Annotated in this window: 45 protein-coding genes (1 of these 45 running past the window's edge); 3 read left to right on the top strand and 42 right to left on the bottom strand. The window is 42.2% G+C overall.

Annotated features, from left to right (window positions below; translation table 11 throughout):
• On the top strand, positions 1-921 hold the 3' portion of the coding sequence (locus G625_RS0101225) for an MATE family efflux transporter (RefSeq protein WP_029199651.1). The gene continues 822 nt to the left of window position 1, outside the view; the window shows 921 of its 1743 coding nt (coding positions 823-1743); its start codon lies beyond the left edge, outside the window; its stop codon occupies positions 919-921.
• A 25-nt stretch (positions 922-946) separates the two neighbouring features.
• Here the strand turns inward: G625_RS0101225 and G625_RS0101220 are convergent, their stop codons facing one another.
• The 6 genes from G625_RS0101220 to G625_RS20845 form a co-directional block, all read right to left on the bottom strand.
• Positions 947-1264, bottom strand: a complete 318-nt coding sequence (locus G625_RS0101220; protein ID WP_029199650.1) for a hypothetical protein — start codon at positions 1262-1264, stop codon at positions 947-949.
• A 75-nt stretch (positions 1265-1339) separates the two neighbouring features.
• Positions 1340-3154 carry a bifunctional metallophosphatase/5'-nucleotidase gene (locus G625_RS17850; RefSeq protein WP_049895552.1) on the bottom strand — a complete coding sequence of 605 codons (1815 nt, stop codon included), beginning with the start codon at positions 3152-3154 and terminating at the stop codon, positions 1340-1342.
• A gap of 109 nt (positions 3155-3263) precedes the next feature.
• Positions 3264-4271 carry a hypothetical protein gene (locus G625_RS0101210; RefSeq protein ID WP_029199649.1) on the bottom strand — a complete coding sequence of 336 codons (1008 nt, stop codon included), beginning with the start codon at positions 4269-4271 and terminating at the stop codon, positions 3264-3266.
• 198 nt (positions 4272-4469) lie between these two features.
• A complete protein-coding gene (locus G625_RS17845) occupies positions 4470-5966 on the bottom strand; it encodes a carbon starvation CstA family protein (protein WP_044931048.1) in 1497 nt (498 codons plus the stop codon).
• A gap of 434 nt (positions 5967-6400) precedes the next feature.
• Positions 6401-8692, bottom strand: coding sequence for a bifunctional diguanylate cyclase/phosphodiesterase (locus G625_RS20850; RefSeq protein WP_029199648.1), 2292 nt, complete (start codon positions 8690-8692; stop codon positions 6401-6403).
• A gap of 101 nt (positions 8693-8793) precedes the next feature.
• Positions 8794-9981 carry a phosphotransferase gene (locus tag G625_RS20845; protein ID WP_049895550.1) on the bottom strand — a complete coding sequence of 396 codons (1188 nt, stop codon included), beginning with the start codon at positions 9979-9981 and terminating at the stop codon, positions 8794-8796.
• A 329-nt stretch (positions 9982-10310) separates the two neighbouring features.
• Between G625_RS20845 and G625_RS0101190 the strand changes: the two genes are divergently transcribed.
• A complete protein-coding gene (locus G625_RS0101190) occupies positions 10311-10988 on the top strand; it encodes a hypothetical protein (RefSeq protein ID WP_029199647.1) in 678 nt (225 codons plus the stop codon).
• Between the two features lie 96 nt (positions 10989-11084).
• Here G625_RS0101190 and G625_RS0101185 read toward each other — a convergent pair whose 3' ends face one another.
• The 24 genes from G625_RS0101185 to G625_RS17815 form a co-directional block, all read right to left on the bottom strand.
• A complete protein-coding gene (locus G625_RS0101185) occupies positions 11085-13010 on the bottom strand; it encodes an EAL domain-containing protein (protein WP_029199646.1) in 1926 nt (641 codons plus the stop codon).
• 81 nt (positions 13011-13091) lie between these two features.
• A complete protein-coding gene (locus G625_RS0101180) occupies positions 13092-13898 on the bottom strand; it encodes an alpha/beta fold hydrolase (protein ID WP_029199645.1) in 807 nt (268 codons plus the stop codon).
• Positions 13899-14043: 145 nt separating this feature from the next.
• Positions 14044-15429 (bottom strand): AmmeMemoRadiSam system protein A, encoded by a 1386-nt coding sequence (gene amrA / locus G625_RS0101175; RefSeq protein ID WP_029199644.1) that lies wholly within the window; start codon positions 15427-15429, stop codon positions 14044-14046.
• 122 nt (positions 15430-15551) lie between these two features.
• Complete coding sequence (gene bcp / locus G625_RS0101170; RefSeq protein ID WP_029199643.1) at positions 15552-16004, bottom strand: thioredoxin-dependent thiol peroxidase; 453 nt, start codon at positions 16002-16004, stop codon at positions 15552-15554.
• Positions 16005-16132: 128 nt separating this feature from the next.
• Complete coding sequence (locus tag G625_RS0101165; protein WP_029199642.1) at positions 16133-16660, bottom strand: nitroreductase; 528 nt, start codon at positions 16658-16660, stop codon at positions 16133-16135.
• Between the two features lie 144 nt (positions 16661-16804).
• Positions 16805-17269 (bottom strand): low molecular weight protein-tyrosine-phosphatase, encoded by a 465-nt coding sequence (locus G625_RS0101160; protein WP_029199641.1) that lies wholly within the window; start codon positions 17267-17269, stop codon positions 16805-16807.
• An 18-nt stretch (positions 17270-17287) separates the two neighbouring features.
• Positions 17288-20578, bottom strand: a complete 3291-nt coding sequence (locus tag G625_RS0101155; RefSeq protein ID WP_029199640.1) for a DEAD/DEAH box helicase family protein — start codon at positions 20576-20578, stop codon at positions 17288-17290.
• 154 nt (positions 20579-20732) lie between these two features.
• Positions 20733-21050 (bottom strand): hypothetical protein, encoded by a 318-nt coding sequence (locus tag G625_RS0101150; protein ID WP_029199639.1) that lies wholly within the window; start codon positions 21048-21050, stop codon positions 20733-20735.
• Between the two features lie 4 nt (positions 21051-21054).
• Positions 21055-21609, bottom strand: coding sequence for a shikimate kinase (locus G625_RS0101145; RefSeq protein ID WP_049895548.1), 555 nt, complete (start codon positions 21607-21609; stop codon positions 21055-21057).
• Between the two features lie 66 nt (positions 21610-21675).
• Positions 21676-21801, bottom strand: a complete 126-nt coding sequence (locus G625_RS23145) for a hypothetical protein (RefSeq protein ID WP_256377613.1) — start codon at positions 21799-21801, stop codon at positions 21676-21678.
• Positions 21802-21847: 46 nt separating this feature from the next.
• Positions 21848-22873, bottom strand: a complete 1026-nt coding sequence (locus G625_RS0101135; RefSeq protein WP_029199637.1) for a virulence RhuM family protein — start codon at positions 22871-22873, stop codon at positions 21848-21850.
• A 159-nt stretch (positions 22874-23032) separates the two neighbouring features.
• Entirely contained in the window at positions 23033-24175 is a 1143-nt protein-coding gene (locus G625_RS20840; RefSeq protein WP_049895546.1) for a restriction endonuclease subunit S, read from the bottom strand.
• A gap of 665 nt (positions 24176-24840) precedes the next feature.
• Positions 24841-26340, bottom strand: a complete 1500-nt coding sequence (locus tag G625_RS0101120; protein WP_330364928.1) for a class I SAM-dependent DNA methyltransferase — start codon at positions 26338-26340, stop codon at positions 24841-24843.
• Positions 26341-26352: 12 nt separating this feature from the next.
• Positions 26353-27411: a Fic family protein gene (locus G625_RS0101115; protein ID WP_029199635.1), complete on the bottom strand. Its 1059-nt coding sequence runs from the start codon at positions 27409-27411 to the stop codon at positions 26353-26355.
• 292 nt (positions 27412-27703) lie between these two features.
• Complete coding sequence (locus tag G625_RS20835) at positions 27704-29536, bottom strand: diguanylate cyclase domain-containing protein (RefSeq protein ID WP_049895544.1); 1833 nt, start codon at positions 29534-29536, stop codon at positions 27704-27706.
• 238 nt (positions 29537-29774) lie between these two features.
• On the bottom strand, positions 29775-30704 hold the full coding sequence (locus G625_RS17820; protein ID WP_049895542.1) for a DUF3089 domain-containing protein: 930 nt from the start codon (positions 30702-30704) through the stop codon (positions 29775-29777).
• A 285-nt stretch (positions 30705-30989) separates the two neighbouring features.
• Positions 30990-31934, bottom strand: a complete 945-nt coding sequence (locus tag G625_RS0101100; RefSeq protein ID WP_029199634.1) for an SGNH/GDSL hydrolase family protein — start codon at positions 31932-31934, stop codon at positions 30990-30992.
• A 182-nt stretch (positions 31935-32116) separates the two neighbouring features.
• Positions 32117-32719 (bottom strand): 5' nucleotidase, NT5C type, encoded by a 603-nt coding sequence (locus G625_RS0101095; RefSeq protein WP_029199633.1) that lies wholly within the window; start codon positions 32717-32719, stop codon positions 32117-32119.
• 106 nt (positions 32720-32825) lie between these two features.
• Positions 32826-34361, bottom strand: a complete 1536-nt coding sequence (locus G625_RS0101090) for an amino acid adenylation domain-containing protein (RefSeq protein WP_029199632.1) — start codon at positions 34359-34361, stop codon at positions 32826-32828.
• A gap of 13 nt (positions 34362-34374) precedes the next feature.
• Complete coding sequence (locus G625_RS0101085; RefSeq protein ID WP_029199631.1) at positions 34375-34887, bottom strand: hypothetical protein; 513 nt, start codon at positions 34885-34887, stop codon at positions 34375-34377.
• A 360-nt stretch (positions 34888-35247) separates the two neighbouring features.
• Complete coding sequence (locus G625_RS0101080; protein WP_029199630.1) at positions 35248-36315, bottom strand: SGNH/GDSL hydrolase family protein; 1068 nt, start codon at positions 36313-36315, stop codon at positions 35248-35250.
• A 148-nt stretch (positions 36316-36463) separates the two neighbouring features.
• Complete coding sequence (locus tag G625_RS0101075) at positions 36464-37975, bottom strand: MBOAT family O-acyltransferase (protein ID WP_029199629.1); 1512 nt, start codon at positions 37973-37975, stop codon at positions 36464-36466.
• A gap of 6 nt (positions 37976-37981) precedes the next feature.
• Positions 37982-38209 (bottom strand): hypothetical protein, encoded by a 228-nt coding sequence (locus tag G625_RS0101070; protein ID WP_029199628.1) that lies wholly within the window; start codon positions 38207-38209, stop codon positions 37982-37984.
• Between the two features lie 20 nt (positions 38210-38229).
• Entirely contained in the window at positions 38230-39102 is an 873-nt protein-coding gene (locus G625_RS17815; protein ID WP_049895540.1) for a transglutaminase domain-containing protein, read from the bottom strand.
• 273 nt (positions 39103-39375) lie between these two features.
• On the opposite strand from G625_RS17815, the gene G625_RS0101060 reads away from it, so the two are divergent.
• Entirely contained in the window at positions 39376-40296 is a 921-nt protein-coding gene (locus G625_RS0101060; protein WP_029199627.1) for a YdcF family protein, read from the top strand.
• A 61-nt stretch (positions 40297-40357) separates the two neighbouring features.
• Here the strand turns inward: G625_RS0101060 and G625_RS0101055 are convergent, their stop codons facing one another.
• From G625_RS0101055 to G625_RS0101000, 12 genes are all read right to left on the bottom strand, one after another.
• Positions 40358-41746, bottom strand: coding sequence for an HAD family hydrolase (locus tag G625_RS0101055; protein ID WP_029199626.1), 1389 nt, complete (start codon positions 41744-41746; stop codon positions 40358-40360).
• A gap of 170 nt (positions 41747-41916) precedes the next feature.
• Positions 41917-42705, bottom strand: a complete 789-nt coding sequence (locus tag G625_RS0101050) for a Uma2 family endonuclease (protein ID WP_029199625.1) — start codon at positions 42703-42705, stop codon at positions 41917-41919.
• Positions 42706-43014: 309 nt separating this feature from the next.
• Positions 43015-44994: a hypothetical protein gene (locus G625_RS0101045; protein WP_156884986.1), complete on the bottom strand. Its 1980-nt coding sequence runs from the start codon at positions 44992-44994 to the stop codon at positions 43015-43017.
• 77 nt (positions 44995-45071) lie between these two features.
• The gene (locus G625_RS0101040) at positions 45072-46964 is read right to left on the bottom strand and encodes an ABC transporter ATP-binding protein (protein ID WP_242826565.1); all 1893 of its coding nucleotides are present in this window, start codon (positions 46962-46964) and stop codon (positions 45072-45074) included.
• The gene (locus G625_RS0101035; protein WP_084152701.1) at positions 46961-48679 is read right to left on the bottom strand and encodes an ABC transporter ATP-binding protein; all 1719 of its coding nucleotides are present in this window, start codon (positions 48677-48679) and stop codon (positions 46961-46963) included. The genes G625_RS0101040 and G625_RS0101035 overlap by 4 nt, the downstream gene beginning before the upstream one ends.
• Before the next feature lie 244 nt (positions 48680-48923).
• The gene (locus G625_RS0101030; protein ID WP_029199621.1) at positions 48924-49448 is read right to left on the bottom strand and encodes an S-ribosylhomocysteine lyase; all 525 of its coding nucleotides are present in this window, start codon (positions 49446-49448) and stop codon (positions 48924-48926) included.
• Positions 49449-49595: 147 nt separating this feature from the next.
• Positions 49596-50267 (bottom strand): hypothetical protein, encoded by a 672-nt coding sequence (locus G625_RS0101025; RefSeq protein ID WP_029199620.1) that lies wholly within the window; start codon positions 50265-50267, stop codon positions 49596-49598.
• 165 nt (positions 50268-50432) lie between these two features.
• Entirely contained in the window at positions 50433-51266 is an 834-nt protein-coding gene (locus tag G625_RS0101020) for a PRD domain-containing protein (protein WP_029199619.1), read from the bottom strand.
• Between the two features lie 14 nt (positions 51267-51280).
• Entirely contained in the window at positions 51281-52696 is a 1416-nt protein-coding gene (locus G625_RS0101015) for a glycoside hydrolase family 1 protein (protein WP_029199618.1), read from the bottom strand.
• A 135-nt stretch (positions 52697-52831) separates the two neighbouring features.
• Entirely contained in the window at positions 52832-54757 is a 1926-nt protein-coding gene (locus G625_RS0101010) for a beta-glucoside-specific PTS transporter subunit IIABC (protein WP_029199617.1), read from the bottom strand.
• Between the two features lie 182 nt (positions 54758-54939).
• Positions 54940-55878 carry a GGDEF domain-containing protein gene (locus tag G625_RS20830; RefSeq protein WP_198014798.1) on the bottom strand — a complete coding sequence of 313 codons (939 nt, stop codon included), beginning with the start codon at positions 55876-55878 and terminating at the stop codon, positions 54940-54942.
• Between the two features lie 458 nt (positions 55879-56336).
• Complete coding sequence (locus G625_RS0101000; protein ID WP_029199616.1) at positions 56337-57584, bottom strand: hypothetical protein; 1248 nt, start codon at positions 57582-57584, stop codon at positions 56337-56339.
• Positions 57585-57671 lie beyond the last annotated feature (87 nt).

Genomic DNA, 57671 nt, shown 5'->3' with positions numbered 1-57671 from the left:
TTCAATAACTGTATCTATATGTTCTTTACACTGGCTCTCGGTATCGCTCAGACACTGGTGCCTTTGGTTATCATTCAGGTAGAGAACGGCGATTATGACAGAGTAAGGAAAATGCTGTTTAAGTCCATAAAAGCAGCATTGGCGGGAGCTCTTGCTCTCTGCTTCATTCTGGAGCTTGCACCTCAGATCATACTCATGCTTTTCAATGTTTCGGATCCTCAGACGGTGGCTGAGTGCATAAAGGCTATCCGCATTTCGGCATTGTCGTTTATGGGAATGGCATTTTGTATTATCATGGTACATTATTTCCAGGCGGTTAAACATTTTACCTACTCCCATATCATCACTATCATGGAGGGACTTGTACTGCCTATAGCGATGATGGGCATATTTGCTCCTTTTTTGGGTGTCGATGGTTTGTATATGGGCTTTCTCTTCATAGAGATTCTGGTGCCGCTTCAGATACTGTTTATGGTGCTTAGGGAAGATTCATTGGTTAATCAAAAGAAATACTCTTTCATGCTTCCGAAGAAAACCGATGACAGACGATTTGAGTTTACCGTAGCTATGAATCTGGATGAGGTTGTAAGCCTTTCAAAGGAAGCCAGCGACTGGGTAAGCGAAAGGACAGATGATGTCACAGCCATGAAGACCTGCCTCGCTGTTGAGGAAATGCTTACCGGCATAACGGCTGGAAACACCGGAAGCAGCGATATGATCGATGTGGTACTGCGTGAAGAGGACGACAAAATTATCATAACCATACATGATACCGGAAGGGAGTTTAACCCCACCATAGTTGATGAAAACTTTGATTATGCCTTTGACAATGCCTACGTCCTTAATAAGATCGCCGATGAGATAACCTACAATCGCGCCATGGGCATAAACAGTACTATGATAAAAATTCAGAAGAAGTAACTGCAATATTCGGATTATACGGGAATCAAAGGTTTATGAAAATTTCATCTCTGAGGCCATCACATCCATCTGTATAACCTGAAAAATACCATACTGTGTCCGGTGAAAAAGCCTGAAATATCTTTTTACAGTTGTCTGAGGAGAGATCCTCTTTGTAGGTTTTTATTCTTTTGGAATATTTAGCAGAAAGCTTAATCGTGGCCACATTATCAGAGTTGTCTGAAATGATGACAACTCTGTAATAATCCGCAATATGGTTAAGTGTTTTCGCTTCAAGACAATTGGTATTTCCTGCAATCATGATACAGGAAGTTGAGTCTTCTTTTGTTTTGATATATTTCATGTACTCACCTTTTAGAGTGGCCGATAAGTTCGAACAGTGGATTTAAAGTGAAATACGTTACATGGTTTACGAATGTTAAGCTGCATCGTGTATTACGATTCTGCCTTGTCCATATGGATCCTTGTACTCGTCACCAATCTCACCCTTTAATGTATCCGAAATGTAGTCTATCAATATCTGGTTATCCAACTTTTGGTCGTTTTGCACCAATTTACAGCCATCGAAAGAAGTGAAACCGTTTCCGTTTTCCTGAAGAAGGTAATTAATACTTGCCACGGTATAGGATTTGGAAGGGTCTATGGGGTCATCGCCTATTTTTACATTCTTTACACGCCGTTTTCCATTAAATCCTGTACACATACCGTTATCATCTGACTGAGCACCGCTTGGGATGGAAGCATCAATTTCGTAACTCATACCTGAAACTTGTAAAAAGCCTCCGTTTTCATCGGGTATTCCCCTGGCGCCCCATTCAAGAACATCGATAATCTGCTGCCCCTTGGCTTCTATCACACAGACAGTATCTCCAAAGGGATTGACATTTATGATGTCACCGTAGGTTATATCTCCTTTAGAAATCTCGGCCCTTATGCCTCCTCCATTTATAAGGCCAATGTCGGCTCCTGTCTGATCCCTGTAAGCATCAGCACAGAGATCACCAAGATTTGTTTCGGCACGCCTTACCATTCTTATCGGCTGTCCGTTCTCATCTTTTTCAGTTGGGTCGTTAACAGTCAGGTCTACTGAGGAGTGGGCAACAACCTGTTTCATAAGTTTATCAGTCTCTGCCATATCCTCATCTATCACTTTTGAAATCCTATTTTTGACGCCCAGAAGATCAGGCAGAGAAACACTATTTGTCCAACTCCATACGTTGGTATCAACGATTCCGCCATCTTTTGTGACGTGGCTGTATCCAATGACATTTAACTTTGTGCCGAGACCAAATCTCGGTACGTCTTTTCCGTCTTTGTCCTTCATGATTACATGCTCTGTATCATGACTATGACCATCAAAACAAACATCTATACCGCTTATGTGTGATATCACATCTTTATAGTTCCAGGGATGGTCGCCTTCATTCATTCCGAGATGTCCTACCAGGTAAACATAGGAAGCACCCTGGGCTCTTACTTCATCTATAGATTTCTGAACTGCTTCATACAGCATGTCGCCGGTATCATCCTGCATAAAATCGTAGATATATTCACCCTTGTCATTCTGGAAATATTTCGGTGTTGAGGTTGTGATGGCCGTGGGGGTAGTGACGCCTACAAAGCCGATCTTTACACCACAAACTTCTTTAATGACATAGGGGTCAAATACCAAATCTCCGTTTTTTCTGAAATTGCAGCTTATCAGAGGGAAATTTGCCATATCAGCTATCTTCATGAACTGATCCATACCGTAATCAAATTCATGATTTCCAACAACCGCAAAATCATAATTCAGGGAATTCATAAGTTTCACAAGATCCTCACCTTTGGTGAGAGTTCCCACAGCTTCGCCTTGAATGAAATCTCCGTTATCTATAAGCATGGTGGTATAGCCTTTATTCTCCAGTTCATCTCTTATATCCTGAAGTCCGACGTACCCGAATCCCTTATCCATGCCGCAGTGAACGTCACTTGTGAATAGAAGGACTACTTCTTGGTTCTTTTCTGCGGCTTTTGGATCATCTGATACGTCCTTGGTTTCAGCCGTTGTACCGCCGGCTTCTGTTCCGGTGGTAGAAGCGTTGGTTTCTACATCCGTTGGTTTTTCGCTGGAAGTCTCCTTGGGAGTGACTTGTATTTCCGGTATTTGATCCATACAGCCGGTCATAAGAAGCATGGCTGTTGTTATTGAAATTAAAGCACGTAAAGAACGTTTGAAGCTGGATTTAAACATGTATTTTTACCTCGATGTAATTGCAAAAAAATGAAAAAAAAAAATAAAGCCGAAATATAGCCTAACTCGCTACATATTTTATCGACTTTATATTTATAATAATAATCTTTTATTTGTAGTCCATTACCAGAAACATCGGTTTAACCTGAACAACCTCGTCATATTCCTTTTGAGAAACAGTAACATCACTGTTCAGCTTCTTAAGGTCTTCCTTCATTATGGTAAAAGCTTCGCCAACGCTGTCAGCCCTGCCCTCTCTTATGACTCTGATCATTCTCTCCAGAACTACAGGATGTGCATACTGAGGCGGAACAGGAAAGTCCTGATTATCCTTCATGGTTTCAGACATATCATTAAGAGCGTCTGCCCATTCCTTCTCCGCATAAGCTTTATTGTTTCTTCCTGTGGGAAGTATCCTTGAGGAAATAACGATAAAGATAAAGGAGAAACCAAAAAGCACAAAGTAAATGGCCAGGCCCTGTCCCTTAATAAGAGCAAAAACACCAAACAGTGCCGAAGCTATGGAAAGCATCAGGATGACCAGTGCAACCTTTTGATAGGTTGGGCTTATGCGTTCGATGACACGCTTCTGTTTTGCAGTTACGGAAAGTTTTGTATACTGCTCAGGATAAGCTTTAACTACTTCCTCTGCCTCCCTCAAAACCTGAACCGAGGTTTCCTGTTCAGGAGAAAGTTCCTTCAGGTATCTCTTCCTTTCCTCTTCTTCAGCCATTCTCAGCTTGTATTCGGCTTCCACGCTGTGAAGGGGCATTTCAGGTCTGATTTTTGAAAGCTCCTCAAGGAACATGTCAACTTCTTCTTCAAACTTAAAATTACACTGTTTCTCAAGTCCGGTGCCGTACTGCACAACGAGGTATGGCATACTTCCGAAAACCCCTTTTCCGGTAAAACCGCCCTTACTCATGGCAACCCTCTTAAAGCACCTGTTTATATCCTTGTAGCTTATGTAGTAAACCCTGTCCAGAAAGAAACTGTTAAGATACAGTGCCTTCTCTCCGAGTCCGCAGGGACCGATCTTCACGCATTTTGCCTTATCTTCTTTCAGTTCCTCTTTTGTTAATGTTGTGGTTCCGAGACATTTGGGCGAAAATAACATATTGGCCTCCGTATAATATAGAAGTTTATTTTTTGTCCACTATATAAATACTCCAAGAATTCTGAGTTTTCACGGATTCTGTAAAAGTATTTATATATTGGTCTGTTCTTATATTAATAAATCGAGTAGGGGTCATCCCCCTACTCGAAAGATATCATCGGTCAAGCTGACATCTGATTATTTAATTGAGCCCCTGCTTTAAGCGTGAGCTGAGTGAACATTTACCTTAGGATCATACTTTTTTGCTGCATTAAGGAAAAGACCAAGGAAGCAAACTGCAACGAGTATTCCGAAGGGATAAGCAAATGTTCTGTTGTTTGTGAATACAGGGATGAGACCTAAGCACTCCGGAGCCATTGAGAAATATGTTGCGGAAACTGCTGACATGAAAGTTGCAGGAACTGCACATACCCAATAGTTTCTCTTCTCTTTTACAAGATACATTGCACCTGACCAGAGAACAAGCATTGCAAGAGTCTGGTTTGTCCAGGAGAAATATCTCCAGATGACAGCATAGCTGAAAAGTCCGAAGGAATTTCCGAATCCAAGGAAAGCACCGCAGCCGAGAAGAGGTACGCAAAGCTTGAGTCTGTTTGCGTAGGACTTCTGATCGATCTTTAACCAGTCTGAAAGTGTAAGTCTTGCTGAACGGAATGCTGTATCACCGGAAGTGATAGGACACGCTATAACACCGAGCATAGCAAGGATAACGCCTACATTGCCCATGGTTTTAACGCAGACATCATAGATGGCTGCTGACTGTCCTGCTGCAAGAGCCTCTGAAAGACCTGTATTGAGACCGCCGTCAACTGCATAGAGTGAACATCCTGCTGCTGCCCATACAAGAGCGATACAGCCTTCGGCTACCATTGCACCGTAGAATACGAAGTGTCCCTGTTTCTCTGACTTAAGACATCTTGCCATAATAGGTGACTGGGTTGAATGAAAACCCGATATGGCACCGCAGGCAACTGTGATGAACATAAATGACCATACAGGAGTTGTCTTTGGATGCATGTTATAGAAATGATCCCAAAGCTCAGGTGTATGGAAACCGTTTAAAGGAAGTCCGATGATTACACCGATGGCCATGACGATAAGGCAGATTCCGAATACAGGGTAAATCTTACCGATGATCTTATCGATGGAAATGAAGGTCGCGATAAAGTAGTAAGTAAGGATGATTGCAAGCCAAACTGCTGTAGTTGCAAAAGCTCCGGTTACACCCTTGTTGGAAAGAAGCTGAACGATAAGTCCTGCAGGACCTACTGCAAATACTGTACCAACCATTACGAGAAGAACTACTGAGAAACCTCTCATGATAGTCTTCATGGTGTTTCCGAGATACTTACCTGTAACCTCGGCGATGGAATCACCGTTATTTCTCTCACTGAGCATACCTGAGAAGTAATCATGTACGCCGCCGGCAAAGATTGTACCGAAGGTGATCCAGAGAAATACTATTGGCCCCCAAAGAGCGCCCTGAAGAGCACCGAAAATAGGACCAAGACCTGCGATGTTCAAAAGCTGAACCAGGAACAACTTCCACTGTGGTAAAACAACATAGTCAACTCCATCATTAATGGCGACAGCCGGTGTTTCACGGTCGTCGGGACCAAAGGTGTTGTCGACTAATTTACCATAAGTAAAATAGCCTGCAATCAGTAAACAGAGACAAAACAAAAAACTGATCATACATTACCTCCTGTGTAGATTGTTTATTAAATTTTCATATTTATTTTAGAATTAATTGAAAGCGGTTTTCAATAGATTTTAGGAGACTTAATAATATCTGTGAAATGTGTAATAAAAAATATTTTTATTTTGTCTATTTTTTGGGTTGATAAATACATAACGAAAAGTAAAACGGTTTAGTGTCATGATTTAAAGAATAATTACCGGAACGGGTCTGACTGGCATACTGAAAAACTCACCGGGAATCATCCCTGACACATTCTTATAAGGGTGTCACGGGTGATCCCCGGTGAGTTCGGGTCTGCCAATAAAAACTGTCGCATCGGCAGGGGTATTGTTCCTTTTGGTTAATTATTGAGATTGCTGCATTTTTGTTCTTTTTAAAAAGTGTTTGTTTTCATACATTCTCTTATCTGCGATTTCAAAGACTTCAGCTACGGTGTATTCATTATGGAATTTCGCCATTCCGCAGGCGATGACGGCACATTTTCTTTCCGGAGTTTTTCATATTTTCCGGATAATCTTTGAAACTCTTTGTTGTGCTTTTCGTCAAGGAATCCTTTGCGCTGATCTGATGAAGATAGTACGGCAACCATTACAGCCGAAACCTTTGTCACGGGATTCACCGCCACTCTCCAGGCCATGATCTGAATGATCTTTCCGTCCTTTGTCATGTCATCAAGGATGATTCTCTTTCCATCCTCTGCACATTGAAAAACTGCATTAAGGGAAAGCTCTCCGTTTTTACCTTTAAAATCAGATAAATCAAACTCATATGTATTGGCGGAATCCGGGAATAGTTCGTCGATATAGGCTTTAAAAGTAGTATTGTATTTTATGATCTTTATGTGACCATCTTTGCATTCAGTCATGACCATGGGCCAGGTATCAAAATAACTGTCACCGCCGTAAATATCATTTGCTGAAATAGAAAGATTATAAAGATTTACTTTACCAAGCTGGGTATAATAATCCTCTTCCCTGGGATTTTCAAAACCTATCTGTATTCCTTCTCTGTTTCTTTTAATGATTTCTTCCGGAGGTATCGGCTTGCAGAAATAGTATCCCTGAAGCATATCGCAGCCGATATCCTTAAGGAATTCAGCCTGTTTTTTTGTTTCGATTCCTTCGGCGATTGTGTCCATTCCAAGTGCCATTGCCATTCTGACGATCTCGGTCAGTATGATCTTTGCCCTTTCACCTTCGTCGAGCTGCCTTACAAATTGCATATCTATCTTAATCAGGTCAAAGGGTACCTTCTGAAGAATCATAGGAGATGAATAACCGCTGCCGTAATCATCCATCCAGACCTTAAATCCCAGTTCCTTAAAACGATTGATTCTATCAATCATGTAGTCAATGTCATCGCCTACGATACTTTCTGTAATCTCTATAACAATTCTGTCTCTTGGAATTCCTGCCTCATCTACACGTTTTCTGACTTCTTCAACGATATCACAGGCATAAAAATCGGATCTTGACAGGTTTACGGATTGAGGAACCAGATAAAGACCATAGTCTGCCTGCTCTCTCATTTTTACCAAAATAGAATCTACAACATATAGATCGAGCTTAAATATGGTGTTGGATTCTTCGAGAGCAGGTATGAATTCTGCAGGACTAAGGAAGCCCTTTACAGGATCTATCCATCTGGACAGGGCTTCCTCATGACATACCCTGCCATTGGCGGTTCTGATGATGGGTTGATAGTAGACCTTGATCCAACCTTCTTTTATGGCTTTGTCAAGATTCTCTACCACATATTGACGATTCTCAATAGCCGTCATCATTTTTTGGTCAAAAACATACAGCTTTGAAGTAAAGGTATTTTTGCCGGAATCACAGGCCATCTTTGCCCTGTCACAGGCAGCACTTATGCTGATGTTCTCATCCTCATAAACATACATACCTATACGAATACGGAGTTTCTTTTCAATATCGATTCCTGCATTACTTGAGACAAGCTGCTCTGCTGCCGAAAGTCCTTTATCCAGATTCGTATAGATGCAGAAGTGATCCGCGCTGAATCTGCTGCAGTTTTCATGGGTGAAAATCCCGACCAGTTTATCTGTGAATTCCTTAAGAACCTTATCGCCCTCTTCCATACCATATTTTTGGTTATATACCTTCATCCCATTGAAATCGGTAAAGAGAATAACAGGCTTTTTCCCTTTTTCACGGATTCTTTTGCAACCCGCTTCCGCAAGCTCAAAGAAATAAGTCATGGAAGGAAGACCTGTCAGATAGTCATGACTGGTCTGTGCGATAATGCTTCTTTCTGCTAATTGATTCTTAAAAAGATTCATCATGAAGTCTTTTTCGTTTTTGCCGTCTTCAACATAGGCACCCTGGTCCGTATACCAGATAAAAGCCAGACGTGTACCGTCTTCCTTGTGAATATGTCTTCCGTAGGCATGGATGATCCTGTATTCTCCATGCGTTTTGGATCTGTAGATCACATCATAGGCACCGCCTTCAGTTGCGAAACGATAGGCAGCATCCCCCAGAGTAGCCATGTCATCAGGATGTGTATCACGGTACATGTTGTTATCCATGAGAGCATAAACATCTTCTTTTTTCATGCCCTCAAATCCGAACAGATCAATGAAGCCTTGGGAAAGAATTATGGTAATCACTCTTTTATTTATAAACTGATAAACAGCGAAGGGAACATGACTTTTCTCCATCAGTTTAAGTTCTTCGTCACAGTATCTGTATTTTTCCAATTGAGCCCCTCCTGAATTCAATATGTAGGATTAGTTCTTGTGGTATTACTGTTCTATGAAACAGATTTAATCCTGCAAATTATTTAGAGATCATTGTTCTCTCAGATCCATCTGGGTACCGGGTAAAGTGTATCCATCATATCGAAGAAAGCTGCCTTTTCTTTTTCTATAGCAGGCTTTCTTATATCTCCGGAGATGGTCGGGTTTGTCACCAGCTCGAATATCTGATTCATTTTTGTATAACCGCCAAGAACCCTGTTCACCTCAGGGATATCATCACTATGTATCTCCCCAAGGTATGAATGAAGAATTGTGTTCCAAAGAGGTTTTAATATATCTTCTCCGAGACCCATCATAGGTTTTGTCCAACCGGCTTTGGCTCCTGTAACATAAACCTGATACATTCCCATAAGATCCCAGACAGGATGTCCGGTTCCTGAATCATCAACATCTATAAGGATGAACTCATCATCCATCAGCATGATGTTAACGGGATTAAGATTCTGATGGATAAAGGTATTTCTATGAGGAATAGTGCGGAGGAGTTCATGTACTCTCTCTGCTTCCTCTGCCGTGTAGACGCCTATCTCCTCAAGATATTTCAAGTTCCTTAGATACGGCACCCTGGCATCCGGAAGAACTCCCGTTTCAAACTCGGTTGAATGAAGTTTCTTTATAAAGCCTGCAACGAGCTTGCCGTACTTTTCTGTTTCTTCGGGGTGAGATGAAAGAATGCTTGCCAAAGAACCTCCTGACATCATTTCAAAAACGAGACCGTAATGGGGCCCCACTTTAACCATGTCGAAAGGTATTGTCGTAGGAATTCCTCCTGTAAAAATCTTTTTGGCAAGTTCCCTGTCCTTTTCTATCTTCTCCCGGGTATATAAATCTCCCTTATAAACCTTCACTATGGTTTCCGGGTCAAGACGATAAACTTCACAGTTTGGAGCACCGCCCAGTTTTTCACAGCCCTCAATGGAAACTTTCCTGAGGACTTTTTTTACATTAAACAGATCTGTAAACCCTGTTGTTTCGAAAATATCATATACATCACGGCTTACTTCTGTTACAGTAACCGGTTTTCCCAGTTGTTTTCGCACCTTCATGAGAACACGCAGACCCGCACTGGAAATATATTCGAGTTTTTCAGCATCAAAAAGGATTTCCTGCCCTGGTTTCAGGTCATTGATTATCGATAATATCTCTGTTTCAACTTTTGCGGCGTTGTCTGTATTGATCCTTCCCTCAAGGTATATGGTGGTTTTTCCTTTATCTGTGTCTGTTCTCATGCTGCGGCTCCTTTGTATTGATCTGTGAAACGGAGCTATAAAGAAAAGCTCCGGCCAAAAATATCATTATCAGGGCATTCAGTACCCATACACATTAATTTCGTCAAAATAATAAGGAGATATAAGGATTTTTAATCCGTATTTATATAGAAAATGAAAATAAAAAAATGTTGTGTCAGAAAGCATGCCTTATCTCATACTTATTTTTTGTCGATAAATATAAGTAATAAAGAACCCTGAAGGGAGTTTGTGATATTGCCCGTCGTGGTATGAGTATTGAGTGTTCGGGAGACTCATCCCGGAAATTATGTTTAGGAAAGGAGTAATGAATGAAGTACAACCTTAGAAGAAAAATTGCTGCCGGTCTCGCTGCTGCCATGCTTTTAAGTGCAGTGACTGTCAGCCTGTCAATTGTTTCATTTGCGGCAACGTCCTCAAAGGTGACCGGAAAATCGACTGCAGCCAAAAAGAAAGAGCTTTCTATTGGTGAGGTTAAAAAGAATGTTTATGTGAATGACTATTTCGGCTTGAAGCTTGCTGTTCCTGACGGATTCACTTTTGGTGATGAAGCAGCGGTTGCTGAGATAGACGGATCAACCGAGGCATTTATAAAAGATAAGGATGCTGTTATAAAGACTATCAAAAAGGGTGATCCTGTAACCGTTGCTTATGCTGATAATGAAGACAATTATGATAATATCAATGTCACTATAAATCTTGCCGATGTTGAAACAGATCTCAAGAAGCAGCTTGAAGACAGCATTCCGGAAGTAAAGGATACCCTTAAGGAAATCGGTATCACACCTAAGGAGGTATCTGTGGTAAAGGCAAAGGTTTCCGGAAAGGATACATATCTTCTTACCACACATGGACTGATAAGTGATGAATATGACATTTATCAGAAGCAGTATATGGGCACCGAAGGTGATTATACTGTCTGTATCACTTTCACAAGCTTTGCAAGAGATGATACTGATGATATGATCAAGCTCCTTGAGCTGGATTAATACTAAAAAACAGAGGAGTTCAGGTTTTTCCTGAACTCCTTCTTTGCTGTCATCGGGGACGTTTGTCGTCGGCGAGAAACGTCCCCGATGGTTTGTTTATTGTTGAAGCTGATTTTTCATGTATTCAATGAATTCTTCCGGCGGCAGCGGCTTCGAGAAGTAGTAACCCTGCTCATAGTCGCAGCCAAGCTCTGCCATCTTGTTTTTCATCTCTTCTGTTTCGATACCCTCAACAACTATTGCCATGTTGGAGCGCTGGAAAAGTTTTATAAGATCCGGCAGGAATTCAGCTTTTCCGGCGAAGAAGGATCTTGTGAAGGTCAGATCAATCTTTACAACGTGGATCGGAAGATTCATAAGGCTTGTCAGATTCGATGCACCTGTTCCGAAATCATCAAGAGACAGCTCTGCACCCATGGAACGAAGTCCTGCTATCTGCATCTGGATCATTTCGTAATCTTCTATCAGAGACTCGGTTATTTCAAAATCAAACATGTTCATGGATAAACCATGTTTTTTGGCTATATCCGAAAGCTCCTCTGAAAGACTGTGGCTCATGCACTGTATGGGTGAAAGATTTACATTGATATATTTAATCCCTAATTTTTTGGTGTCGGTGTTTTCAAGGAAGATACAAACCTTTTCAAAGATCTGCCGTCCTATTTCGATGATATCTCCGTTCTTTTCTGCTATTGAAATAAAATCAAGAGGTGATATGAAGCCCAGGCTCGGATCATTTAATCGTGCCAATGCCTCTGCCCCTTCTATTATCCCTTCTTTAACAGAATAGATGGGCTGAAAGTAAACTTCAAATCGGTTTGTTGCGATGGCATCTTTAACGGCTTTTTCCAGGGACTTCTGTTTCTTAACGCCTTCAATCATGGCATCGGAGAAAACATAGTTTCCGCGGCGATTTTCTGAATAGGCATTGATCCTGGAGTATCTTGCCAGATCACCCATGGTTAGATCATTGTTGTTTGCCAGATATGCAGGCAGCATCATTGCGGATATCTTCATGGTTACCGGAGTATCACAGCTATTTTGGAAAGCTTCATACTTTTCTTTCCAGTTTTTCATTATTGCTTCCGGCTCTGCAGGCAGCTGTCCCTTCATAAGAATGATAAAGGTTCCGTTTCTGGTATAAAAACAATTATAACCCGGGTAATTCTTCATTACCCAATCTGCCATTCTCTTTAGACTTTCGTTCACCTGGCTGATACCGTAAACAGACTTGGATGTTTCATAGTTATGAACGATCATGACCAAAAGACTATAGGAAATGTTTCTCTCCCAGTAATCGAAGCCTATCATGTCCAGAGCTTCTTTGTTTAGAAGCTTCGTCCTGCTGTCCCGGTATAGATCGGGATTTTCCGTGGTGAGGAAAATGATGAGTATGGAAAGAATGCTGAAATAACTGGTTACCAGCATATGGTAGAACTGCTTTCTGATGATGATACCGAAAAGCAGAAGCAGATTAAAGGAAAGAAGTCCGCCCTTGACTCTGGGTGACAAAGTCTTCCATTTAAACAAAACTATAAGGATCGATAATATGATGTAAAAATAAGTATCAAAATAGATAATGCCGTAGAGAGAACAGTTATGATAACCATCTGCCGCAATGGTATAGATAGCCGAGGTCCAGGGGGTTGAAAAAATCAGGAAGATCGCTACCATGGCCGGGATGGAGGCAATGACCTTATACAGAGAGTTGTTCTTGAGGAAATGTGAGGTTTCTGCAGTATAGGCAAAAAGTGCCCAGCCTCGTACGATGAATCCGAGAAAATATGCATGATTGATGGCATACATGACCCACAGAGGAAATTCTGTCCAGATCTCATTCATCTCACAGGAAATGATATCGGCCGAAGTCATCACCAGATTGGCAACCATAACAAGCCAGAAGCAAAAGCTCTGGCCTACGGGAAGATTCCTTCGTACTCCATAAAACACAAGAAGTATTATCTGGATAGGAATCGTTGCTATGGCAAAGTCGTAGTTAAAGTCACTTATCCAGTTAATCATCAAACTCTCCTATTTCTGTAATACAATAAGCATCAGCATCGTCCTGTTTTGTAAAACGATGTTAATGCTAAAGTATAGTTTTTATTTCTTTAAGAACTTCAGTAACCTCTCAGTGTAGTCGGGTGCACAGTCATATGCTGCGTGACCGTATCCGTCATACATATAAAGCTCGCAATCCGGGCTGCCGGTGAGATGTGCGGCAATGATTTCAGAAGCTTGTCCGCCCAAAACATTATCGGTCTTCGAGCCTATAACCAGTGTCGGGCAGGTAATCTTAGGAAGCTCTTCTGTGATGTTAAAATTCCTAAGGCTTTCAGCGAGAACGATAAAGCGGGAAAAATCTTCCTCTGTTACGGTTTTTGAAATCTGTATAAACCCTGTTTTGATTGTTTCAAAAACATCTTCCGGATAAACCTTTTCTCCGAAATTCATATATAACCCTTCCCCGTTTCTTTCCTTTGCAAGTCTTATCCAGTTGTCAAAGACAGAGAAGCCTTCTTCGCTTATATGGGAAGAGGTGGATCCGAGTAAAAGCTTCTTAACCAGTCCGGGATGTCCCAGGGCTATCTCCATTGCGATCATTCCGCCCTGGGATGCGCCAAAGATGCAGACATTGGAAAGACCAAGTTCTTTTATGGCTTCTACAGTGTCTTCTGCCATATTTTTAATAGTATAAGGTATATTTAGAGTTCCTTTTTTTCTGTCAAATACATAAATTGTATAATCATCAGACAGCAGTTTGTAGGCATTGGCCATAAGCTCAGCCATAGGCATGACACTCTGGGCACTGAGACCCGGAATCACCACGAGATTTTCGGCTCCTTGGCCGAATTTACAATAGTCCATTGAGAAATGCTGTGTTGTAACTGTAGCTACCTGTGCGGTCATCGGATTTTCTCCTTGTTATCGATATTTATAATCTGAAACTTTAGTCGACAGCTTTTTTATTAATATAAATCATTCATTTTTCAGGATAAATTGAGCCGGGAAACAGGTTTATATCTGATAAAACTATCCCCGGCACCGGAAACATTCAAATATGCCTTACAACTTCGAATCTCTGAAGCTTCACAGGTTCATCAATGTCTATCCCACCCTTCTGTCTCGCGATGGAGATCTGCTGTTCAACAGTATCCACTCCGTCAAGATCAGGAAGAAGCAGGCCCCTTCTGTTTCCGCAGCTTACTATGACACCATATCTTTTTACGTCAAGCTCTTCAGGACCGGAAATATCTTCGGGGTCACCGAGGACGTCAACATTGATATCAAGATATGGTAGTTCATCCGGCGTAATGGGATTGAATCTGGGATCCCGGGTGGAGGCACTGATGGCGTTCCGGATGATTTCCTCGGCAACAGATGATGTTGTTGGAAGTATGGTTCCGATACATCCCCGCAGACGACCGTCCTTATGGATGGAAACAAATGCTCCGGCTCTTTTCTCAAGCATTTCAGCCGGAAGATCATTGGGAAGCTCCAGTTTTCGATGGTTCAGTATGTAGCTCTCGAGAGAAGCCCTTGCGAGACGTACGTACTCATCGGAATGTTCAGCTTTTTTACTTAATTCATCTTTGATCATATTCAGGTACTTTTCACGAAAATGTCTGGAATCATCCGGACCTGTCGGATAAAAAGAAACAATCCCGTAACCTACTCCGGTGATGTCCTGATGAGAGTAGACTCTGGATTTTACATTTATCCCATCCCAGGCTCCTGCCATGATGACAAAGGAACGGTGGCCGCACTCTGCTGCTCTTTCACAAAAGTCCTCATCGAAGTCGAACATTTCCTGAAAAGCGGCTCTTTTTGCAACGTCCATTATCCTCTCGTCATAAACAGGACCTTCAGAGGCAAAACCGTAGGGACCGTGGGCCTGTAATTTATGGGACAAGTCACCGCTAGCCACGAACACAACCCGCCGGTTACAGTCATTAACTGCCATTTGGATTATTTCTCCCAGGTGATAATGTTCAGGGAGTCCAAGTCCCGAAAGACCTATGCGAATGATTTTACCGTCTTTGTATTTGTTTCTAATAAACCATAGAGGAACCATGGTTCCGTGATCGAGTATCGGGTTCTTTTCGCCTAGGGTTCCTGCCGGAAAATTCTCTGTTTTGGCCAAAGCGCAGATCCTGTCACGAAGTTCCTCATCATAGAGTTCATCAAATGTGACTTCAGGTGCTCTGAATCTTGAAAAATTTCCTCTGGCGCCCTTTCCCGGAGAAATATGAAAGTAATCCGAATACATGATGCTGTGGGGGCTTGTGATGATGATGGTTTCAGGTTTAAGGTCGGCTATTTCATCCGCCACTTTCTCATAAGAATCTATCGTTTCCTGAACACTTTTCTCACCGCCCTGTCCGACGGCAGGGATTATAAGAGGTGGATGTGGCACCATAAATGAAGCAAGTATAGGCATAGAAATACTCCTTCGGTATAAAACAACTCATTGAGGATATTTTTAGAACCAGAAACAAATCACGGAGTGAAGGGGATTTGTTTCTGGTTAATTGCAGTATTAAATATGGTCAAATTTGGGGCTTATAATTCATTCAGCATCTTTTCAGGATCGTCAGCGGCCTTTACCTTGTCATTGGCTTTTATGATGATACCTTCTTCGTCAATAAGGTAGGTTGTACGGACTACGCCCATGGATACTTTTCCGTAATTCTTTTTCTCTTTCCAAACATCGTAGGCTTCGATCACCTTGCGCTCAGGGTCTGCCAGAAGTGTAAAGGCAAGACCATATTTCTCCTCGAACTTTTTGTGGGAGGCAACTGTATCCTTGCTTACACCCAGAACCACTGCTCCCTTTTCTCTTATCTGAGGATATCGTTCTGAAAATCCGCAGGCCTGTTTTGTACAGCCCGCAGTATTGTCCTTGGGATAAAAGTAAAGGATGACTTTCTGTCCTTTGTACTGATCAAGGGAATGCATTACTCCGTTCTGATCCGGAAGTTCAAATGACGGTGCTTTTGTGCCAACTTCTAACATATGTGAAACCTCCTACTCATCTATAGATGTGTTTCTTACGCCATTTATTTCTGACATACAGATTAAGATCTAACCGGCTATAAAGACATGGTTAAGACACCTTACATCCGGTAAGGATGTTATCCTTCTCAGTCGACATGATAAATGTAGTTTGATTTTCTCGGTGCAGCTTCATTTGCGGGACCTGCGGCATATCCCAAAGCACAGTGGCCGATGCCTTCGTAGTCACCTTCGATGCCGAGCTTTGCGAGAATCTGCTTTCCGAAATCGGATTCAAATTCCTGCTTTGCTCTGTGAATCCAGATGTTTGCCACACCGAGACTTTCAGCCGCATTCATAAGGTTTCCCATTACGAGAGAACCATCATAGATATATGTTGGAACAGATTTGTCAGCCAGAACGATAAGGATAACGGGTGCTCCGTAGAACGGATCAAAGTCTTCCTTCCAGCCGCCGATCTTTCTGTTTTCCTCTGAGATGGCATCTCTCAGTTCCTTATTGGTGACAGCAATGATTATAGGACTCTGCTTTCCCATTCCGGTTGCGGAATAGGTTCCCGCTTTTAAGATGGCATCAAGCTTTTCTTTTTCAACCATATCAGGCTTAAATTTTCTGCAGCTTCTTCTGCTCTCAAGTACCTTTAATGTCTCGTTCATAGTTCGGTCCTCCTTTAATGTGATAAGTGTGTCAAAAACGATAATGAATAATTTCGTATAAGGATGTTTTGATGGTGTACTACATCCTCATCGAATAGTGTTTGCTATTAAACAGTATACTTCATCCCGGCATATGTTTTTTATTTAAATATTTTTGCGATTTATGGCTTCCAGCAAGCCACTACAGCCCTTAGATATCTCTCGATATGCCGTCTCGAAATCTCTCGTATACCAGGGGTCATCAATTATGGCATCAGGAGTATCCGTGTACTCCATGAGATAATGGACTTTATTATCCGGATCATTATCAAAGAGCCTGTTGAGGTTATATTTGTTTTCTTCATCCATGGCGATGATCAGGTCAAATGTCTCGTACTCGGTTTTATTGACCCTCCTGGCATGATGATTCCCGATAGGAATATGATGTCCCTCCAAAGCCCTTTGCATGGGAGGATAAATAGGATTACCTATTTCTTCCATTGAGGTCGCCGCCGAATCCACAAACACCTCCTCGGAGAGATGTTCTTCTTGCAATAAATAGTTCATTATGTAATGCGCAGAAACCGATCTGCAGATGTTGCCGTGGCAGATGAATAGTATCTTAATCATATAGTTTTTCCTTGTGCGTTATGCCGCTATCGCGTTATCATTGATGCTTTCTATAACCTTCCGGATTCCCATCCAGACATTTAAATCTGTAAATATCTCAACTACGCTACCCTGATCCGTAAACGGTGATTCCTGAAGAACGGACAAGTCTTTCATCATGCCGTTAAGAACGATATACTCCACAATCTGGTTCACAAAGTATATCTGCCGGCTATCGAGGTTAGCTCCCTCCAAATACTCTGAAAATGCTGCTTTGGCCGCATTCATATCAAGGCCGACGATTTCACGTACGAGCTCCCCCAAAGGCTTAGAGCCATATTCCTGCTCATATTCTTCCTTAGTGCCAAGTTCTGACCAAAGAACTTTTTCTAGCGCTTCTATGTCGTCGTGAGACAACGGAATATTGGACTTAAGCTTCTTGATTGCCTCATTATCCTGATGTTCACGGATATAATATTCCGCTTTTGCTTTGTAATTCTTCAGATCATCGTTCTCAAGCTCGGACTCATTCCAGGTAACATCGAGGATGTCATCCTCAAAGTTCGTATCGTAACGAAGCTTGGTATGAGGAATATACTTCATGAGATTACGAAGCTTTTCTCTGATTTCCTCAAACTCGTTTATGCCGCAGTTATCGATATAATCCGTATGAAGTATCTTATCGATAAGTTCTGCCTGTACCTTTATTTCCGGTATGTTTGCAACGCTGGCGATACCCCTGACACGCTTAAACAAATCACTGCGGGCTTTTCCGTATTTCTTACCCACAAGGTATGCAAGTTCTATACCATACATAAGTGCATCGAAACGTACCGCACTTGCCTCATCATCGTTCGGGAGAATCAGCGGAGCAAGTTCCTCACGTACGATCAATGTATCTTCATACGTCAGAGTCTGATAATTCGCCTCATTTGAATACAAGTCAACATACTTCAGGTGCTGCCTTACCGCAAAATTTTCACGCGGAAGTTCCTGCACCTTACCGGTCATCATCTCTACCAGGGCATTACGGTACGCTATAAGCCTGTCTACCTGATATTCCAGATCCTGTAGCTTATATGTAATCTCAAACTGCAAGTTAAAGATCGCTCCCTGAAGCGCGATCATATTCGCAGTAGGTTTTCCCTTGCTCATGCGGAAAAACTCAAAGTTACCGCAGAAATCAAAAATGTAAAACTTACTCTTGTCTTCCCCATCAATGAGTCCCGGACAAAGTCTGGTACCGCGTCCAATCATCTGCCAGAACTTTGCATAACTCATGACCTTCTTAAAGAACACAAGGTTCAACACTTCCGGTACATCGATACCGGTATCCATCATATCGACGGATATCGCAATCTGAGGCAGCTTATTAGGCTCAGAGAACTCATCAATAAGAGTCTGGGCATAGTTGATCCTATTGTCGATTACCTGAGCAAATCCATTCAAATGCGGGTAATCCTTATTAAAGATTTCAAGAATCTTCTCCGCATGGTCATGGTTCTTTGCAAAAATGATCGTCTTACCAAGCTTCTGACCATAATCTATCTTGATACCCTCTGTCATAACAGTGTGCAGTACCTGACGGATGGTATCTTCATTGAATATCCATGAATTGAGCGCGGATGAACTGATGACTTCCGGAACATCTCCGTCTTCCATCTCAAATGTGCTCTCATAAATAGCTTTATCTTCATCGGAAAGATCCGCATAAACGATTCCCTGTTCTATAAACTTAAGCTTAGTTTCTACAGACAGGAAATCAACAAGATATCCGTCGGTTACAGCCTGACCGAGCTCATAACCGTATGTAGGAACTCCGGGCTCCAATTCAAATATTTCATAAGTATTCTTATCAATATCGTCTTTCGGTGTAGCCGTCAGACCTACCAATGGAGCATCAAAGTAAGTAAAGATATCTCTGTATTTGTTATAAATGGATCTGTGCGCCTCGTCACATATTACAAGGTCAAAATGGCCACTGGTAAACAGTTTCTGATCCTCAACCTTTACAGAATCAATGCAGTTCATCATAGTCTGATACGTAGAGAAAACGCAGTGAGCATTATAGTTATCCTTCTCTTCACAAAGGTTTGTCACCGAAAGGGATGAATAGTTGTTTACAAACGCCCTCTTTGCCTGAGTTACAAGCGATGTCCTGTCCGCAAGGAAAAGGATATTCTTAATCCATCCTGCATCAAGAAGTACATGGCACAGTTCGATTACAGTTCTTGTCTTACCGGAACCAGTTGCCATGACAAGAAGGGCTTTTCTACGGTTCTTCTTATCGAAGCTGTCACATACAGCTTTAATTGCAGCTTCCTGATAATAGCGACCGGCAATCTTTTTATCTACATTTATATGATCAAGGGATGTCCGCATTCTTCTGAGATTGAACATTTTTTCAAGGTCTGCCTTGGAGTATATGCAGGCAACCTTTCTCTCCGGATACTGTCCATCAATAATTCTTGTTTCAAAACCATTTGTTAAAAAAACACACGGTCTTCTCTTATACTGTTTCTCTAAAAGATCCGCATAAAGTTTTGCCTGCTGACGTCCCTTAGATACGTCAACGCAGGTTCTCTTTGCTTCTATAACAGCAAGCGGCTTATGAGTATTGTCATAAAGAACATAATCCGCATAGCCGACTTCGGATTTATTAGGCATTCCCGGAAGTTCTACTTCATTGATCCAGTCGGAACCTTCTTTCCAACCGGCATCCATAAGCATGGCATCAATATAAATCTTTCGTGTTTTATACTCAGAAAGATCCAGCGGCTTCGGAACATAGGTCTCGGCCTGCTCTTCACGACGGGATGTCAGTTCTTTCTTTAAAGCAGAATTCTCAGCAATAAGTTTTTCAATATCAACGTCCGGGAAATCCTTTGTAACCTGTTCGGTTTCGCCCTTTGTAAGCAAAGACTTGTCAAAGCTGTGCTCTTCGTATTCATCAGCATAGCAGTAACACACAAAGTCAAAGAAAATCTGAAGGTTCTCAAGGCAGAGTATCGCCTGGTCTTCTGTGATCTTCTTGCCGGAATGAGCAGCATTGTTACCCATCTTACGGATGAAATCCATACGCTTCATGAGGTCTTCATCGATGATATCTCTGAATTCCTCTGTGCTCATAAGACTTATCAGATTATTCTGATAAGGCATAGATAGAGAAGCATCGACCGAATACATCCACTTTATTGCAAACTCCATCGCCCTGCGGCAGTTGATGATGCAGGAGGTAGGATCTATATATAATATTTTCTCAGCCGCAATCGCCACATCGGAAAATGTGTTAAACTTCGGCTCCTTTTTCAAATAATCGAAATTTGTCATAGCTACGAAAAACGCATGGCCGCGGAGACGGTTAAAGCAGGACATGCAAGCTTGCTTGCAATGGACTGCTTTAATCGGATCAGCGGGCTATGTGGCGACAGCCACACAGCGAAAAAGCCGCAGGCTTTCGAGCGGTCATGCCCTATGCCTCCTTTCAGTTCAGAATCTCATGTACTCTTTCCTGTACCATTTTACTGATTAGTTTTAATCTATCCGATGAATAATTATATGCACCTACTTTTTGTAGGTTATATGTTAACATCTTTCTCAATTTTTCTTTTAATCTGCTGTCCATTATCTTTTTTGCTTCCTCTATATAATCTTCATATACACTGGGAAGCAATGTACCGGCATATTCCTTAAGTAGTTTCTCATCTGCCCAGTTTTCTTCTCCTGCTAGATTAAACAGGGAATTTCCATGGTCAAACAGTGGTGCCGGAGCTATTATCTTATTTGTGCATCCTTCAGCCATGCATTTACAGATTTAATTCACTTATTATTTGTGCTGCAGCCTTATCTGCATCCAAGCCTGCTATATTTACTTGATGCTCTATCTTTGAAAAAGCCGGTTTAAAGTATCTTATATCCTCTTTTATAGCCTTGATATATTTACTCTTCCGAGCGTTCTTATATTCATCATCATGATATGGCTCATCATTTTCATCAGTGAATATCAATCTGTCAAAGATATTTTCAGGTGTATCTTGTATTTCCACACAAACCACTTCAGATGAAGCCTTCTTCAGATATGTGGTGTAATACCTCGTGTAGTATATTGGTGGCACAGCCATAACTTTGTTATCATCCTTCTTTATGAGCTGCTCAATAATATATCCTCTCTTCTGATCTCTTTCTGCTGCATAGGGATTAGCTTTTATAAAAGCATCAATATTTCTATACCCATAAAAGCTCTTAATTTCATCATCGATATCATAGAAACTATAGCCAAGCTTCTCTGCCATTATTCTTCCAATTGTGGTTTTTCCTACATTTGATACACCAAACAATAATATATTCATGTCTTTATCCATAATATTCCTGCATCAGACTATCAAATAATTTCTTAGTTTCATCCAGCGACTTCTGCACTGCATCTTTTATTTGTCGACTTGTTTTACAAACGTCATAAACTGTTTCTGCAAGTCAATTGGTGGCACTATTAACTGTGAAATAGATAAATACTCCGACATCTCATTTAAAACTGTTGCCATCTTTTCTTCCATACTGGTTTCTCCTTCCAAAGATACCAGCACTCCTGCAACCACATTTTTATTCTTTTATATGATTTTCAAGCTCCAAAAATCGATCAAAGTCGCTTTGGAATAATCTGTCTTGTATTATTCTATACTTCTCATATTCTGTTTCAGCATATATTTTTGCCTCTTCGGCACTAACTTTTCCCTTATCCTTTAAAATCTCATGATCCATCAATGTCAAAAATCCATCTAATCTAATTTCCCAATCTGACATTGTCATTGGAATATTTCTCATTGCCATACTCTCCGCCAAGTCTAAATATGCTGTAACCATTCTAGAAAGAATATTTAACTCTTCTTCTGAGAGATAATTCTTTGCAATTGAAACGTCATATTTATGTATCTTGCTATTTGGCGAACCTTCCCATGAGGTTAATCCCATGTTATCTTTTTCTGCATTAGCTCTTTCTACTATAAGTTCAGCAGCCGTATGACCATGTACAGCATAGTGCAATTTATTTTGCACTGCAGCAAAAAATCTTCTTGTTTCTTTTGCAGTCAAATCGTAGTCTATTGAAGTCGCATATATATCTGTTATTTTCTGATAAAACTTTCGCTCTGATAAACGAATTTCACGAATACGCTCGAGTAACTGTTCAAAGTACTCTTTTGTTAGAATGCTTCCGCCTTTTTTTAGACGTTCATCATCCATAGCATAGCCTTTTACGGTATACTCTTCTATTATAGTATTCGCCCATTTTCTAAATTGTACTGCTTTAGGAGAATCGACCTTATTTCCCACGGCTATAATGGCCTTTAAATTATAATGCATGGTATTATACTCTTTACCGTCATTGGCAGTTATTCGAAATTTTCGAATAACTGAATCCTCTTCAATTTCACCATCTTCATACAATTTGTGAAGATGATAATTAATAGTATTCGTACCTACATTATAGAGTACACCCATCATTTTTTGTGTAAGCCATACATTTTCATCTGCATATACAGCCTCAACTCCGCCTTCACCAGTTGCAGTGATAAATGTTAAATACTCAGCTACAGATGACCTAATTGTTACTTCTTTTTTCTTAGCCATTTTGACTTATTCTCCATTATCTATTATCCAAAGTATTCCTGCATCAAACTGTCAAATAACTTCTGCGTTTCATCTAACGATTTTTGCACTGCAACTTTTGATTGAGCGAGCCTGCGAGCGATGCTTCGTAACTGCCAGGTTACGAAGATGCTGCAAAGTCTAACCAAAATACTGTTGCATTAAGCTGTCAAATAGCTTCTGTGTTTCATCCAATGATTTCTGCACCACAACTTTTGATTTGTCGACTTGTTTAACGAAGTCTGCAAACTGATTCTGCTTATCAAAGGAAGGCAACGGTATCCTAAACTGCTTTACATCTTTCACATTAACATGTGCTACTGTAGACGCATTATTCTTTCCAACCGCCTGACGATAAACATCATCAGATATAACCGCATGAAGTAAATACTCAGAGGTACATTTCGTGTAATCAGGTCTAAGAAGCATAACTCTTTGACCAAGGCAAAATTTATACCCTTCAGGCAAAACTGCTGCATTTCCAAATGTTCCCTCTCTTCCATACACTATATCACCCGCTTCTGGACGAAGCCTTGAAACACGTTCTTCATATTCTTCATCTGACACGTATCTCATACTATCCCAAATTATATATCCCTTCTTAATCTCAGAAGTTCTAATCGCAGGGTTCTTTAACTCTCCCTCATATTTCGGGGTTGTGTGTGGGCAATCAACAATCTCTGAGCATAATTCTTCTACTGTTTTTATTGGCGATTCACCATCTTCAAAGAGCTCGACAAATCGGGCTTTGATAAGTTCATCCAATTTTTCTAATTCTTGCTGCCTATTATCTATTACAGAACTAAGTTTATCCAGAACCTCTACTATTTCATGCTGCTTTACAATGTCATGGATACTAATCTTAACACTTGACAACGTAGCCTTGTTAAGCGTTTTTCCCATAACAGCTTTGTTTGTCCCTTCTTCCCAGTTTTTTCCAGAAAACATGTAATAGATATAATCAGGAAGGAGCTCCACAACATGCTTATCTCTGAATGACATAATCGCTTCATTCGAATACATTGGTTCTGGAGTTATCGCTGTCTTACCAATAGATAACTTGAAACTCATTATGACCGTATTGGCTGGAATTAAGCTGATTCCGCTCTCATTCACAGCTTTATCTGACAGGTATTCCTTGGTTTCTTCAATATACTTACCACATTTTGATAAATCTGCTATTGATATCCACTTATTATCTTCAGAATCCCAATACTCCGGATTGTTTCTTGATGGCGTTTTTCCCATCTGAAGATCAAATATTTCATCTAATCTGTATTCCATCTATCATCCCTACAAATCTTTCTTTTAATTGATCCAAGAACATTTGTTTGATATACTATTTAAGTGCTACCAGTACATCGGTAGGCGGTTAGTCCTTCTATCAGGGGACTGTGACCTCTGTTTATATAGAAATCTCTTTCGAGAAATCTCATAATGGAGGAACTTGAATATGCTCACAATTAATGACTTGATTGCAGTTATTGCACTTTGTGCAACTTTCTATAGTCTTGGCTATAATCGTGGTAAGCATGATTCCAAGACACAAAAATAACCGCCCGAGCCTTGGAAACTTAGAGCGGTTACTTTAACTAAACTAAACATCTTGGGCTAACCGTCTACCGGTAGCACTTCTTTTCAATAACTATCTTACCATCACCACTCGTTATCGTCAAACAAATATTCAGTTGTAATATCAAGTTTTCCGGAGTGTCTCATTCGCATTCCGCTTCGCTACATGCTCATGCGTCCTGTCGGACTATGCATCCAATCTGCCAAGCGTCTGCCCGTGAGCAAGCTCCCGGCAGCCGTTGCCATCTTGTCTGCGCACTCCTCGTTACCTCGACAAATCTCAATAGTTCTACCAATTTCCCGACCTCAGGAAATTGGTCTCAAACCCGTGACAACTTGTCACGCCTTCAACCGGTTACACATTGTAACCGATTGCATCACTGCGCCAACAGTTTCTCCAGCTCATCCATTTCCTTACTGATCTGCTTCTCAATCTCTCTGATATTCGCCATAATCTCCGATGTGGGTGGGTACTCTACCGCAACATATTCAACTTCTTTATACTTGTTTATAGAGAGGTCATAGTCATTATCAGCAATTTCCTTTTTAGATACCATAAAGGACTTATCTGTACGTTTTCTGTCCTTTTCAGCCTCAAGATTCCTAAAACGACTGATTATATCAGGGATATCGTTATCCTTGATCTCAGTACGCTTATCATCAAGACTGAAGCCATCAGCAGTCATATCATAGAACCATACATCGTCTGTTCCGCCATGTCCTGTCTTAGTAAAGATAAGTATTCCTGTAGAAACACCGGCATATGGCTTAAACACACCGGAGGGCATAGAGATTACTGCTTCAAGGCGCTGATTTTCTACGATTTCCTTTCTGATTGCCTTATGTGCATTGGAAGATCCAAAGAGCACTCCATCAGGAACGATACAAGCGCATCTTCCGCCAATCTTAAGCATTCTTACAAACAGCGCAAGGAACAAAAGCTCTGTCTTCTTGGTTTTGCATACCTTTTGAAGGTCTGTTGATACGGTATCTGCATCAAGATTACCCTTAAAAGGTGGATTTGCCAAAATAAGGGTATACATATCCTTATCCGGGTTCTGATCAGATAAGCTGTCACGGTACTCAATAAACGGGTTCTCTACTCCGTGAGTCATCATATTCATGGCGCCGATTCGAAGCATAGTTCTGTCCATGTCATATCCGTGGAACATATCATTCATGAAGTGATTTCTGTTCTGTTTATCAAGAAGTACTTCCTTCTTGTATTTTTCTCTTAAGTAGTCTCCGCTGGTAACAAGGAATCCGGAAGTTCCGCAAGCTGGGTCGCAGATAAAGTCTGTAGGCTTCGGATCCATCATCTCTACCATCATACGGATGATATGTCTCGGAGTTCTGAACTGACCGTTAACGCCGGACTGAGCAATCTTAGAAAGAAGGTACTCATATACATCACCACGGATGTCTGTCTGGTGTAGTTCTTCCATCATGGAATATATTTCATCCATAGCGTCAACAATCTTGGAGAGCATCAAAGGAGTGTTTACCTTAAAGATTGCGTCATCCATGTATTTGCTATAGGCAGAGTTCTTGTCTCCGTGAAGATTCTTTATAAAAGGGAATACCCATTCCTGGACAACTGAATACATTCTCTGTGCCGGGAAGTCGTGGAAAGTAGACCACTTAAGCTGATTACCATCAACCTTACGGTCTCCAATCTCAACTTCATCTGCAAATATGCTCTTGTAAGAAAGCCCAAGCATGGCAGCTTCCTTTGCACGGAGGTTATCTGTATCATCCAGATCCTTTATGAACATGAGGTATGTCATCTGCTCAACAACATCGAGCGGATTTGTGATCCCGCCGTTCCAAAAGATTTCCCACAAACTATCAATCTTATTACCAAGTTCTCCGGTCATTATAGTTCTCCTTTATTCCTTATCTCTGTTCCAAACGTATTTTGTATATCTGCCGCCACCAATCTTTATTATGCTTTCCGATGACAGAAGTTCTGACAGAGCCCTCTCAACAGTTATGCGGCTTATGTCAGGGCATTTCTCCATGATCTGCGACTTTGTGATCTCTCCGTAAGTGTTCTTGATCAGTTCAGCCACGCGCTCAGGCTTTGAAAGACCGCTTGTAACCAAAGTCTCTACCCTGTCAGAAAAATCCCTGTATGCGGCCACTACCACGCCGAGTATGTACTTCACAAATGGAACGTAATTATTCTCTTCCTCATGCCAGTTAAGGGAGCTTTCCTGCAGACACTCATAATATGATTCCTTTGTCTTTTCAATCAGGTGCTCGATACTGATATATTTTCCTACGATGTATCCTGCCCTGTACAACATCAGCAATGTAAGCAATCTGCTCATCCTTCCATTTCCGTCATTAAACGGATGGATGCAAAGGAAATCCAATATAAACATCGGTATCAGAAGCAGTGAATCTATAGTTCCGGTTCCGAGAGCTTTGTCAAATTCATTACAAAGATTCTCGATTGCCTCGGGCGTTTCCCATGCAGGAACCGGTCTGAATCTTACAAATTTGTTGCCCTGTTCATCCTCTTCCTCAATGATGTTATCCGCTGCTTTATACTTTCCACCTATATCATAACCTTCAAACTTATATAAATCTCTGTGAAGCTGAAGGATCATATTCGGTCTTATCGAGATGTAATCATGACTCTCATGGATTGTATTAAGTACATCCCTGTATCCGGCAATCTCTCGCTCGTTTCTCGTCTTAGGCGTAGTCTTATCTTTAACTAGCGCTTTCAGTCTCGCATCAGAAGTGTAGATACCCTCAATCTTATTGGATGCTTCGGTACTCTGAATCTTCGCAATCTCAACAAGTTGCGTCAGCGTATCAGCCTTCGCTTCTATAAAAAGTGACTGCTCTCCTTTATACTCATGGATTTGCGTAAGCAATGCCACGATTTCCGGTGTCAGTAATTTTTCCCATTTTTTACTGTAATCAAAATTTCTCATTTAAACATCCTCATTCAAACATCAATTCACTCATAAATGGATATAATGATGCACTTAAATAATAACACTCATTATACTCATTGCCAACATTAATTGCATCGTTTTTATGAAAATGATGCAATTAAGCAATTGATGATGTAATTAAATAGTTTATCTATAAAATAGTTAGGTCGTATTAGATTCCGAATTGATTGCTAAGGATCTTCAATACACCATATATCTTTCTAATAAAAAAAGCCCTCGGAACTTTTGTACCGAGGGTAAACTAAAGGAACGGCTCTTTGATATCATATTATAATTTGTAAAATGTAAGGTAGTTTCCTTCATGCTGCTTGCTTTCATACATTGCTTTGTCAGCATTCTGATAAAGTGTGGCAAAGGGCTCCCTGTTCTCCTTTGAACACAGTACCGCGCCGACGCTTATCCTGAGTTTCCAGTCTGACATTTCCTCAAAGGAAATCTTATCTATATTTGCAAACAGTCTGTTAACCACCAGCCGTCCGACGTCTTCATTTTCAACGCCTGATGCAAATGCCACGAACTCGTCACCGCCCAGTCTGAATACAACGTCAGTATCTCTGAAGGATTCTTTCAGACAATTTGCCAGAGCGATGATGACCTTGTCACCCATATCATGACCGTAGGTATCATTAACATATTTAAAATGATCTGCATCAAAAAGAAGCAGCATTCCCGTTTTGCCTTTTTCGAGAAGTGAATATATCCTGCTCTCTCCTCCGCTTCTGTTTAAGATATGTGTTAATGCATCTGTCTCTGCAAGATTCTTGAACAGCTCCTGCCTCTTTTTGTCCTCATCTATTGATTGGATTGCCCACAGAAGCTTTTTGATGGAACCGTCCGTTTCCCGTTCCACCACAATAAAGTGCATGCGGTTCCACTCTCCCTTTCTGTCAATGTATTCATGGGAGATAGTCTTCAGATCACCGATACGTTCAGGCAGGGTATCAAAATCCATAAACTGCACCAGCATACTTCTGGAAGATTCTGCGGCCAGATGCTCTGCCATTTCTTCAAGCTTATCATTGGTAAATTTATTACCGCTGTTAAATACATCCTTATAAACAAGGCTTTCCCTTATGGGTTTAACTTTGCCGTTTCTGATATCAATGAGCTCCATATTGGTATAAATATCGGAAATTGCCCGGATCTCACTATGCAGTTCTCCTGCTTCCTTGTGCTTACTCATATAAATGCTGAATACAGCAAAGAACACCATAAATATAGCCACAAGTATCACTCCTGAAATCAGGTAAATATGTTTTATATGACCAAGGATCTCCTTTTCACTGAGGATGAGGACCGAGTACCAGTCATTATTTACCTGCTGGCAGAAAACCAGCTCTCTTCCATTTTTTGAATTTATTGAAGACACACCGTTCTTTATTTCAAATATAGTGGATACAAGCTCCTTTTCATACTCGTTACCGAGTATGAGATATTCTTTGCCGATCTCATCGTGATCAGAATGAGCTACGACCATACCGCTTTTATCGATCAGCATAGCGGCATCTACCCTTTGAGACTGAAGCATACGGTCTTCCAGCTTCTGAACACTGTCAAGGAAAATGTCCATGGAAATTACGCTTTCACCGTCACTCAGGAGCTTACTTACAGACATCATAAGTTCAAAGGTTTGAAAATTATAGTAAGGCTTTACAAAAGCAACCTCTCCTTTTGCATTTTTTGCTTCAATGTACCAGGGTCTTTCTGTAGCCACGTAATCATCTGGCTCTATCCAGCCGGATCCATCCAGATACTCGCCTCTGCAGTAGCCGTATATTCCTGTATAATTACTGTCTATAAGTCTGGAATAAACAGCTGTCTCGTTAATAAGAAAATCCTTTATCTCCCTATTGGTGCAGCCTTCCTCCATCATTCCCTCTATATTTTGTGCTGTGAAATTAACGGCATCTCTCGGAGTATTCAGATAGTAGGAGACTTCATAGGACATCTGTATGGCACTGTTATTCCACATGCCTATCAGATTGTCTTTTGATACCTGATACAGAGTATATAGGATGAACAGGATGATCACTACAACCAGGGATATACCTAAGCCAAGAGTGATCAGCGATCTCTTTTCATTTTTTTGAAGTGTTTCCATGTTGTTTCCTCATTAGGTCAGCGTTCTGAGATTACATATAACTAAAGGGACGATCGTTAAAGCCTGCTGTAGAAATACTATGCAGACATAGAGACACAAAACCTTGTATCTTATTTCGACTAAGGCTCATCTTCTTATAAGGTGTCATGAAATTTTTGATATTTCGATGATGAATAGTTCATACCACAGAAAGCCCCCCGGAAACACTACGGGGAGCTTCGAATCATATGGAATTTGATTATTTCTTGTATGCTGCAATACGTTTTGCTACGTTATCCTTGATATTGTTGTAAAAAAATGAGTAGTCACCGTTGTGGAAGCTTGCAGTACCGAATACATCAGGTAATCCCATCATTGGCTCATATTTTGCGTTGGTCAAAATCACTCCACGTTTAGGGATAACCTGAGCATCAGCACCGATGTCGCTGATTTCGGTTTCTCCGGTTTCTTCGTTCAATATAAGGGTGCCCAGGTTTTCACTTACAGGTGCATAGGTATCGTCAAGTTTCCAGTTTAAAGGATTAATGCTGACAGCCTCCGGCATGACTACGGCATTCGGCAGATTATTCTCCACGTTCTCCGGACCTTCGGTGTTCCAACTGATAATAACGCCGGTGTCTGTTTCACCTGTCGCAAATTTCAGGTGTGGATTTGCCTTTAGTTCTGTCTTTGTAACAGAAAAACCAATAAGGTATGCTGCCACCATGCGTTTATAGTAGTCTGCATGCTCTTTAAAGTAGTTCTCAAGCAGTAAAGTGCAAATGCCTGAACCCTGACTGTGAGAGGCTAAAATAAACGGACGTCCGTTGTTATAATTTTCGAAGTAATAGTCGAGTGCGGCCTTTATATCTATATAGGGCGAGTCATTCTTTAAGGCATTACGAATGTCTCTGGTCTTTTTCCATGAATCTATCTGAACTCGCAGGCTGGCCTGCCGATAGTATGGTATAAATACATTGGTAGAATCTTCATATACGCTGGCCAAAAACCTGTGATCAACATTTTTAACACCGTCCAGCATTTCGGCATTATCCAGTGTTGCATAGTCCGGATCTGTTTCATTGGTCGCAAGGTACTCTGTCGGATATACAAAGAAAGTATCGATATCTTTAGTGATTTCGGGAATCTGGTACCAGCAGGACTTCTGAGAATAGTCAATGGGATTCATTGTTTCACCTCCATAAAATGATTATTATCAGTAACAGTGCAGTCGGTGGACCAGGGGACGGGGTTGGTGGTTCATTTTCCTAAAATGAACCACCAACCCCGTCCCCTGGTCCACTGACTGCACTGTTACTATTATCAAGTGATTTACAAAAATAACTTATCGACTGTTCTATCGACTCAAAAATAATAAACATAATCTTGCCGGATTAATGCATATAAAATGTTTGCCATGTTCTTTATGAAGATTTCATTTTATATAGCTGCTTCACACAAAAAGGCGGCTCCCTCAGGGAGTCGCCTGCACATCATCAAGGTGAGCCTCCGCATATTCTTCGAAGGCAGCCTGCCAAAGCTTGTAAGCAGCGTTTGTCTGGTGAATGCCCCTGTCGCTGCAATACTGTTTTGCGAGACAACCGTCACTGTCATAGAGCCTTGATGCTACATCCAGATATCCCCAGCCGTTTTCTGCTGCCAATGCTTCCATCTTTGCATTAAATGCACGGATAGTGTCATTGTTAAATTCCTCTTTAGCATAAACATATATAGGTGTTGTACTTACAATAGTGATCTTTATACCGGGTATCTCCTGCTGTATCTTTGCAATATACTGAAGATATTTTGCCACAGTGTTGTCTACACCTCCCCAAAGGTCATTCAGTCCAAAGAAAGTATAAATGTGTTTTGCTCCCATAAGCTTCAGGGAATCCCAGGCGTACATCTGCTGTCCCTGATATATGGGATGTTTGGATTTGCCGGAAATCGCCATAAAGGCGTTATGAACCGAGTAACTTACTCTCGTGAGGAACTTGAGATTCTGAAATATGGGTAATGCAGTATTTCTTAAAGCATAACGGGAAAAGTCCTCTGCTACAGAATCTCCTATAACAACAGAATCCTTATAAAATTCTCCTATTTTTTGAGCGTGAAGAGCTTCTTCCTGAAGCCTTTCCTGTTCCGCAAGCCACGCTCTGTTCTGCTGCTCCAAAAGCAGTTCTTCTTCAGATTTTGTATCTTCTTCTGTTCCTGTCGGACCATTACCTGTTTGCGGTATAACAGTTGATCCCGAGTTTTCGGAAACTGTATTCTGTAATATATCGTTAGCAGCCGGAACTGTCGGATATGTTCCCCGAGTCAATTCATATCCCGTATAAGTATCTGCATATGAAGAAAATATCGGTGTAAAGGATAATGCGGTAACTAACAATGCTGTAATGATGTTTATTTTTTTCATAACTCTCTCCCACAAATGTTTACTATCACAGCGTTTAATATATTTCTGACACATTTGAACTCTATTGATTGAGCTCTATCACAGCGTTTAATATATTTCTGACACATTTAAACTCTATTGATTGGACTTTATCACAGCTTTTTAGCAGAGTAATATGTACTGATTACAAATTATTCTTTGTACTATATAGCATTAACCTGTTTTCGGATATACTCCCAGTCCGGACAGCGGGTATAGTTTTTGTTTGGAAAGTCACATTCCCGGTTCCATGGGCGGTCGAAAACCATGATCTTAAGGTCCGGCATGTGATCAAAAAATCTGAAGGCCATCGGAGAATCTTCTATTGCCATATCGAATTTCATTTTGTAGTAATCTTCCAGTTCCAGATTAAAATCACTGTTCCTGATAAAAGAGTCTCTTCCGTATTTGTTGAGGGTAAAGAGTTTTGCACGGTCAAGACCGTGATCATCCAGCCATTTTCGTGAATCCTTATAGGAACTTGCCGGACGACCTGTAATGATAGAAACCTCATGACCCTGATCTATCCACTCATTAAGGACTTTTGAAGCTCCCGGTGTCTCTTCGTAGGATAAAAGAATTTCCGGAAGATGCCCCTCGATCATCATTTTTTCGTATTCCTCATCCGTAAGATCAAAGGAAGCCTTAAGGTTAAAGAATCGTACTTCCTCATAGGGAACCTTCTTTCCGAAAAGTCTTTCCGCTATTACGGTAAATGCTCTGGCAGTCTCACAGAGACAATCATCAAAGTCTACATATATTTTCATAACTATCCTCTATTCAAACAATTATATTGGAATCATAGTTTAGATACAGTCGTTTGTATAGGTTTTATTCAAATATTATTGCGCTGATTTCAGTACGGAAGTAGTCTTAAATCACCATCCCCTCAAGCTTCTTTCTGTCTATCTTTCCGTTTGCATTGTGAGGGAGTTCCTCTAAGTGAAGCACTCTGTTCGGCAGCATATATTTAGGGATTTTCGTTTCCAGGGCGCGTAGCATATCACGTTTCGAAATCTCTTCTCCAGAGTACACCAGAACTATCATCTTTCGTCCCATGTCATAGACGCAGGCACAGGTTTCGACGCCCTGCACTGCACCGGCTGCAGTTTCTATTTCACCAAGCTCAATCCTGTATCCGAGATGCTTGATCTGAAAATCCTTCCGGCTAAGGTATTCCAGTTCTCCACGGGAGTTATAGCGGACTATGTCGCCTGTTCTGTAGATGATCTCCTGCCAGCCTTTCTGAAGTGGGTTCTGAACAAACCTTTCCGCAGTTTTCTCCGGGCTGTTCATATAGCCAAGTGCCAATGTACATCCCCTGGCGCAGAGCTCTCCCTGAGGACTTTCGGTTCCGTCCTCTCTAGGTTCCACCAGTCTTCCCTCTTCATCGAGAACCAGTATATCTGCATAACTTACCGGAAAACCTATGGGAAGGGATTCATCATCCTTAAACTCGCGGTCCAGATTATAGTAGGTGCAGACATAAGTTTCTGTAGGTCCGTACATGTTGGCATACAAAGCCTCAGGCAAATGTTTCCGCCAGTAATTAAGCTGCTTAACCGGCATGACTTCACCGGCAAAAAAGATGTATTTCAGATACTTCGGTATCTCTGCCTTAAATGCATCGAGATTTGCTGCCATACAGAGTGCAAAAGGAACCCAGAAAATGGCTGTCACCTTATATTCATTCAGGAACTGAACAAGCTTCACCGGGAAAGCAAAGTATTCCGACGGCACGATCACCATGCTGCAGCCGAATTTCAATACACTGTAGATGTCATGGTCTGATACATCAAAATAGAAAGGTACCTGGTTGCCAAGCACCTCTTCAGATGTAAAGTGATATTCCCTTTCCAGCCATTCCATGTTGTTTATCATGACTCTGTGAGGGACTACAACTCCCTTTGGAACTCCGGTGGATCCGCTGGTGAAAAGTACGTAAAGAGGGTCAGAGTCCACACTTCTCTTTCTGATTGAGTTCAGGACGGAAGCATTAACCTGATACTGTACAGCCTCCTCATAGACAGCAATTTCAGTGTCGCCATCAAGTCCGGCCATAAGTTCTTTTACTTTTTCACGCTTTGACTCCCGGGTCAGAACAACCGCGGGGTTAAGCACCGAAAAAATGGTACGTATCCTTTCCTCAGGCATGGTCACATCTATGGGACAGTAAAAGCCTCCGGCATAGACTGTTCCCAAAAATCCAAGAATCATATCCACTGATTTTTCCATGAATACGGCAACAGGTTTTCCTTTTACAGATTTACGGGCGAGAAAGCTACCAAGCCTCCTCGCCCTGTCACCTAAATCTCCAAAGGTTATGTTGCCGTTTTTATCCATGTAAGCAGTTTTACCCGGAAATGTCTTTTCAGAGGCTTCCAGATACTCCAGTACATTTTTGATCATTTTTTCCTCCGGATCACTGTTTGTAAATGTATTCGATTTCTTCTACGGAACCTGCCGCATCTGTGTAGAAGGTGAGTTCGGAATGACCTTTATCATATCGGTAAATTCCGTACTTTCCGTCGCTTGTGCCGTAGATTCTGGTTACGTCAGAGGCTTTTGAGCCGACACTTATACCCTCCGGGGTTGCTACATTTGCCCCGGTGATGACAAGGGCTGAAATGCATTCCTTTCCGTCTTTTGGAAAAGTGGAAACTTCAAAATCCTTGTAGGTATAAACCTTGTCCTTTCCCTGATATGCACAGCTGTCCGTCTCGAAAACCGCCTTCGTGGTATGCCCGAGAGCTGCAATAACAGTTGCTGCCTCGTCTCCCATTTTTATCTCTGTGAGACCACTCTTAAAGGTATAGGATTCCTCCTTCTGAGTCTGATTTGCAAAAGGTAAATTGAAGGCCAATGCTGTCACCGGTGCCATGGTCATAGTTAATGCAGTTAAAAGTGAAGCTGTTAATATCTTTGCTTTCTTCATAGTCCTTTCCTTTCAGTTTATTAGTGACAGTTTAATCGGTGAACCACCAACCCCGTCCCCCTGGTCCACTGACTGAACTGTTACGTTTATTACTTTGATTTTCCTGTTTTTGAAGCCAGGTGATATCTTAATAAAGCGCTTGGGCTTATTCTACCGTAGTTATATCGGCAGAAACTATTATGATATTAGCTTGAAAATTGGTTGTTAAAGTGGTTTTTTGCATGCACATGGCCTAATGTCGTTCTTCTGCGTTTCGTCATTTTCAAAAACAGAGCAGTTTAGACACGTAGATTACCTTCTATCATGATTCTGCGTGTCATATACCAACCCCAACCTATTTAACGACTAACACCACTATTATTAAGTATCCTCTCCGGCGAACTTTGCAAGGTATCCCTTTTCGGCGAATTCTTTTGTCTGAGCAGCTTTATCTGCTTCGTAACGCTTCTCCTTATCGCTCCAGAGTACGGCGAGTTCGGGATCCTTTCTGTGGTCCTTTAGACCGGCTTCAAGAAGCCTTGGACCGAGATAAGAGGAAACCTTTTCTGCGCCGTAAACATTCATATGAAGACCGCCGTCATAGGTGTCGGTATCGAAATCAATGCCAATCTTTTCGATATCTTCCAAAGCATTGATGTAGGGGATACCGTAGGTTCCGGCATAGTCCGCTATCTGTATGTTCCATTCCTCATGCCATACGGGATAAAGAGAAGGTGCCTTGAAAAGCATTAGCTTTATGCCTTTTTTATCACAGAGCTCACGGATCTTATCGAGGTATTCATAGCCCTTTGCTTCAAATTCCGGATTACGGACACGGCGCTCCTCAGGAAATTCTCCTGCAGGTCTCACATCGGCTCTCAGATAGTAGCCGTTGTGGGTGGTGGGATTACCGTGAAAGAAGTACCTGAGGTCATCCTGTGAAAGGTCACTCCACCTGGAATGGAATCTGAGAAGCGGGAAAACATATTCTATAAGGTGTTCCTCCGGCATCATGGTATTTTGTATCGCCATAAGCTTTGCACCGGACCATCGCATACCGTCCAGGGTCATCCTGTTGTAGGTTTCACTCACCTGCTCGATCTGCTGCATGGCAGAAATGCTGAGGAGAACTGCCTTTGGAGTCTCGTACCTGAGTGTATCTTCCAAAAGGTAATATGACTGAGGTATAAGCTGCTGTGCGCTTCCGCGAATCCAGGAGGTGATACCGTATTCCTTCCAAAGTGCAACGGGGGAAATGTTTTCGTAGGCTTCACAGTCACCAAGTATCAGGAGGTCGTGGGAAGATTTGTCTGCATAGTACTCTCCTATGAAGGCACCTTCCGTAACCTGCCCCATATATTTGGGTACCAGAAGTCGTGTTAATGCTGTAAGGCTCCCAACAATGATAAGAGCTGCTGTAAAGATTCGGATATGTTTTCTGGAGTCCAAATTATAGTTCCCCCTTTATAAAAGCATGTATTGCTCTTTAATTATGATATTAAGATTTAAATTCAACATACTGCTTGGTAGCCTTTTGGAGTCTGATGTTGTTAGAATCAACGGGGCTGAAAAAAAGTTCAGCCGGTTTCGGTTTGAATTAAAACTGATTGTATATAAACTGGCTGGCATCATAGCCCTGTCCGTAGATTCCGAATATCAGGACACAAAGGAACAGTCCATAGACGAGAATGAAACGTATACATGCCGGACGCTTCGAAAGCCATTCTCTCATGGGAGTTTTCAAGCTGACAAAACCGGTCCGGATCATCAGAGCTACTGACAGGACAAGGATGGTGAAATCCTGTACTGTGATTCCCAGGTTAAACAGGGTTCCGCCCATCAGCTGCCTCGGATCAAATTCTGTGAACATGCTGACAAATAGCCGGAATACCGATGAAAACGGATAGTATTCAAACATTTCCAGCATACAGAAAATAAGAAAAGTTCTCACCACTTCAAAACAGCTGTAAGCATTGGACTCTGTCCAGGTATGGGTTTTACGGAATTTTTTCGACCAGGAAGAAAGCTCCTGAGAAATAAGAAGGGCAATACAGTTTGCCATGCCCCAGCATACAAAATTCCAGGAAGCTCCGTGCCAGATGCCGGTTACAAACCAGGTGACAATACTTGCTATATAGAGAGGCACTCTTCGGCCCATATTTTTCCCGAAATGCTTCCTTGCTTTTTGAGAAAGCATCCCCACAGTTTTACTCATGGAAATGGGGAAGAAAATATATTCACGTAACCAGCGCATGAGTGACATGTGCCATCTTCGCCAGAACTCAGCGAGGTTTTTTGAGAAAAACGGATGATCAAAGTTTTCCGGAAGTGCGATTCCGAAAAGCTCTGCCGCACCAAGCACTATGTCGATTCCTCCGGTAAAATCCGAGTACATCCAGATGGTGTAGGAAAACATGCCTATCCAAACCCAGATTCCTCCGAAGCCTTCAGATGCCTGTGCTATGGTGATGGCAAGTGGAGCGATACGGTCAGCCACCACAAGCTTTTTGAAATAGCCCCACAGCATTCTGAGAAGTCCGCTTCGTATTCTTCCGCCGTCATAGTCATAGCCTTTGAAAAGCTGATCTTTAAGTTCGTCATATCGGCTGATGGGACCCTGAACCATTTGAGGGAAGAATGTCACAAACAGCGCATAGTGTCCGAGTTTCTTTTCGGGTTCTGTCTTCCCCAAATATACATCGATAAAATACCCTACAGACTGAAAAGTATAGTAGGAAATCCCAAGTGGCAAAAGCCAGTCTACGTATGGGAAACTATAGCCCTGTGGTTCCAGAAGTGTATTGATGTTTTGAAGGAAAAAGTTTGTGTATTTCAGTACGGCGAGAATGCCTATATTAAGCAAAAGACCAAGGATAAATAAAGACTTTCGTTTCTTTTCTCCCTTTGGAATCCTGTTCATAGAAAGTGCCAGTCCCCAGGTGGACAGGACTGTAAATAAGACAAAAACAAGTCCGCAGGGACCTCCGCAGGCATAGAAAAGAAGTCCCGCCGTAAACATTAAAACCCACTGGAATCTTTTCGGAATAAGATAATAAAGTATGACCAGAACTGCCAGAAACAGCAGAAACTGATAGGAAACAAGAAGCATGTCAGATTACTCTCCCCGTGATTTTTGAATCAGTTCATAAATCTTTTTGGCTGAGCTGAAGTTCTCCGGGAGGATATCTTCGGGGGCAATGCTTACACCCATCCTCTGGTTGATGTCCGTCACCAGCATTACCATCTCAAAGGAGGTCAGGACGCCATCCTCCACAAGGGTGTCACAGGTTTCATAGTCTATGTCTGGGTCAATGTCTTTAAGGATTTCGATAAGTTCTTCCATGGTTGTTCTCCGGTTTGTGATCAATATAAAGGTGTTGGCGGATAGAGACTCTGGTCAAATGCAAAGCATCCTCTGTGGGCTGCTGAATATGAAAGCATCTGAGCATCTGTCAGAAGACAGAAGGTTCCGCCTGCGGCTCTTGGTGTAGTATCAAAGTGGTACCATTGTCCGTCACATTTTGTCAGATTCCAGAAGTGATCATTGTCGGTACAGCGGATGACTTCAATGCTTGGAAATCCTGCTCTCGTGAGCAGTGCCTGTGTTACCGCAAAATAAGTGTAGCAGTCACCGCGATGCCTTCTCAGACCTTCATAGGCCTCAGTTACCCAGTCTCTGGTTGCAGAGTGTCCGCCGTAGGTAAAATTACTGCGCACCCAGTAGTAGATATTGGTTAGCTTCTGACGATCAGTCATACCGTCATAGACAAGCCCGGAAAGAACGTCATCACACATTGCATCTACAATTTTTTCAAGGTCGCTCTTCTGGTCTTCAGGGGGGATGACTACAGGACTCTTGTAGTGATTTTCAACTTTTGCTGCACCGGAATCATCAAAATCATAAGTAAAGCCATCTATGACTGACTGACAGTTCCGATACATGTTTCCATTTACCGGATCAAGATAATACATAACTCCGTTTTCTGTGTACCAGCCAGTATCCATGTAGCCCGCAGGTCCGAAATGATACCAGTAACCATTGATAAATTCCCACTTATTCACAGGATAATATGAATTGTAATACTGGTACCACCAGCCGATTGAATCCTGTTGCCATTTTCCTGTGGTTATTCCGTGACCTATAACTCCTGCAAAGGTAGTGCTCACACTGCCAAAGGCCAATGCTCCTGTCAGAAGTATCGCCGCTGCGGTTTTCCGTTTTTTGTTTCCCCTCATGATGTAAAGTCTTCCCCTTTTCAAAATACTCTGTATGATAGATTGGTTTTTGTTTGTGGTGAATATGCACAATCATCATTAATAAAAGCTTAGCACTTTATTTTATATTGTACAAGAAATGATATGTGTCTTTATGATGATTGAGAGTTTGATATAATTGTTTAGAACGTCATAAGGGATTTTTAGAATGTTCTGCTCCGGGTTACGGTAACTGATCGTCAGTCATGAAGCTTATGATGTTTGTATAGATTTCATCAAGGAAAAATATAACCTATGTCACTAAAAACAAACCTATACTCCTATATCAATATCCTTATTATAGGTGCAGCTGCTTTTTTGATAACTTTACTGGCAGACATGGTTCTTAACCTTCCGGTAAGTACACTCACCATAGTATTTTTACTTTTGTTATTATATGTATGTGTGAATAACGGCGTACTCATGTCAAAAGAAGGTTTCCGTCCTATACCATCTCTGATATATGTAATCACAGCAATGTACATCATGGATTCATATTTTTTATGGTTTGGAACAGAAATACTTCCTGCCGCAATATTACCTTTTTATCGGGTTATAAGGCCATTCATCAGGTATATGGAATGTACAGTGATAGCCATATGGATAATGGGATATGCAGTATTAAAGATAAAACCGGTCTATGACAAAGATTATGTCATCATACTTGGATGCTCCATCAGTAAAAACGGACTGCTGCGACCACTTATAAAGAAAAGAGTCAATCGTGCCATACATTTTGTGTGGGAGCAGGAAATAGAAAATGAGAAAACCGCCTATTATGTTCCTTCCGGCGGAAAAGGTGATGATGAGCCTTTGAGTGAAGGCTCTGCCATGGAACTGTATCTCCTTAGCCACGGTGCTGAGGATTTCGAGGTTTTTCCGGAAAAGAAATCGAGAAATACCGAAGAAAACCTGAAGTTTTCGAAGAAGATAATCAAAGATCTAAAACCTGATGCCAAAATCGCAGTTGTAACCTCCGATTTCCATGTATTAAGATCCGGAATGCTTGCCAAAAAAGAAGGCATGGAAGTTCAGGTTATAGGAAGTGAATCAAAATGGTATTTTTGGCCCGGCGCTTTCTTCCGTGAGACCATCGCTATACTCTATATGTACAGGAAGGTTCACATTGCCGCATTGCTGATATGCCTGGTTCTGGGATTCTGTATAAATCACTAAAGAAAAACGGGAGAAATTCAGTGTGAATTTCTCCCGTAAATTTTTGTGGACTATTTTGCTGTTATGCTGCCTTCTGAGTTTCAGCGGTAGTTTCGGCTGAAGTCGCTGCAGTCTCTGTTACTGAGGCATTGACTTCAGGCTCATGATACTGCACATCGGCTCTTGTGATGCCTTCAGGATAGATATTAACGAAATCATTCCTCATGGAAATAGGAATATAACCCTGCTTCTCATAATCTGCTGATTTCTCATCCCATTTCTGGGTTCCCCATTCTCTCACGTCATCATCAGCAACAACCATATAAGCCTGTGCCGGATAAGGATTTCTCTCATCCAGTGCGTAATTCATCATACTGGTATCACTTCCGCTGTTTCCGAAAGCAAGTACCGGATACTGTCCGATTTCTCTCTCAATCCAGATGGTTTTGTTGGCATTGAGGTTCTTCTGGATGAAGCCGCCCGTCAATACAAGTTCATCACCGTTCTTGTACTTGAAATCCATGTTGGAAGGAACTTCTTCATTGCCCTTAACCTTAACTTCAAATTCTGTACCAATGACATGGCTTGGAGATACATACTCACTTATAGGTGAGTTGGCAACGATTGCTCTTGTGGTTGTGCGCTCTGTTCCGCTGACAACATAAATGGTGTAGTCATTATCATAGAGATACTTAACAACTTCTACCATAGGCAGATAGAAACCGTCCAGATATCTCATGTTGTTAAAGCTTGGTGTTTTCTTCTGTCCGAACTCTACAGCATAGTCATAGAGCTCCTTGACAGTCATGCCGGCATAGGCCTTGGCAAATTTTCTGGCAAGTGCCTCTCCTGCTGTATAACCCGGCTTCAGTTCCAATGCTGCCTGCTTCAGATCATCACTAACCTTCTCAGGATGATCCTCGAGACAATAGCTTATGAACATACAGGTATCATAGTAGGTGAAGAAGGTCTCGCAGGTAAGTGTTCCGTCCATATCAAATACTGCGATACGATCCTTAACTGGGATATAACTCTTGCTGTTTTCATCTACGGATGCGGATACAAATTCTACAAGAGACTGCATAGCCTTGGATGAAGGATCCCATTCAGGAAGTGTGGTGGTCTTCTCGGCTTTCTTTTCTGTGAAATCAATAATTTTATTCTCTTCTGAAGCAGATTCAGCTTCTGTTGTTTCTTCAGCAGCTTTTGTTTCTTCTACAGTTATTGCTGCTGCAGTGGTTGTTTCTTCGGCTTTAGTTGTTTCTTCAGTTTTGGTAGTTTCAGCCTTGGTGGTTTCCTCTGCTGTTGTAGTTGCTTCTGTAGTTTCTTCCTCAGAAGATTCTACTGATTCAGCCGCCGTGGTTTCTTCTACCGCAGCTGCTGTAGTTGATGCAGGAATAGATGTGGAATTACATGCAGTGATGCTTAAAGGCAATGCCAGTGCTAGCATCAGTGAAATCAGTTTTTTCATATTGTCTCAACCTCCAAATTTTGACTTTGTTCCTAAATAATTATAAATACAGGGAACGTTTTTGTCAGCATACATTGTATGACAATTTTATTCGACAAAAATTGGACATTATATAAACATTTTTTACATTTTTTACATTTTTTACATTTACTGATTTGTAGGTCTTTTTATCACGCTCTCACTTTTGAAAAATCGATGCTACACTTTCCTCCTGATATTCCTACCGGTATTTCAGCATCAAATGCATATTGCTTCGGGGCATAGTCTTCATCGGAAAACTGATGAACATAAACTATTCTATGCTTGGGGTCTACGATCCAGTACTCTTTCACTCCCGCATTATGGTATTTGTAGAGCTTTAGCAACATGTCTTTACTTCTGGATGAAGGGGATAATATTTCGATAACAAGTTCAGGTGCACCCTCGTATCGGATGCCATTCTCGTCATATTCTCCGCAGATAACCAGAAGATCCGGCTGAACCATGGTGTAATTATCTTTATCCAATCTTACATCACAAGGGGAAAGATATACTTCACAAGGCATATTGTGCTTTGCTGCACATTCTCTGAATAAGATGTGTAGATCTCCAAGTATTCTCTGATGTGTCAGGGACGGAGCGCCCATATCATAAATAACTCCATCTATAAGTTCTACTCTTCTGTCATCAGGTATTGCATAGTAATCATCAATGGTGTATTTCTTTTTCCCTCCATCAGCAGAATATGCAACAGCAGTTTCAGACACACCGCCTTTTCCTGATGTGGTTGATTTCGTATAGTCAACGGATCCTTCATCAAGAACCTTTGAAAGTGCATCTATGGTGAATTTTCTTGGTGCGGTAGTTTCTCCGCTCATAATCTTCTGAACAGTACCCAAAGGTACACCGGACAGTTTTGATAACATCTCATTGGTATAACCCTTTTCGGTCTTTTTCTGTTTCATTTCTTCAATAGTCATAAAATCCTCTTTCGTATTCAAGGTGGGAAATACACATGTTTGCCTTAGGTATTAGTGAAAACCGTACCTTATTTATGAATGTGTATTATATTAAGTTTGATTCTGAAATACAGATGTTAATCGGAGTGGCTTTCATGTATAGATTATAACATTTCTGCAATATAAATACAACCGTAAAAGGATACAAAATAGATATAAATGCCCATAAAATATCCAAATGGAAATGCTCTTATAAAAACAGGGACAGTTCTCGAAAGAACTGTCCCTGTAGCAGTCAAAAAATCAGTCATTTGAAATTTGATTTATATATTAAGAGCAGATCTCATTGATCCAATCAATCATGGTTCCGGTTGATGTACCCTCGTTGTTGCCATGCTGCATATCCCAAACCAGATGATAATCTACGGTTGCGCCTCTAAGCTGTGCTGCCAGGAGGATATTATAGCCTATCGAGAAGGAAGTATGCTGGTCTGCGGTTCCGCTTCGGTCTCTCCAGTAGTGAGCAAAGTTAGCGGCATTATGACCATTGTTTGCCAGAAGGATTTCTGTTGCATTAAGGAGATTTGTCTGCTCCTCTATGAGAGCGGATTTTTCACTGTTCAGAACCTCATCAATGTAATCATCAACAGCTTCCTTGTCAAAACCCTTAAGAGAAGAAAGCTCCTCATAATTATCTGAAAGGATTTGAGCTACGCTCTTGGAGAAATGAACTACCTGATCTGTATCTGTACCGAAGGCATCACCTTCCGCTGACTTATCCATGTTATCAAATCCCGGAATTGCCTTGTTGCGTTTATTAACAAGACCAGTACCTATCATAAATCCATCGAGATCTGTAACCTGCCATGTTTCATCATCATTCTTCACAAGCCAGTCTGAATAGTTTTTGTAGGCTTCATCAGGATTAATGTCTCCGTTTGTGACTGCAGCATTTAAAGCATCGGAAATATTCTGAAGTATAGCGTCATAGTAGCTTCCTTCACGAAGACCTGTCAGGGTTAAGGCATTACCCTCTGAATCCCTGAGGTTAAGGCCGTTAATGTATTCAACAAAGGCCGAAGCCTCCAGCTCCTGAAGCCGCTTCTCGAAATCAGTGATGGAGCCGTTATATACACCACCCTTATCTGCAAGGTTAACCCACCACCAGGCATAAGCGATATCGGCATTTTCAAGGTCTGCAATCGGACAGTAAAGCTGAGCGGCATAAACGCTGTCATCGAAGACACTGTAGTAGTTTCCGTCAGCATTCTTTGTGACTCCCAGAACTCCTGCCTCATACATGTACGGATAGTAAACCGCCATATTTCCGGAAGCACCAAGTATTGAACTCATCTGTCCGCCGCCTGAAGTACCGGTGGAGATGATCTTTGTCATATTTCCCGGGATGACGTCGGTGTTTGCCCTAAGCTCGATGAGACCGGACTTAAGGTCCACCATCTGTGTAGGCGATTTTCCGGTAATGTTTCCGTTCTCATCCACCGCATCCCTGCTGCGTCCTCCTGCGGAAACATAGATCATGCCCTCTTCAAGAAACGACGTATCGGCTGCCTTTGGAGAGCTTGAGCGCCAGCCGCCCATTTCATTCAGATATACAACTGGAGCTGTGTCAGCTGTATAGTTTCCTATCTTCGCCTCATGATTAATGCCTGTAACATTACCATCACTATCTGTTTCCATATAGTCTTTGGGAACATAGATTGCCATGGTCTGGTACTCAGTGTTAGTGATGTTTGAGTTAATGTAAACGCCCTGATATACATTGCCCCGGTTCATCATTGCCATCATGCCGCCGGGCATACCACCCTGCACGCCGCCGCCCTGATTCTGACCGCCACCGCCTTGTCTTTGTCCGGCATCGTCACCTTTTTTATCTCCTCCTGCGAGGTCGATAGACTCCTGATTATTGGCGCCAACATTTATTGCTTTCTGTACTGCTTCGATGGGTTCACCCTTTTCATCGAGGGCTGCAAGGATATAGTAATTTTCATCCTCACTGAGAATCCACTTGTAGACGCCTGCTTCGATACCGGCTGAGTAGTCGAGATATAAAGCCGGATCTATGTTGCTGTTTTCAATGGATGAAACATACTGTGAAGCGTCTGTTATTAAGATGTCGGATTCCTTTTCCTGAGTGTTTTCTGTATTATCGGTGGTGTTGGTATCTTCCAGTGCCATCTCAGGCCGGGTTATTGCTTCTGTGGAAGTTGATTCAGGGACAGATGTTGAATTACATCCTGTTGCTATGACACAGGCGGTCATACTAAGTGCTAATAAACTCTTTGATTTCATAAGGCTCCTTTCAAAATACAATGATTTACATACTTTTTTTGCTTACTATTTTCAATTGTGGGATTTACGTGGCTTTATTATGTCTCCTGTCCCGCGAACTGTGTCATATAAAGGTCATGATATCTGCCCTTCTTAGCAAGTAATTCCTCATGATTTCCGCTCTCCACGATCTCTCCATGATCCATAACGATGATCTCGTCTGCGTCCTGGATGGTAGAAAGACGGTGGGCGATAATCAGGCTGGTACGCTGATTCATAAGTTCCGTCATGGCATCCTGAATGCACATTTCGGTTCTGGTGTCCACAGAGGAGGTAGCCTCGTCCAGAATCAGAATGCTGGGTTTAGAGAGGAAGGCGCGGCATATAGTTAGTAACTGCCTCTGTCCCTGACTGAGATTTGCACCGGAGGATTCCAGCACGGTATCATAACCGTCTGTGAGATTCGCGATCAGATCGTCACAGTGACTGGAAGCGGCAGCTGCTTCCAGTTCTTCCTCTGTGATGTCCCTGGATGAATAGCAAAGGTTATTGCGAATAGTGTCTGTAAAGAGCACCGTATCCTGCAAAACGATTCCGATGGCATCTCTCAGCTCATCTGTGGAGATATCGTAAATGCTCTTTCCGTCCAGAAGTATCTCACCTGAATCAACGTGATAAAAACGCATCAGCAGGTTTATAATTGTTGTCTTTCCGCTGCCGGTGGAGCCTACCAGCGCAATCTTCTTTCCGGAGCATACCTGTAATGAAAAATTCCTGATGACAGGTTTCCCCGGTACATATGAGAAGGTGACATTTCTAAACTCTATTACGCCCTTAATAGGCTTTACGATCTCTCCGCCACTCTTATCTTCTTCCTTCTCGTCCAGTATCTGGAAGATACGTTCACCACCTGCAAGGGCCGTCTGGATCTGACCGTAGAGCTGAGCGAGTTCGTTTATGGGGCGGGAGAACTGCTTTGCATAGATGATAAATGCAGAGATAACTCCGATGGAAATGTCACCGCTCAGGGCAAATCGTGCGCCGAATACCGCTACCACCACGAAGGAGACATTGCTCAGCATGTTCATGATGGGACCCATGGAACCGCCGATGATCTCGGCGATGATTCCGGTTTTCGTCAGCTCGTCTGCCGTCTCGGAAAATCCCTGAACTTCTGCTGCCTGACGGTTATAGGCAGTTACAGTGCGGGTGTTGGTCACCATCTCTTCCACTGTTCCGTTAAGCTTTCCAAGTAATTCCTGTCTTTTGACGAAATATTTACGCATGTACTTCGTAATGTTTGTTGTAAACACCACTGTAAGCATTACCGTAGAACAGCTGAGCAGCGTCAAAAGCGGACTGTAGGAAAGCATCATGGCGATGGTGCCGATGAGCATAAGCATACCCGAAAGCAGGCTGCTGAGAGATGAAGAAACAATGTTAGCGATGTTCTCTGCGTCATTGGTCATGCGGCTCATAATGTCGCCATGGGAATGGGTGTCAATGTATGAGATCGGCAGGTTTGTGATCTTTCTAAACAAGTCTCCCCGCAGTCTGAATATAACTCTTTGGCTAAGCTTCGCGCTTAGAAAACCCTGTAAAAGAGTGCTCAGTCCGTAGATCACATATGCAGCAAGCATGAGGATGAGTATCCTTTTGAGGAACCCAAGCTCGGAACTTTTTATGTGGTCAATGGCTTCGGCCTGAAAGCGTGGAGCCATAACGCCCATGCATACTCCAAGGATGATGGTGATACACAGTAGTATCACGTACATCCATTCGTTCTTAAAGTAATTTAGAAGACGCTTCAGAGTGCCTTTTCGATCCTTGGCCTTCTCCAGAGGGGCTCCAAGGTTGCCTCTCATGCCACGACGTCCAAGGGAAGGCTGAGGTGTGGTTGAGACGGATTTCCAATTCCCGGAGCCACTCTGCGCTGAACTCATCGAAAGAATCTGCAAGGAACCTGCATTTGCATTCGGTTGTTGACTCATGCCTTCACACCTCCCTTCCGAAGCTGGGAATCATAGATTTCGCGATAAACGTCACAGTTTTCCATGAGCTCGTTATGGCTGCCAATGCCTACGATTCGACCCTTATCCATAACCGCGATACGATCCGCACGCATAACAGTTGCAATGCGTTGGGCGATGATGATCTTGGTTAATTTCTCATAACCCTCGTCCAGAGCTTTAAATAATCGGGCTTCGGTACCCAGATCCAGGGCGCTGGTGGAGTCATCCAATATAAGTATCTCTGCCGGTTTCAAGAGTGCACGGGAAATAGCAATGCGCTGTTTCTGCCCGCCTGAAAGACTCATGCCGGCCTCGGCTACGGTGGTATCATATTTATCAGGCTGATGTAAAATGAATTCATCAGCCTGAGCTGCCCGGGCAGCTTTGACCATCTCATCTTCGTCTGCCCCGGGATTGGCGATCATAATGTTCTTTCGTATGGTGCCTGTAAACAGTTCACTTTTTTGCAGTACAAAGGAGATACGGTCTCTTAATTCATGCAGAGAAAAATTCTTTACATCCTCTCCGTCCACCAGTACACTTCCGTCTGTGACATCGTAAAAACGCGCTATAAGAGAAACCAGAGTACTTTTACCGCTGCCGGTGGCGCCGATGATGGCCAGAGTCTGACCCGGAGCCACGGTGAAACTGATGTCTTTTAATACCTCATGATGGTGACCGGGGTAATTGAAGGAAACATTTTCAAACTCAATGCTGCCGCCGCGCTTTTCGATTGCTGCTGCGCTGCCATCCTGAATAACAGGTACGGAAGCAAGAACCTCCTTGAGACGCTTTGCGGAGGCAAGCCCCAGGGTGATGGTCTGGAAGATCATCGCCATCATCATCATACCGCTCAGAATCTGACTTAAATAGGTTATGGCCGCCATCAGGCTTCCTATTTCCATTCTGCTCGCCGCAACCTCCATACCACCTATATAGATTATGGCTACGGTGGCTGCATTTAAAACAATGTTCATGACCGGACGCATCCAGCTGATCAGGATCTGTACTTCAAACCGGGTGTTGACAAGATCGAGATTACACTTATCGAACTTTTCTATTTCACTTTGTTCCTGTACGAAGGCTTTCACTACACGCTCGCTGGCAACATTTTCACCGATGACAGAGTTCACACGGTCAAGACGGGTCTGCAAATGTGTAAACAGAGGACCACTCTTCCACACTACAAAGGCGATTTCCATCAATATTATCGGAATGGTAAGCATTAAAACGCGGCTGAAGGCTACGTTGAGAGTAAGCAGGAATGAACTTCCGGCAAAGAAAAACATCATGCATCGTACAGCGCCGCGGATGAGCTGGGAAACCATGGTCTGCACCTGGGTTACGTCCGAGGTTGTGCGGGTGATGAGACTTCCCACTGTAAAGTCGTCGATCTGCTCGAAGGAAAAGTTCATGATGCGGTCGAACAAAGCTTTCCTGAGGTCATTTCCGAAATGCTGTGAGCAAATGTTAACGAACACTCCGGAGAGGATACCGCAGCAGCCTCCCAGAAATACTATAAAAATCATTCGTATGCCAACGCTCCATACCAGAGCTGTATTTCCTTTGAGTATACCGTTATCCACGATTTGAGCCATCATCCTGGGCTGTATCAGATCGATCAGTACCTCACACACCATAAACAGCGAGCCAATAAGACCGATCCACAAATGTTTTTTCAGAAACTTAAGCAAAGTGTCAGCCACCTTTCGATTAATATAAAAAATCCACCAGGGACGAATCCACTCTCTGATTATACAATTAAAGAGGGTTTGTGAGCAAAAAATATACCTTTAGCGACAGCGTAAATTGTACATGGGCACAGCAATTCAGCCGGTGAACCATGGGGGAATAGTGTGTCACTACACCCCTCCCATGGTACACCGGCTGAACTTTTACACATTTACTGAGAGCGAATACAGTCTGTAAAGTATTCTATTATGAATCAAAGAACTGACGACCGTCATCGGTTATCAGTCTCTCGGTCTTCGGATACTCAAAAATTGCCTGATTATCTTTGTTTTCCTCGAGATAATCTGCAAACTTTTCGGCATACCACTTTGCAAGCCAGAGATTGTGCATGAGGTAGTTCCCACAGTTTTCTTCATTGGAACCGGGAACACTGTCTGCATCGGCCACAGATCTGAAGGCTCTGAGAAGAAGATCATGGATTTCCTTAGGTGCACGGTTTCCCTTCAAGATAAGATAAAAACCGGTGAGACAACCCATGGGTCCCCAATAAACAACTTCATCCTTCCAGTCCGGATCGTTTCTTAGATATGTTGCGATAATATGCTCAAGGCTATGCATTGCAGCCACATCTACTGCCGGCTCCCTGTTAGGCCTTGTTACTCTCACATCATAGGTGGTTATCTTTTTATCTCCCAGCACATCAACTCTGCTTACAAAAATACCGGGAATGATCAGTGTATGATCAACTGAAAAACTTGGTATTAAATCCATTGTGTTAGTCTCCTTGAATCTTCATTTTGCTGAAGGCATTTTAGCATATGAATATTTTAAAATAAAAGCGGATTTTTCATGCTCGCCTGACAGGTGTTGTGATTTATAATCCGTCTGAAATCATAAAATCACCGGCAGAGCTTTTTTTCAGTCCTTCTGCTCCAGCACTTTACTTCTTTCATCAACCTTGATGGTGTTACGAAGAAGTGTTGTATTCTTCCAGATATCGTCTTCCGACATGTCGGAAATCTCCTTGGCTGCAAGTTGCTTTGCTTCTTCCTGATTCTTGGCCTTTACAACGATTCTTCCATACAATTCACATACAAAAGGAACCTTATACTCTTTATAAAGGGTCTGCTTCTCTGCTTTGTATGCCATATCTCCAAAAATCTTGGCATTGGTATTAAAGGTCTTCTTTGAAACACTTGAAGGCAGGAAAAGGATTACAACGGTTGAAGGCTCCCCATTATCGGAAACTTTACCCAAGTCATAAGCAAGGATGACTACAGATTTTGCGGGAGTCTTCTTTTCCTCAAGGGTTTTAGCAACTCTTTTTGCCATTTCGAGATCTCTGGCCTGGGAAGAACGGCTGTACTCTGCCACAAGGGCTATGCCATACTCTCCTTTAAACTCTGCAAGGCAGCAGCTTAAACCATCTTTGTTTTCTTCCCAGATTTCTGAATACACGCTCTGCAGATCCTTAGGAAGCTCATCATAACTCAGATCCTTGCCATCCTTCTCAAACTGTCCATGGCTGTCAGACCAGTAGATGAAGTCATTAAGAAAATCTTCTTCCATTTCCTTGATGTAGTAAATCATGGTGTTTTCTCCTTTTTATTTATTCACGTTCTTAAATCTATGGCGAAAAGTATTTTTATCACCGATGGATGTATGAAATGATTTTACCACAAAATGAGAAGTACTTGCATTATAAATAAACCGGAAATAGCTCTCTTTTGCGAGAACTGTTTCCGGTAAAGAATATTAATTTCTTATTCTGTTTATATGGACAGCAAGATAAAGCTTCTCCTGCCCTGTCATGGTTTTTCCGGTTTCCTTGTAGATGTAGTCCTGTACGGCATCCACGCAGGCGAATTCCGACTCGCAGGCCGCGGCGACGTTTTCATACAGAAGGCTTGAAACATTTTCGGGAAGCTGGTTGTCAGACATTAACCTCTGAACAAACAGACGGACATGAGTAAGATAACGGGAATAACTTATGTCCTCCTCGTTATAAACCATGTGATAATAGTACTTTACAATATCTAAAACACCTTCGGTGATCCTGGTGATCCTCCGGTTTTTCTCATTATAGGGATGATTAACCTGAGCATTGATGAAATGGTAGGCAATGTTTCCGGCTTCATCCTCCGGCAGGATTACTCCGGTTGCGTGCTCGACTATCATAAGAGCGCATCTTCCGACGTCATATTCATTGGGATTAAAATACTTCATATCCTGTGAATAAAAATTCTCAAACAGAATTCCGTCTTTACAGCGTCTGACAGCATATGCAATGTGATCTGTCAGTGAGAGATAAATGTGATCCATCAGTTCCATATGATGTGTTTTCTTGGCATAATCGATCACACTCTTACTGATCTCAAAATACACGCTGTCAGTATCTGCCGCAAGCTTGATGATATTTCTTGAAATAGATCTGTCCTTCAGTACAAAGACCTTCTCCACTTCATCCCGATTCAATTCATAGCCTGCAGCCTTATGAAATCCAATTCCCTTTCCCATAAGGATATTTTCATTGCCCTCATCATCGATGGCCAGTATCAGAGAATTGTTGAGCACCTTTACTATTCTCATAGTTCTGCTGTCCCCTATCGCTCTGCTCCGTTGCTGGATATAACCTTCTTATACCAGTAGAAGCTGTCTTTTGGTATACGCGAAAGATCCTTTAAATCCATGTCTTCACGATTGATGTAAACGAAACCATAACGCTTTCTGAAACCCTGGTGTGAACTTAAAAGATCTACTACCGACCATGGGCAGTATCCCCTTAAGTCAACTCCGTCCTCGATGGCAAGTGCCATAGCCTCAAGATGTCCTCTCAGATAATCGATACGGTAATTATCATGAATGTGACCATCCTCTGTCAGCTTATCGGGAGTGCCAAGTCCGTTTTCAGTTATTATAAGCGGTAAATGGTATTTTGAATAATAATTATTAAGAACGATCCTGAGTCCCATGGGGTCTATCTGAGCACCGTATTCACTTGACTCGAGGTTTGTATTCTTCTCATCACGGCAATAACCGTACTGATCGAAATCTACCTCATTACCGCGGTACACTCTCATCCCCACAGGATGCTCTTCATCCGCCGGAAGATAGCTTGCACAGAGGGTTCTGTAATAATTAAGAGCAATGAAATCCATCTTTGCACTCTTAAGGAGCTCTTCATCACCCTCTTTCATTTCAGGGACAATGTTTCTCTCTTTAAGATATCGCATATAGTATCCTGGGTACCTTCCGTAATAATGCATATCAAGGCAGTACTCGGTCTTAAAGAAATCATTCATCTTTGCAGCCCACACATCCTCAGGCTTATTTGTAAGAGGATATGTGCAGGTTGAAGAAACCGCAGGACCGATCTTTCCGCCCTCCACCAGCTCATGGCATGCATTTACCGCAAGCGCATGAGCCAGGAACATGTGATAGTCCATCTGTGCACGCTGCTTGTCTGCCTTCCATGGATCAGGTTCTGTGATATTCATTCGCTCATCAACACGGATCATGAGGTTTTGTTCATTATGAACCAGCCAATGTTTAACCCTGTCACCAAATTCCTTATAGCAGACCTTTGCATAACGCTCAAATGCATAAGCACAGTCCCTTGACTCCCAGCCGTTGTACTTTTCAACGAGAGCATAAGGAAGATCAAAGTGATACAGCGTTATAAGGGGCATGATGCCATTGGCGAGAAGCTCGTTTATGACATTATTATAAAAATCTATACCCTTCTGATTTATCTCTCCGTCACCATCGGGAATGATTCTCGCCCAGGAAATAGAGAAACGGTAAACCTTAAGTCCCATTTCCTTCATAAGAGCAATGTCTTCTTTCCAATGATGATAGAAATCACTTGCCACCTTGCTGTCAGCCTGTTTGTCGGAACGTTTAAAGGAATTGAAGTCGGCAACGGTCATGCCTTTTCCGTCCTCATCCCATCCGCCTTCAATCTGGAAAGCAGACGAAGCTGCTCCCCAGAGGAAATTTTCAGGAAAAGAGTTATTCATTAACTTAGTCCTCCTCTATAAACGTGAGTTTTTTACCGTTTATCTCTGACATACAGATACAGATCTAATCGGCTCCTTTAGAAATGCATGTTTTTAGCCATTTATATCTTAAATTCAGATGCAGATCGGATTGGTTCATTTCTTAATGTAAAATGCATCCTGTCCTACATAAATTCGGCCCTTAACAGCCGGTGATACTCCCGCATAATTCCCGGTATTTGAAACGATAGCCATAACTGTAGGGTCATATCCCTTTGATTTGATCTTTTCAATGTCAAATGCAACGATCTTGTCACCCTTCTTAAGGTGGCTGCCCTGCTCTGCGAACTTCTCAAAGCCTTCACCGTTAAGTTCTACAGTGTTAATGCCTATGTGGATAAGAAGCTCAACTCCGCTTTCAAGTCTGAGTCCGATGGCATGTAATGTAGGATAAAGAACTGTAAGCTCACAATCTTCCGGAGCTACGATCTCACCCTTTGAAGGAACGATTGCGATACCCTTTCCGAGAGCCTCTGATGAAAATACATCATCTGAAGATTCGGTAACATTCATTGCAGTTCCTTCTACAGGAGCAGAAACCTTGATATCTGCTGAAGCTTCTGTGACTTCAACGTAATTCTTATTCTCATCTTTTGTTACTGCAGAAGCCTTTGGTGCTGTCTCCTCAAAACCAACTACATATGTAAGAGCTGCTGCACCGAAGAATGCAACTGCGATACCGATAAGGTAAGCCATGAACTGAGCGAAGCTTGTGCCCTCGCCATAATATGTTGTGATGGTAAGGATACCATTGTTTGCGAAACCTGTATTAACTGCATGTCCGATACCCATTACGGCACCACCGAGAGCGCCGGCGATAACTGCACATACCATAGGCTTCTTAAGTCTTAAGTTTACACCGTAGATAGCTGGCTCGGTTACACCAACAAGCCATGCAGAAAGTGAACCTGCAGCAGCAACCTGCTTTGTCTCAGGATTCTTTGACTTAAGCATTACACCGAGTGCGGCACCTGCCTGTGCGAAGTTAGCAGCACCTGCAAAGCACATAAGTGTGTTTGTACCACTGATAGCAACGTCGTTGAGACCGATGGGAAGAAGGGCTCTGTGAGCACCGAAGATAACGCATACACCCCAGAGACCGCCGACAACGATACCACCGAGAAGCGGGCTGAAAGCATAAAGTGAGCTGTATAACCACTGAATTACGTAACCTACATAGATTCCCACAGGTCCGAGAACTACAAGGGCTACAGGAACCATTACGATAAGGCAGATTCCCGGGATAAGGATGATCTGAAGGATCTCAGGAATAACCTTCTTCAGCCATTTCTCAAGGAAGCTGAGGGCAATCACACAAAGGATGATAGGTACTACAGACTCAACGTAACTGAAGACCTTCGTCGACTCACCTATGGTAAATGCCTTTTTGATGACCGGAAGACCAAAGATGGTGGTGTTTGTAAGTACACCGGACTCATCAACCTTTGTCATGATGCCTTCAATTGTGGGGTGGCAAAGGAATCCGCCAAGCACCATTGCTATAACCTGGTTACATTTTAATGCCTTTGCCGCTGTGTAAGCAAGGAATATGGGCATGAAGTAGAAAATAACGTTTGATGCACAGGTAAGAATTGTATATGTATCTGTTGATGTGAATCCTGCAAACTGAGGCAGCTTTGAACAAGCTGATAAAAGACCCTTTATAAGACCTGAGGCAGCGATTGCAGGTACGATAGGTGTGAAAATTTCGGAAATCTTCTGAAGGATAAGGTTTCCCATATTAACATTTTCCTGAGCGTCAGTCTCTCCTTCAAGTTCTCCTACCATCTTGATGGCCTCGTTGAAGATTTTCTCAACCTTTTGTCCGCAGACAACCTGGAACTGTCCTCCGGCAACCACAACCTGGATAACTCCTTCAAGCTGCTCAACGATTTCCTTATTCGCTTTGCTGTTGTCCTTTAGAACAAAACGAAGTCGTGTGAAACAATGTGTAAGGTTTTTCACATTGTCTTTTCCGCCGACATTTTCAATTATATCGGCTGCAATTCTCTTGTAATCCATAATAGCCTCCTTGTATTTTGCGTGCTCTGATAAGGCATTTAAACGCAAAAAAAGACCGAATCAATAAACCCGAAGAGACTTCGGATTGATTAACTCGATCTTGCCTGCTTTACCAGTAACACGTCGTTTCTGTTTTCTGGATGGAATATTAACATAATAAATATTCCTTTGCAAGAGGTTTTTTAAGACTTCTGTTCTTCAAGAGAATTGTTTGCATCCACTACTATGTTTTTGCCGCGATGTTTTCCTTCATAGAGTTTTGCATCGGCATCACGGATAACAGCTTCTATATCATCTCTTCCTGAGGAAAGAGCCAGACCAAAGGTCATGGTGACACCGATATTCTTTCCATCGTAAATAAATGGATATGAAGCTATGTCTCGCCTTAAACTATCCAAAAATGAAAACTCATCCGGTATGGTTTCCGATTGTTCTTCTGCAAACATGTATTCTTCTCCACCCCAGCGGCTGCATTTAACTCCTTTTGAAGATAAAATTTCTCCAACTGTTTTGAGAATATAGTCACCACAATCATGCCCATAGTTATCGTTTATCTTTTTGAAATCATCTATGTCGCTGATGGCAATCCAATAGGTTTTATCATTCTTTCGCAGTGTTTCAAATTTCTTTGAAAGATAATATCTGTTTGGCAAACCGGTCAGTTGATCATGTGATAGCTGATATCCAAGCTTTTCCTGTGATGTATGGGCTATTATGACCATTAGCTGCAATATAAAAATACAGACTACAAAGACTATGATTCCCCACAGGAGCGATAACCGTAATTCAGCTATTTCGGGCAAAGCATAAGGAGCAGGGTGATAATGCAGGTATACACATGACCAGAGGTACAGGAACATACCAACTATGCTTAAAGGAAGTACGGGCAAAAACTTAAGCTTCAGTACACGACCGGTATATTCAGCATAAAAAGCTAGTACGTTCATACCGATCAATGTAACCTGGAATCCGCTTTCCCAGCCTGTAAGAATCACAGCCAGGGTCATGTGCGCCGCAACTTCCGTATAAACAGCATAGGTATAAAAAGGAAGCCAGCCTTTATGTACAACGAAAAGCATTGACAGATAAAAAGCTATGCTGAATATATTGAATCTTGCCATAGGGACGACGTTGCATTGTAAAAATACATTGAACATCAAAATATGTATAAGTAAAAAACATATTGCCATCCCTAAGGCCAGGAGTTTTGCTCTTTTCATATTCAGAAACATAAAAACCGCCTCCATAGCTTATCAAAATCCGTGTTTGAAACAATATCGGATCAAACACGGATTTTGAAAGAAGCTTAATTCTTTAACTGGAACTTTGATACAAGATCATCCAGTCTTTCTGCCTGAGTGTAAAGCTCCAGGCTGGCTGCTGCACTTTGTTCTGCAGTAGCTGAGTTTGTCTGTACAACAGAAGAGATCTGATCGATTCCGTCTATTACCTGCTGTATATAAAAATTGCTTTTGAAGATTTACATACAAATGGTGAGTTTTATATCGGCATTAACACCTAAAAAAATAACAGGTATCGAAAAAGATACCCGTTATTCTTAATAGAAATAATAATTTTTTTATTCGATGAGCGGTGTCCAGTAGTGATGGCCATCATAATCCGTCAGTCGGTATGCCACACTGGTGACAGTTCCTTCTTCAAGGGCAATGTTGGCGATCAGAGGTTTGGCTCCAATTTCAAAGCCATCACCCAGGAAATAGTTGTCTATAAAGTCACCTTCATAGGAATAAATGTCACAGATGGGCTCTATGAGATCTCCCTCGTTCAGAGGCTCCAGTCCGCTGCACATTTCTTCTGAGGAAAGGTCTCCCCCGGGGCTGTCAGGCAGAGGCTTTATTCCCAGGATCTTTCCGTCCGGGTTCGTGTTGTCGAATTGCAGAACGATGTTTGCATGCTTACCATTTATAAAAGCCGGGATATATCCACGGGACTGGTATCTGCTGCCTTCGTGCCAGCCGTCCAGTTGATAATAGGCCACAACATGCTTGTCGAGGGACAGCCAGGTATCGTCGTATTCGCCTATAAGGTTAAGGTCATCGTCAAAATCATAGAGATTATCTAGACCTAGGTCGATGAATGCACTTCCGGTATCAACAAACACATTGAGTTTCACATACTCTACCGCATCCCATTCTTCATCTGTCAGGATAAGCACCTGCTGTCCTTTTTTGTTACGGGACCATACAAGGTGCGATTCATCAATGGCTTTTCCTTCAGGATCAGCGTAGCTTGCATTGCTGCTGCCATTGGTGATGCCTCCTGCGGCCTGAGACAAAGCTGTCCCGGCAGCGAGACTCGGAAGAAAACCGTTGCCTCCGGAAAGAGGAAGCAGACTTCCGTTCTGATAAGAATTGGTCAGCAGATTTTTCGCAGACTGCAGTGCATCTACCGGACTGCTGCCGGAGACAAGTCCTGCTTTCCCGCTGTTGTTTTCTCCGGAACCGTTACCAATGCCCTGCACTGCCTGCTGTATGGCATCTATACCTGTATCGATACCATCCTTTACGCTTCCGTCCTCCACCTTGTTCGCTGCTGTATGAAGTACAGTGGAGATAAGTTGGGATCCGCCATTATATATCATTGCAACGATGATGATAACCGCAAAGATCATCACCGGCACGCAGCCGCATCCACCGCAGCCACAGCCACTATTGCCTCCTCTGTTACCAAGTCCGGGTCTTCCGCTGTAACCGCCGGAATTACCAACCGGTCCTCCGAGACCCAGCCCGCTGCCTCTAGTGGATACACGGCTTGATCCGCTTGTCGTATTTCTTTGCCGGCTTCCGCCGCCTCCGGTTCTGTCCATATATTTCCTCCCTTTATGTCATTGTCAGCCCCGGCACCTGTTGCCTGCCGGGTCATCCACAGGTGACGGTTCTCGCCGTCAAGAACC

Origin of the sequence: Oribacterium sp. NK2B42 (assembly GCF_000424445.1) — a bacterium.
Lineage (GTDB): Bacteria > Bacillota > Clostridia > Lachnospirales > Lachnospiraceae > Oribacterium.
Note: the sequence above shows the minus strand (reverse complement) of the source record. Positions and strands in the feature narration are given on the sequence as shown.

Bases quoted from the DNA above. Each gene is read 5' to 3' on its own strand.
- G625_RS0101010 (WP_029199617.1), bottom strand. From the start codon at position 54,757: ATGGATTACAAGAGAATTGCAGCCGATATAATTGAAAATGTCGGCGGA.
- G625_RS0101085 (WP_029199631.1), bottom strand. From the start codon at position 34,887: ATGAAGAAAGCAAAGATATTAACAGCTTCACTTTTAACTGCATTAACT.
- G625_RS0101190 (WP_029199647.1), top strand. From the start codon at position 10,311: ATGAAGTACAACCTTAGAAGAAAAATTGCTGCCGGTCTCGCTGCTGCC.
- G625_RS0101030 (WP_029199621.1), bottom strand. From the start codon at position 49,448: ATGGATTTAATACCAAGTTTTTCAGTTGATCATACACTGATCATTCCC.
- G625_RS20840 (WP_049895546.1), bottom strand. From the start codon at position 24,175: ATGGAATACAGATTAGATGAAATATTTGATCTTCAGATGGGAAAAACG.
- G625_RS17850 (WP_049895552.1), bottom strand. From the start codon at position 3,154: ATGTTTAAATCCAGCTTCAAACGTTCTTTACGTGCTTTAATTTCAATA.
- G625_RS20830 (WP_198014798.1), bottom strand. From the start codon at position 55,878: ATGGCAAGATTCAATATATTCAGCATAGCTTTTTATCTGTCAATGCTT.
- G625_RS0101180 (WP_029199645.1), bottom strand. From the start codon at position 13,898: ATGACCGCACAGGTAGCTACAGTTACAACACAGCATTTCTCAATGGAC.
- G625_RS0101155 (WP_029199640.1), bottom strand. From the start codon at position 20,578: ATGACAAATTTCGATTATTTGAAAAAGGAGCCGAAGTTTAACACATTT.
- G625_RS20845 (WP_049895550.1), bottom strand. From the start codon at position 9,981: ATGAGAACAGACACAGATAAAGGAAAAACCACCATATACCTTGAGGGA.
- G625_RS0101070 (WP_029199628.1), bottom strand. From the start codon at position 38,209: ATGGAAGAACTTATCGAAATCCTTAAAGACATTGACCCAGACATAGAC.
- G625_RS0101025 (WP_029199620.1), bottom strand. From the start codon at position 50,267: ATGATTTACTACATCAAGGAAATGGAAGAAGATTTTCTTAATGACTTC.
- bcp (WP_029199643.1), bottom strand. From the start codon at position 16,004: ATGTTAGAAGTTGGCACAAAAGCACCGTCATTTGAACTTCCGGATCAG.
- G625_RS0101115 (WP_029199635.1), bottom strand. From the start codon at position 27,411: ATGAGAAATTTTGATTACAGTAAAAAATGGGAAAAATTACTGACACCG.
- G625_RS0101090 (WP_029199632.1), bottom strand. From the start codon at position 34,361: ATGATCAAAAATGTACTGGAGTATCTGGAAGCCTCTGAAAAGACATTT.
- G625_RS0101000 (WP_029199616.1), bottom strand. From the start codon at position 57,584: ATGGACAGAACCGGAGGCGGCGGAAGCCGGCAAAGAAATACGACAAGC.
- G625_RS0101020 (WP_029199619.1), bottom strand. From the start codon at position 51,266: ATGAGAATAGTAAAGGTGCTCAACAATTCTCTGATACTGGCCATCGAT.
- G625_RS0101060 (WP_029199627.1), top strand. From the start codon at position 39,376: ATGTCACTAAAAACAAACCTATACTCCTATATCAATATCCTTATTATA.
- G625_RS0101210 (WP_029199649.1), bottom strand. From the start codon at position 4,271: ATGTTATTTTCGCCCAAATGTCTCGGAACCACAACATTAACAAAAGAG.
- G625_RS0101015 (WP_029199618.1), bottom strand. From the start codon at position 52,696: ATGAATAACTCTTTTCCTGAAAATTTCCTCTGGGGAGCAGCTTCGTCT.
- amrA (WP_029199644.1), bottom strand. From the start codon at position 15,429: ATGCCTATACTTGCTTCATTTATGGTGCCACATCCACCTCTTATAATC.
- G625_RS0101165 (WP_029199642.1), bottom strand. From the start codon at position 16,660: ATGAACGAGACATTAAAGGTACTTGAGAGCAGAAGAAGCTGCAGAAAA.
- G625_RS0101040 (WP_242826565.1), bottom strand. From the start codon at position 46,964: ATGAGTCAACAACCGAATGCAAATGCAGGTTCCTTGCAGATTCTTTCG.
- G625_RS0101050 (WP_029199625.1), bottom strand. From the start codon at position 42,705: ATGACTATTGAAGAAATGAAACAGAAAAAGACCGAAAAGGGTTATACC.
- G625_RS20835 (WP_049895544.1), bottom strand. From the start codon at position 29,536: ATGGAAACACTTCAAAAAAATGAAAAGAGATCGCTGATCACTCTTGGC.
- G625_RS17820 (WP_049895542.1), bottom strand. From the start codon at position 30,704: ATGAATCCCATTGACTATTCTCAGAAGTCCTGCTGGTACCAGATTCCC.
- G625_RS0101145 (WP_049895548.1), bottom strand. From the start codon at position 21,609: ATGGATAAAGACATGAATATATTATTGTTTGGTGTATCAAATGTAGGA.
- G625_RS0101135 (WP_029199637.1), bottom strand. From the start codon at position 22,873: ATGGCTAAGAAAAAAGAAGTAACAATTAGGTCATCTGTAGCTGAGTAT.
- G625_RS0101220 (WP_029199650.1), bottom strand. From the start codon at position 1,264: ATGAAATATATCAAAACAAAAGAAGACTCAACTTCCTGTATCATGATT.
- G625_RS0101185 (WP_029199646.1), bottom strand. From the start codon at position 13,010: ATGATTAACTGGATAAGTGACTTTAACTACGACTTTGCCATAGCAACG.
- G625_RS0101160 (WP_029199641.1), bottom strand. From the start codon at position 17,269: ATGATTAAGATACTATTCATCTGCCACGGCAACATCTGCAGATCGGTT.
- G625_RS0101095 (WP_029199633.1), bottom strand. From the start codon at position 32,719: ATGAAAATATATGTAGACTTTGATGATTGTCTCTGTGAGACTGCCAGA.
- G625_RS17815 (WP_049895540.1), bottom strand. From the start codon at position 39,102: ATGAGGGGAAACAAAAAACGGAAAACCGCAGCGGCGATACTTCTGACA.
- G625_RS0101150 (WP_029199639.1), bottom strand. From the start codon at position 21,050: ATGGCTGAAGGATGCACAAATAAGATAATAGCTCCGGCACCACTGTTT.
- G625_RS0101075 (WP_029199629.1), bottom strand. From the start codon at position 37,975: ATGCTTCTTGTTTCCTATCAGTTTCTGCTGTTTCTGGCAGTTCTGGTC.
- G625_RS0101055 (WP_029199626.1), bottom strand. From the start codon at position 41,746: ATGAAAAAACTGATTTCACTGATGCTAGCACTGGCATTGCCTTTAAGC.
- G625_RS0101100 (WP_029199634.1), bottom strand. From the start codon at position 31,934: ATGAAAAAAATAAACATCATTACAGCATTGTTAGTTACCGCATTATCC.
- G625_RS23145 (WP_256377613.1), bottom strand. From the start codon at position 21,801: ATGGAAGAAAAGATGGCAACAGTTTTAAATGAGATGTCGGAGTATTTA.
- G625_RS0101120 (WP_330364928.1), bottom strand. From the start codon at position 26,340: ATGACCGGAGAACTTGGTAATAAGATTGATAGTTTGTGGGAAATCTTT.
- G625_RS0101045 (WP_156884986.1), bottom strand. From the start codon at position 44,994: ATGAAATCAAAGAGTTTATTAGCACTTAGTATGACCGCCTGTGTCATA.
- G625_RS17845 (WP_044931048.1), bottom strand. From the start codon at position 5,966: ATGATCAGTTTTTTGTTTTGTCTCTGTTTACTGATTGCAGGCTATTTT.